Origin of the sequence: Rheinheimera oceanensis (assembly GCF_018831085.1) — a bacterium.
GTDB classification, from domain to species: domain Bacteria; phylum Pseudomonadota; class Gammaproteobacteria; order Enterobacterales; family Alteromonadaceae; genus Alishewanella; species Alishewanella oceanensis.
In genome coordinates, this window is the sequence record NZ_JAGPNM010000010.1 from 57,672 (window position 1) to 114,464 (window position 56,793).

Genomic DNA, 56,793 nt, shown 5'->3' on the forward strand with positions numbered 1-56,793 from the left:
CCATGCTGGATGCATTGCGCCGGAATGACCCTGACTTGCTTAACAAATACTCGGACCTGCAGCTGCCATCCATTGACAAGCGTTTGCTTGAACTAAAAGCCCTGATAGATAGACAGCAAAACACAAAAGAAGCCGATGCCCCTTTTGCTGGCAACGATACAGCACTGCGGCTGTATACCATGCTGCAGGCGATGGGCTGTGATTCAGGTTTGCTGCAGCCATTGATTGAAAAGGTGTTTAAAGATCATCCGAACCTATCGTTGCCAGAGCTCAGCCGAGTTGTATTGGACTGGTATGCAAGCTCAATGAAGCCAACGAAGGCACCCCGAGCAATAACCGAAAAAATTAAAGAGAAAGACTGGCATACATTGCCGTCCGATGATCTGCGCTTTAAGTTTTCGCAAGCAGATAAAGGCCAGCTTTACCATGATCTCCGGTATGGTAAGGAGCTATTCGACATGCCCAGCTGGCTAAAAAGAGTAGGTTAAGTATGCTGGGCTTTCCCTTGCCATATAGCGATGAGCTGCTTTATAGCGTCATCGCCAGGCACGGGGTCCATAGCGGCATCGTATCGCCAAAAGAATTACTGCAGGAGGTGTTTGGAGACACCAAAGTAATAGCCACTTCAGACTTGCCCGGTCATTTAAAGCAGATTGCTGCCTTGTACCCGCATGCCATAGGCCGAACATCGATCGAGCTGTTGTACAACCATACGCTTTTCCCATTATACGCCCCCTTTATTGGTGAACGTCGCCGTAAGCAGTTGGTCTATCAGCTAACCGAAAATATCCGGAACAGTGCGCATGTCACTGCCGGGGTGGCTGCTTCGCGGATTAAGCAGCCGGAGTATCTGCGTTACTGCCCTGGTTGTATGCAAGCGCAATACAGCCGTTACGGTGAATGCTATTGGCAAAGAGTCTGGCAGGTTGCTGGTACAAACGATTGTGCGGTTCATGGAGTGCTTCAAAGCTCGCCTATACATCGGCACGATATGCATCGCCATCAGTACCAGGCTGCTTGCTTTAAAATCTGTCCTGTCACGGAACAGCAGGCCGGCTGCTGGCAGGGTCGTTTAATAGCCTCAAGCATTGAAGCATTGCTAAATTGTAGTCTGGTACCGGTACCTGAGTTGGTTCAGTGGGGAGACTGGTATCAGCAATTGGCAATTGAACAGGGGTTTTGTCGTGGCAAGCAGATACAGCATGAGCTCGTCAGAGACAAAGTGGTTGGATTCTGGAGCTTAGAATGGTTAGCAAGCCTTGATTTGCTGCCCCAAAGTCGTGAGTCCTGCTGGTTAAAATCAATATTCCGTAAGCATCGTAAAGCTTTTAGCTATCTGCAGCACTTGATAGTGCTGCACGCTTTTCTCGAGCCTGGCTGGTGTTTCACCGAAGTGATGCAACAAGTTGTTTCATCAAAGCATTCTGCAAAAGTAACGCCGTCTCAACTGGCTGTATCGGATAATACGCAACTGGATAAGTACCGCAATCGATGGTTATCAGCTGTTCGCCGCTATGGCACCAAGCAGGCACGTGAAAATGGTTTTGGTGATGTATATGCCAGGCTTTACCGGCATGATAGGCACTGGCTAATAGCGATAAACCATCAACACTCTGTGAAGCCAGACAAGCATCAAACCAGACTGGATTGGCGAAGACGTGATAGTGATACCGTAAGGGAGTTAATACAGCTGCGTGATGCAACAGAGCAGAAGCTTTTATTGCCAAGGCGATCAATGAACTGGTACCTGGCACAACTGCAGCACAAAGCCACTATTGAAAAAAACCTAAAGCACTTACCGCTGTGTCGTTTGTTTTTTGATCGGTACTGTGAAAATATAGAGCAATATCAAATAAGAAGAATCACACGCACCGCCATTCGTCTCGCTATTGCCGATGAAACAGCAAAGCGATGGCAGATGCTCAGGTTGTCGGGGCTTAGTGAAGATCGGTTAACAGAGTGGGCTCGGACGTTTCTGAAGGAGGTTATTGGGATTTGACCGATTCAATCCAGCTAAAGGGATTTAAAGACGGCACCTGGCTAAATGGTATTGGTGATCTGTTTTGTAAAACAGATGGTGTACGTTGGGGCGTCAACTTAAGCATTTATCCAGGTAAAGAAAATGGATCTGACTCTACCTCTCTTTCAAATGCTCCGTTGTTGATACGTAAGAACATTATCAATCCAACTAAAAAATATTACCAAAATAGTCATGAACAGAGCTTTCAAATCACCACAACAAGGGATTGGGATGTAGTCCGTCTAAAAAGTTGCCCAGCCCTTGAACGACGACTGGCAAAAGAGCTGCAACAGTATTGTTTTGAGTTCAGCATCGCGGAAGGTATACGCGTTTTTTTGCCACAGTTTGAGCTAGCACGGGCACTCTTTTTTCATAATGCTTATCTGGCCCGTTCATCCATATTGCACGATGTGCTGAGTAATGAGTTCATCACAGAAACTGAGCCGAAATTAAATTGGGCTCATATTCATGTGCTTGATACCTGTAACTGCCCAATAGAGTTATTCAGTGATTATGGCTTTCGTAGGCATCTTTCCTGGTTGTTGCTGGATGAGGGTGTTAGGTACTCATACGAGAGCATCAGCAGATACCAATTGATGGATGGTAACGATAGTGGCCTTTATCGACGCTGGACCTTTCAGTTTGATCCGCCGCCACTGCAAGGTGTGATGATAAAGGTCAGAGGTCGTTTCGAGCCGGTCAGCCGGACCTTGCTGGTTTATGAGGTTTTGAGTATCTGTAAGATCAAGTCAAATGTGCCATCATTGATTGAGTTTACCAGTCCTAAGTTCAGTACTTCGGTCAGTGGCAAAGGTAGCGCTGCCGGAGGGGATGCCAGTCGTCCAGATGGGCACAATTTGGATGACGAAACTGAAGGCAGCCGGGAAAATAACCCGGTGATGCTCAAAGTAAACCAAGTTAAATTTGAGTATGAGCGTGCTTTTGAAACCTGGAAAGTGAGCAAGAAAAATAAGCCCACAGGCCGTGGCCGAGAAAACGATGACGAGGCCACTGAAGCATCTCGGGATGTAAGTAGCGAGGAGCAAGGGCCAGGTGGCAACTTACCAAGTGCAGAATGGGATGCATTGAATGAGCAGACAGACGATGCTCACCTGTACCTAAACAAATTCAGCAGTTACTTTGAAATGTTGAGATTGCTCGAAGAGCTGCATGGCTGTAAGGTAATCAAGTACCCACTCACGAAGCTGCCGGCAGTTGGTAAGTGTAAGATGCACATACTGAAAACCGATGGCAACCCACGGTGTATGTCGGTTGCTCATGTAACGGCTGGTGCCGTTGGTTATTACCTGCTAGAGGTTGATACCTCCGATGCAAGCAAGGCCCTGTCTACCAAAGTTATCATCGCCAGTGCTATTGGCGATATCGAGCCTCACTTATTCGAGATTGAAAAACAGCTACTTAAGGCGTCCTTGTCTTGGCCAAAAGAGCATTTTGACAAGTTGGTTGGCGAAGACAGCCACACTTGGGTGCCGCACCAGAAGTCTGGTAAAGCGGGTTCATTGACCTCTAATGACATTGAAAAGTGGAGTGCTAGAATGTGTAGACAGTTAAACTGATTTAGAAATAGTCAAATCGACCAGTGACCAAGCTGACGCAAAATATTGAATACCCTCATTACCATTTCTATATCTTTTTATCGTTGTATGGGATTAATAGCTATTCTTACAGAGAAACTGAGACTAGCTGGAGTAGCTAAGGTGACTTATGTTGCCTTAGCTACTTGACTACTTAAAGAAGACTTACGCTACGGTTATTTCTTCTTTTCTTTTTTAGCCTCTTCACTTTCTGAGCTTACGACAATCGGGAATGCTCTTAGTCCACGACTTTTAGCCCAGATGCGTTCACCAGTTTTAGGGTTTGTAATAAATGGTCGGAAAATGACCACGGTACTTGGGTTTGATTTAGCCATGAGTAACCTCGTTAAATTGGCTTTCGAGGCAAACAAACTCATAAGCACCTTGACGTAGGGCTTCATCAGCACTAACCTAAGGTTGCGAAAGTAATGAGAGAGACCATGCCTCGTGTATGGCCTCTTTTATTTTAAGTGTTGGGGTGGCAGCCCCAACACTTAATCCTAACGTATCTATGTACTTTCAAATTCTGCAAACTGTTCTCGAACTAATTTGTTACCTACTAATCTATTGAATTTCATATAGTCTCGCTCTTCTTTCCTGTATCGACCAGCAAGTAGCGCAGGTGAAACATTAAACGTTTTAGCTACGGAAACCACGCTCTCTGGAGAGTCCAAAAATGGCTTATATTTTTTCCAATCTTTTTCCGAAATTATAGAGTCGGAAGCTAAACGATCAGCTTCATCTTCAATCGCGGAGCTACCCTCTACATCAAGGTCATCTACAAAAACTTCTGTTCCGTCTTTGTAGTGAAGCACTATGTGAGAAAGCTCATGTAATAAGACAAACCAAAAATTATCTACCCTATCGTATCTCAACGTCAACGCGACTATAGGACCACTATTAGGGCTAGGAATAACTGCACCATCCAGATAGGTTTTAGGTAAATGCTGGCAAACAACTAATTTTATGCCGTACCTAGCGAGTTCTTCTCTAGCTAATAAGGGGCCATTTGAGAACCTTGATAACTGCGCTATATTCTTTAGGATATCACTGTCCAAAAGGCCTGATTTGAAACTACCAGAAAGCTCTAAATCATTAGCGAGCTGGATAACTCTGCATTGCCACAAAGCCAATGCTGATTGATCCATTTTTTTGTTCGAACGCTTATGTTCATTTTGATAATGAAGGCTGGTTCTTAACATGGCTTTTGTCTGAGCTTTGCCTAGTACTGACTCAATGTGATCGACAAGTAAATCCTCGGCCTTTTTTGCGAACTCAGAAAAAGCCCCTTTAAAACCAGATACATACCCACGCTCATAAACAGCTTTAAGCAAAGAAGTAGTAAATTCAAAGCTGTCGGAACTTTTCAAATCGTATTCTTTAGCCAGTACTTCTAGAGGAATTTTAAGGCCATCGGATAGTCTTCTGATCATTGGCAGGCTGAGAGGCTTTATTCTATTCAAAACCTCGGAAACATTACCTTTAGTACCAATAAAAGGTTCTAAATCCTTGTTTTTCAAACCGTACTGACTCATTCTAACTTTAATAGCGCTAATAGGATCTACTTCAACAGATGATACATACTGCTCATCGTACTCTCTGATCTCCGCAATAAGGATGTACAACTCGGCCTTTTCCTCAACAGACAGAGAACCTTTACTTATCAACTGTGATAACCGAGCTTGTGCAAATTTTATGTCTTGATTAATCATTGCCTAAAATCCCGATATATGTTCATGAACTGACTCGACTAATAATATTTTTTCTTCGTCCATCACCGAACATATGACTTGCAATAGTTCGGCCCCGTCAGAACATTTCACAGAGAAAAACATCTTCTGTGAGGTGTCACCGGATAAATAGGGACTGTATTGCTGAACTTCATCACTTAAAAGTGTATTCGCTCTTGTAATATCCATTACCCAGAGTAGAAGCCCTGCTTGCATCTTAGGATTGACAGTCCAATACTCCTTTAACACCCATTGCCCAACTACTTTCAAATCGTATTCCTTTTAAAAGCGAAAAACAAGATCTTTTTTTTAGAACCACTAATTGCCAAATAAATATTTATGTGAGAACATTTGGTGGTCATTTTATGCGCATCCATTAAAGCCTCATGCCGCTCGTTAAGGCTACGGATAAATAAGTACATCGACGTTACAGGTTGTTAACTATGAAAGCATCATATTATCCGATACTGAAATGGAAACAAGGAGAACAGGAAGCCTTGCAGGGTCTTGAGGAAGACGTAAAGGATAAGCTATGCCCGATAATTGAGATCCGGAACAATGCAAAGAGCAGTCGAGAACTGTATAGAAGTTTAGACCACTATTGGAAGCAAAGACCTCTGATTGTTGATTATGCGGAGCCTACTGGGTTACTGATCGATCAACGACAAAACATGGTAACTGAGCTACTGGCTCAGATAGAAAAGAATAACGACCGTTGTGTAATATTCTGTTTTTGGCTAAAGATGATTGAACTAGGGGATCTGAATGACATTGTGGCTAGAGTCAAAGGCCTACCACAGCCAATCTGTCTGAGAATACAAGGAAATTCAGAGCAACTCCTCAACTCTATAGCTCGACTTGGTTCAATTTATGAAGAACATGGACTTACTCCCTCTAAAATAATTTTATTATTGGACTCAAAAAGTACTCCGATAACTTCGGAGAATGATCAAGAAAAAATAGCTGAAGTTCTCGGCTCAGACTTTATGTGCTCACACTATGCATTAGTGTTATCTAGTGGGGCTTTCCCAAAAACTGCGGAAATCAAACCAAATAAAGAGCTAATTGATCGCACAGATATGACTGCTTGGTTACGGATTTCAGAGTGGCACGAACGGTATCGAACTGATAGCGTTAGTTATTCCGACTACACATGCCACGACCCATCATGGGAGGATAAACTTGAGAAAGAAGAGAAAAATTTAGGCTACCATGTAAAACCGATAATCAGATACGCTGAGGACTCTATATGGCGAGTATACAAGATAAATGCTAGTGAAGATGCGGTTGCTCTAACCAAGCTGATGCTGAGACAGTCCGATTTTCTCAAGAACTGCAAATGTCCAGGCTGTCATCGTATAAGACGTAGAGCATCACCGGAAAGTATTGATATGCCGGGGAGTTATGCCAACCACCTGACAGAGGGAATAATTCATCATATTTACACTGTTATTCAGAGGAATCTCGAAATCTAGTTCTTAAACACTGCTCATAAAGTTCATAAATCTGTTTCGGGCTCAATGACTGATTGAGCTGAAATCTCAAGAATGATGCCGCTTTAGTAGCAGGCTTCACACCTTCTATAAACTCTGTAGCACAGAACGCGAGCTCCTTCTTCGTTAGCGTTCCCAGAATAAACTCCGGTCGTATAAGTGGATTTAGTTGAGCGCGGCGTTTTACTATTAATTCTGATTCTGTCGCAATACTAATACCAAACCAATCAGGTATTACAGAATCAATTTTACCTTCAAACTTTGAATCACACACTAATGTGACACTGTTAAAGACCTTGGCATATCCAGCTAGTTGATGTTTAAGTCGATTTAGATTGTCAAACTTACTTTTAATTTCAATGCCGTGAACGCCATTTTTTAAAGCAACAACATCAGCGCGAACTCTCCCTCCGCTAATCTGAAACTCATGTATAAATTCAGCTCCATCCAATCCTAAAACCTGACACTCTTTAACGATCAGTTTTCGTATCTGACTCTCTCTCATTGTGATTTGCTCAGGTCTGATTTTAGTCGTTGATGAAATAATGAAATAACTATATCATTATTTCATCAACGAAGCAGCAGATATTACTCATGCCGATTCAGACAAATTCAATTCTTTTCACAGAAGTGACTAAGAGAACCCTCAAGGCACAAAACGTTCAGAGTTGTGAGGAGCTTGATCTACGCAAGCTCCATCAAGAAACGAATATCAAGGTAAATACTCTATGGCGCTTTTTTAAGGAGTACCGAGGGGAGAGAAAAAGTAAGACGCTCACTAAATTGGTAAGGCACTTCAAAATAGATGCTGTTGAAATAACTAATTCAATTTCTAGACGAGACATTCCAACCAATCTGACTGAAACGCTAAAATCAGTGTGGGATGGTACAGACGCGCATGCGCGGCAAATAGAGTTGTTGATAAAGGCCGTTTATGCAATTCGTTTAGACCCACTTAAGGATAGCCGATTATGAAATACCAAGAACCCACCATATTAAAAGACGCAGGTTTTAGCATAGGAATGCTAAATCGTCTTCGTGAACTCGATGTTGATGTTGAATCAATAGCTTCGTTCACAACAAACTCACTTCAGAATAGCATCAGAGACTATGATGAGAAGACTCCGCCTATCACGCTATTTTGTAGCTGGTTAAACACCATTCTCAAACACACGTTTCAATCTCAATTTAATTTTCCTGTAACTCATAACATCCTAAACAAGCACAACGGAACACCGGTAACATTTAAATCGATTCTATCTTTTTGTTGGCAGTCGGGAATACCTGTTATACCACTAGATAGATTAAAATCGGCTTTCCAGTTACCTTCGTATGTAATCACTTGGGACAATGATAGACCTGTGATTTTTTTATCAAGTGAGGGAAATAGTGAGTCGGGTAATCTCTATAAGCTAGCGCATGCTCTTATGTCAGCCGAGAAACAAGAACTGAAAAATAAGCCTTACGTCTCACATGAGTTAGCATTTTGTTGGGGTGGGTTTAGTCATATATACAAGAAGAACGCGAGTTGTAGTGAGATTGATATTCATGAGAAAGTCATGAGGTTAGTAACAAAAAATAAAGTTGTAGATTTAAAAGACCTAGCAAGCATAACGTTTCCAGGTCAGCTAGCCCTTGAGTGCGACATAATGGGGGAGATTTTAGAAGTAGATCCAGGGATACTAGCTCTTATGGTAGCAGATAGTTACCTGTCATGGGATTTGGTCAAAGAGTCTCTTGAGTATTTGGACGAACCCAATCACATCTCAATTGTAAAGTCTTTATTTGAGGAGTCATCTATGCGAGACGAAAGGTGTATGTCGGATAGCTGCCTAGCTTTCACAATTTTTGCATTAACTGGAAAACACCGCGTTTCGTGATTGATTTTTCAAGTCTTCTAGGTGTATCGTTGACTTGGCTCACATGCAGATTTGTTGGCTGCGCTTCGCAGCCTGTGGCAAAATTGTCAGATAGACTCGCCTTTCGGACACCATCAACACGTCCTGGAACTACTCGCCAGCCGCGCGTAGGAGTGCATGTGGGCCATTTATTATTAGCTGAAAACGAGTGTAACATTTGATTCATAGACGAAACTACTTGTTACTTCAACACGCAAGGACGAAGCCTGATTTAGCTTTGATTCTTGGGGTCTCAGCAGCGTTCCTTACGCGAGTTCTATATCGACCAGGGGTCGACTCTCATTACCATCAATTTAATATCGTAAAAAAATCTGGTGGTACGAGGATTATAAATGCCCCATCAGAAGAATTAAAAGAAATTCAAAGACGGCTAGCTACCTTGTTACAGGACTGCCTTGAGGTTGTTCATTTCGACAATAAAATTTCTCTGGAGTGCACAGTCTCGCATGGCTTTGAAAGGAATAGATCGATTATCACCAATGCATCTGTGCACCAGGGTAAAAAGAAAGTCCTAAATTTAGATTTGAACGATTTTTTTGGTTCTTTCAACTTTGGGCGTGTCAGAGGCTACTTCATATCAAATAGGCACTTTAAACTAAACCCCCATATTGCAACCGTAATTGCCCAAATCGCCTGCTATGACAATTGCCTTCCACAGGGAAGTCCATGCTCACCAGTAATCGCAAATTTGATAACTAATAGTTTAGACATGAAGCTATCAAGGTTAGCCGAACGAGGGGGTTGCTCTTATTCTCGGTATGCTGATGATATTACCTTTTCAACCAGAAAATCACATTTTCCCAAATCTATTGTAAAGGCAATTGAACCTGTTGAACTGGGAGGAAAGCTTTTAGGTGAAATTAGGCGAGCCGGGTTTTCAGTAAATGCTCGTAAAACACGACTCCAATATAAGGACTCACGGCAGGAAACCACAGGGTTGGTAGTAAATAAGAAAGTTAGTATTAAGTCTGAGTACTGGAGATTAACCAGAACGATGGCACATCGGCTTTTTAAAAAGGGCGCCTATGAGATTACTGAGGCAGATGGGGAGTTGCGACCAGGTACTTTAAATGAGTTAGAGGGCCGACTAGCTTTTATTGACTCTGTGGATCGTCATAACAACGTGGTCGATAGTAGGCGGCCTAAGCCACCGTATGAAATTGAAAAGCATTCAGGCCTTTTGGGCTTTAAAGCAAGGCATAACTCAAGAGAAGCTGTTTACAGCCGTTTTCTATTCTATAAGCATTTCTATGCAAACGAATACCCAACTATCCTGACAGAGGGTAAGACCGACAACGTGTATCTCAAGAGCGCATTGTCTGAGCTACAAAGTTCTTATCCAAAGCTAGTTAATCCGAAAACAAACAGCAAACCCTATAAACCAAAATTAAAATTTCCCGATCTTGACAAGAGAACCATGTATTTTCTGGATTTGGGAGATGGTGCAACACCATTTTTACGATTCATAAAAAGGTACGAAGCCGAGCGAAGCTATTTCCATGACAACAAAGCAAAGTCTCCCGTGATTCTCATACTTGATAATGATGATGGGCCATCCACGATACTGAAGCACTTAGCTAAAGAAGTGAAGTCTTGCCCGAACAGCGTGGATGATATAAAGAAGTCAGGCTTTCTTCACATATTCCAAAATTTATACTTGATTTTGACCCCTCTCAAGTCTGGGGGTAAAGACTCAATGATGGAGGACCTATTCGATACCAAAACATTGAACACAACCATTGATGGGAAAACCTTTTCAACCCAAAGCAGTTTTGATGGCAGTAAGCATTATGGCAAGCATGTGTTTTCAACAAAAGTTATAAGATCGCAAAAGTCATCAGTAAACTTTGATGGCTTTAAGCATATTTTCAATGAAATAGAAAAAGTGATCGCTCATTTCGAAAAGCTTTGAGCTGAGCAGTTATATGTTGTGGAGGGGAACCGCAACACTGATCAGATTGTTAGTATGACACTTTATTACTGATTTTTTATCTATTCTTGCCACACATCTAAACTTCAGTATGAAACTTCATTTTTCTGAATACGCATTATTCAGCCATAAATCAAGGCTTAGAGAGTGAGTCAGTTTGAAACTTTATTACTCTCCCACAAGGCCATCAACAATATACTGTGATGGCCTTTTTTATTGCAGCTTCACTCACCGCTAAGCAATTGCAAAACAGGTTGCTGCTGTTTACCAAAGTAGATTTGCAGCGAGCGTTGTTCGCGGGCATCCAGCCGTAATTCAAAAGCATGTGGTAACACCCGACTGCAATCGCCCAATACGGCGACAATATGTTCCTGATTATAAATACGCTGGCCGGATGCGCCGTTACGCAGTGTTACCAGTGCCACCCGCTCGCCGTTATTGGCTGCCATCAGGGCGTAATTTTCTAAAATCAGTGCGCTACGCTTGGGTGTAATATGTTTATCGCGCTCGCAGTTAAGCTCAATGCCTTTAAACGGTGTCGGGGTAAAGTGCAGCACGCTGTCTACATCGGCGATGGCTGCAGAAGATACGGCAGCCAGCAGGGCGGCGAGAAAAGCTTTTTTCATGGTTAACCTGATTATAAATATTACATGCTGGTTACATTACAATATCCAGGCACTTGCGTCAGCATTCGCGTTAGAATAGCTGCTTAATTTATCTCATGCCTTTTACTACTATGCCACTGATACGCCGGGTGTTATCCCGTGTTACTGAAGATTACTTGCTGCTGGCGTTGCTATTGTTGTTGCCACTGTTGTTATGGCTTAAGCCAACAGCACCGGCGGGCCTGGTTGCACTGGTTGACTGGCATACAGTAGCCGCGCTGGCGGGTTTAATGCTGCTAAGCCGGGCGTTGGAAGACAGTGGCTACCTTGGGCGGTTTGCTGCCTGGCTGCTTAAGCGTTGTCATTCACAGCGTATGCTGGCGATACTGCTGGTGTTATTTGCAGCATTGTTATCTGCCATAGTAACCAACGATGTGGCATTGTTTATTTTGCTGCCAATCAGCTTAAGTATTGGCCGGTTAACCGGCGTGCCGGTGGGGCGGTTAATTATTTTTCTGGCGCTGGCGGTGAATGCCGGCTCCAGCCTTACCCCTATTGGCAACCCGCAAAACCTGCTGCTGTGGCAGGCTTCCGGCTACAATTTTTGGCAATTTACACTGATGATGGCGCCGTTAGCACTGAGTTTGTTGTTGCTGATCCTGTTATTAAGCTGTGCCGCATTTAGCGGCAGCAAACTTAGTATCTTAGTGCCGCATAACAACAGCCATGATAACCGGCGCTTGTTTGGCTGGTCGCTGGCCGGTTACCCGCTGTTTATTCTGGCGATGGAATATCAGTTAGCGCCCTACGCCGCCTTGCTGGTACTGGCGCTGTATGTGTTACTAAAGCGCAGCGTGGTAACCGGTATCGACTGGTTATTGCTGTTGGTGTTTATGCTGATGTTTATCGATTTGGGTTTGCTGGCACAATTACCACTGATGCAGCAACTGGCTGTGCAGTTAGTTGCCCTGCCAAATGGCAGCTACACCGGAGCGGCGTTATTGTCGCAGCTTATTTCTAATGTACCGGCGGCGATTTTTCTGCAGCATTTTACCGATGACTGGCGCGCGCTTAGCTGGGGGGTAAGTGTGGGAGGTTTTGGTTTGGCTATTGGCTCGCTGGCGAATTTAATTGCGCTTCGGCTTAGCAAACAGCCGGAGCTGTGGCGCGAATTTCACTACTGGTCGCTGCCGGTGTTTGCCGGCAGCTTATTACTTGGTTGGCTACTGTTGTAACTGCCTGAGCCTTTACTGCACTATTCGCTTTGCTGAAAATCTGCTGCCAGTAAGGTTAATTGCTGTAACTCCGCGGCTTTTTGCTTAGCTTTTAGCTGCAGCCGGTAGATGGCAAACAGGCAAAGCGGCGAAGCGATCAGGCTGTAGAACAACAGTAAGTCCATGGAAACCTCTGCCAGTTGCCACCACTGCAACAGCCAGAGTACCAGCGTAAATAACAGCAGTACCATGCAGCTTAGCTGGGTGTAACGGTAGTAGCGTAGGCTGAACTGGCAAGCCCGACAGCGAAATTGCAACAGCCCGCTGCTGCTCCAGTTGTCATAGGCCAGAATAGGCCGGTGCACCTGCCAGCTAATATACAGGGTGCTGAGTGCGCCAAATGCAAGGAACCCGGCTGCGATATAACCCAGCCAGCCCGGCAGGGCTAATATTAACCAGCAGGCGGTGGCTGCCATTACCAGGGCACCAAGCCATTCGCCGTACATTAATAGCCGCTGCTGGCGTTGCCGTTGGTTGGCCAGGGCTAAATCTTTCGCGGTTGGCGCGGCTTCAGTTGGGGTAGGCTGTTGTTGCCAGCTTTTTGCCAGGGCGGCAAAGTCGAGGTTATCTGCCATTTTGCATTAACTCCATCAATTCTGTTTTAGCGCGGTTTAACCGCACCCGCACGGCACCATGGCTGATCTGCAAAATATCTGCGATCTCAGGTGCGTCTAAATCTTCCATCGCCAGTAATATTACCTGCCGGTTAGCGGGTGATAACCGCCGCACAGCCTGCATTAGCTGCTGGCTTTGCTGTTGCTCACCTAACTGCTCTGACGGGCACTCATCAAGCATCTGCTGCTGCATATCTTCTTCCAGTGGTTGCCACTTATGCCGTTGCGCGCGGGCAATATGATCTACCGTAACATTGTGCACTATGCGAAACAGGTAGGCGCGTGGCATTTCAGCGGTATGCAGCCGGCCGGCAGCCTGGTGCAGTGCCAGAAAAATATCCTGTTTTAAATCCTGCCGTGCTGCCGGATCGGCTTCAGACGCCAGCAAAGTGCGGCTTATTGCGCCCTGATTTTGTTGCCATAGCTGCAGCAAAAACTGCTCCGGCGTTATTGCGCTGGTATTGGATATTGTCAAAAACCCCTCGCTGATCAATGTTTTATTGTTCTTGTTAACGTTATCACTGTGTCATAAGTAAGTCTGCCGGGGCAGGCAAAGTGTTACATAAAAAAATTAAAAAAATTTTGTAACACCTGGCAAAAAATCAATGACTTAACTGATGACTACTTTATAACAACGAGGATATGCAAATGGAAACCTTACAACACTGTTTAACGCAGTTAACCCCGGTATGGTACCAAGGCCATAGTAGCGAACTGATATCTTTCGGCATCTTCTTTGTCGCTATGTGGCTGATTGCCATGGTTACCGAAGCGGCGGTTGAAAAAGCAACAAAGGAGGGCTAAAGCATGGATACAATCAATCAACTTTTCACGGCGTTCAGTACCGCCTGGCAACAAGCTGATGTGTTGTTTTTAGTTGGCTTTGGCGTATTTTTTATCGCAGTGTGGTTTTTACCCAGCCTGCTGGCGCTGGTGTTTAACCGCCAGCATGCCGGTAAAATTGCCCTGCTGAATATTCCTGCGGGCTTTTCCTGGATAGCCTGGGTAGCGCTGGCTGTTTGGGCGGTTACCGGCAAACTGGGCGATAAGCTTGCCGCTAAAGCCCGGTTAAAGCCGGTTGCCTGATACGTTACAAGGTAACGCTGTCACCTTCGTTTAAAATCAGCAGCGGCACTGTACTGTTCAGTTGCTGCTGCATATGTAGCAGGCGTAGCAGTGGCGAGTGCGAGCTGTGATCGCCCATCTGCCAGCTGGCATTACCATAACCCCATGGGATCATGACTTTACAGCCAAGATCACCGGCTGCCACCAACGCATCTTCGGGCGTGGTATGTACATAGCGGTACCAGTCGCCTTCTTTATCATGATGATAAGACGCAATAGGGATCAGGCAAATATCAATATTGCCATAACGTTGCTGAATATCTTTAAAATGCTCTGAATAGCCGGTATCACCGGCGAAAAGCAGAGTTTTTCCTGCGTGCTCTACTAACCAGCCTCCCCACATGGCGCGGTTGTCGTCGTTAAAGAGTTTACGGCTGTTAAAGTGGTGTGCCGGTACCAGATGGATATTAAGCTCATCCAACTGGCTGTGGCTATACCAGGCTTGCTCCACCACGTTATAACCGCCTTTGGGCATATAATTAGCCATACCTAACGGCAAATAATAGGCAGGCTTGGTGCCTAACTGACGAATACTGGCATGGCTGAAATGATCGTAATGTAAGTGCGAATACAATACCGCATTGGTAGCTGCCAGCTGTTCGGCACTAAGACTGGGAGTGTAGGGCCGTTTAATAATGCCCACCAGATGCTGCGCCCAGCTTATTGGCCAGTCAAACTGGCCGAACACCGGATCAATTAACAGTTGCTGGCCATCGGGCGTATGCACCAGAAAGCTGGCATGCCCCAGCCACTGCAGGCTAAAACCAGTATCTAACACAGGTGCCTGCTGTGGCCCGGTATACCGACAATCCTGCGCCGGTGTTTTGCAAGCTACCAAAGGATGGGCCGGGTAACAGTCAGCTTCACAACTTGCCGGGTATTGGCGTTTGCCAGGAGGCACGCGATACAGGTTGCGGTACATGCCTTTATGTTTGCCTTCGGCCACCTGCTCAATTACGGCATTTGCCCCCAACTGCTGCTCTACCTTGTTGGCTGTACTACAGGCGCTGAGTAACATCGCACTGCCAAGCAGCGCGGTGGCAGAAACTAAGGTTAACTTCATGAATAATCCTTTATTTATCATTGTTGTTTTTACCACTAAACAAACGGGTTCCGGCATCGGCTTAAGTTTATCGCGGGCGCTATTGCAGGTGCAGGATGCGCAGTTACATTACGTGCCGGGTGAGGCTCCCGGCAGTTGTTTCCGTATTAGCTTTGCGCAGTAAGTGCAGTGTTATAACGCGTCTGACGCCTTATTCACCCCCAGTTTTTTCTCCAGCTTTTCTATTTTTTCCTGTGCTTGCTCGCGGTAACGGGTTAAGCGTTCAATAGTGGCGGCCGCGTTATCTTTAACAAAGCTGACTTGCTGCTCTAACTGGTTTTTCTGTTTCTGCAGTTTTTCCTGCTCTATTTGCATATCGTGCACTATATCGCGTTGCTGCTGCAGCTCTTCACGCAGTTGCTTAATGGTTTCACGCTGTTCGGCCTGATGGCCGGCAGTAATAGCGCTTTGTTCCTTCAGCATGGCATTGTTAGCTTTAAGCTGGGCCAGTGTAGCTTGAATATCGCCGCCGTCTGCTTCATCACTAACCTGAGCCTGTTGCATCGCATCGAGCTGTTGCTGCACTTTTTGTGCGGCTTCACGTTGCTCGGCTGCTTCACGCCGCGCGGCTTCGTGCTCTTTCTGCAGGTTGCTTAGCTGTTTTTCATAGGCGGTCAGTTGCTGCTGCAGTTTTTCCTGTTCGGCTATCTGCTGTGCAGACATTTCAGCGACAGCGGGCTGTATGCTTTCTGCTGCGTTGAGTTGCGCTTGTGCCTGCTCCAGTTTTGCCAGAGCATCATTACGCTCTGCTGTCAGCGTTTCCGTGTGCTGCTGCAGTTTAATCAGCTGCGCCTGAGCTGCATCGTGTGCAGCCTGCAGAGCAGCTTGTTGCTCCACTATTGCGCTATTGTCGGTTGTTGTACCTTGCTCTGCCGGTGTTTGTTGTAGCTGATTTAACTGTGCCTGCAGACGTTTGGTCAGGGCAACAGCCTGAGTTTCTGTTTTGGTGGCCTGGTGCAGTTTATTTTCAAATTCTTCCAGCATTGCCTGCAATTCCGTTACGTCGTGATCGCGGGTTTGCAAGTCTTGCAACGCCTTTTTATTGGCCTGTTGTGCCGCTTCCAGCGCAGCTTTTATGTTGGCCTCTGATTGCTGCAACATGTGTAACTGCTGCTCAGTTTGTTCAGCTGCTTTGGCTTTGCTTTGCAGAGGTTCCAGTTCTTGCTCGGCAGCTGCCAGCTCGGCCTGCAACAGTTGTAGTTTTTGCTGGTTACGCTGTTGTTCGTGTTGTAGTTGTTCTTCCAGTTCATCCTGTGCCTGTTGCAGGCTAATAACTTTTAACTGAATAGTTTCAGCTTGTTGTTGCGCCTGTTGCTGCGCTTGTTCAGCTGTGGCCAGTTGTTGCTGCAGGCCGGTAATGGCCTGCCGGGTTGTTGCCAGTTCCTGCTGCGCCATTGCCAGCGAGGCTTGTAATGTTTCAGACTGTTGCCGGGCGTCAGTCAGCTCTTGCTGCTGTTTTTGGGTTAGTTTAAGGGCCAGGTCGCGCTCTTCGGCCACGGTGGCATATTTTTCTGCCTGAGTGCTAAGTTGCTGTTGCTGTTGTTGTTGGCTGGTTTCAAGCTCGGCTTTACGCTGCTGTAGTTGTTGTAGTTCTTGTTGTAGTTCGCGGTTGTGTTCTGCCGCCAGCACTTCGGCCTGCATTGCCTGTTGTAGCTGTTGGTTAAGCTGATCGGTATGTTGTTTGGCGCGTAGTTCTGCTTCGTGTTGAAATGCGGCAACAAACTCGGGGCTAAACAGGCTTTCAGCGGATGTTTGAACCGGCGCCCGGTTGGCCTGTTCATTGCGCCATTTTTGGTAGTGCACCACCAGGCTGGCCTGTGCTCCGGGCACTTTGGAAATTAAATAATCTAAGGAAACCGGCTTGCCTGTTTTCTGTAACTCGTCACAGATTTTCTTAACGTCACTATATTGCGTCATAGTTTACTTATCCGACTGCCTGGGGTGGAAGTACAAAGAAATATCGTAGGTCAACGCTACAAAGATCAGTATTCTAAGCACTTTTCCGTTAAAACCAAATTTTTTATTACATTTTATTTGCATTGCGGTATTTAACTGACTAAATTACTGTATATAAAAACAGTTAGGTGTTGACTATGATCCTTTATATCGCAGAAAAACCCAGTTTAGGCCGGGCGATAGCCGCAGTACTGCCCAAACCGCAACATAAAGATAACGGTTTTATCCGATTGGCTAATGGCGATGTTGTTAGTTGGTGTGTTGGCCATTTGCTGGAGCAGGCCGAACCGGAAGATTATCACCCGGAGTATAAGCGCTGGCAAATTGCACAATTGCCGATAATCCCCGATAAGTGGCAGTTAAAAGTAAGAAAGTCTGCCGCGAGCCAGTTAAGTATATTAACAAAGCTGATTAAACAGGCCGATCAACTGGTGCATGCCGGCGATCCTGACCGCGAAGGCCAACTGCTGGTAGACGAAGTATTGGCTTACTGCGGCGTTAGCGGTAGCAAATTGGCAGCAACGCAGCGCTTGCTGATCAGCGATCTAAACCCTCCGGCAGTAAAACGGGCGCTGGCTCAGCTGCAACCAAATAAAGATTTTGTGCCCTTATCTACCTCAGCACTGGCACGCAGCCGCGCCGACTGGCTATATGGCCTGAATATGACACGGGCTTACACCTTGCAGGGGCAAAAAGCCGGTTATCAGGGAGTGTTGTCTGTTGGCCGGGTACAAACGCCCTTATTGGGGCTGGTGGTGCGGCGGGATCAGGATATTGCTGATTTTGTCACAAAGCCGTTTTATCAGGTGCTGGCAGAGGTAGAAACCGGCGACAAACAACGTTTTAGCGCCATGTGGCAACCCAGCGAGGCCTGTGCACCGTGGCAGGATGAAGACGGCCGGGTGTTGTTAAAAGCGTTAGCAGAAAAGGTGCAGCAAAAAATTACCGGCCAGCCGGCGCTGGTGAGTAATGTAGAGCAAAAAGAGCGTAAACAGCCGGCACCGCTGCCTTATAATCTGTCGGCGTTGCAAATTGACGCTGCCAAACGCTACGGCATGACAGCCCAGCAAGTGCTGGATAATTGCCAGCAGTTGTATGAGCGACACAAGCTTATTACCTACCCGAGATCGGACAGCCGACACTTGCCTCGCGGGCAGCTAAGCCGGGCTGCTGCGGTAACCGGTGCTATTGCGGCCAACGACAACCAGCTTAGTGCAGCTGTGCAGCAGGCCGATATGGCACTGATAAGCAAAGCCTGGAACGACAGTAAAGTTGAAGCGCACCACGCTATTATCCCGACAGAAAAACGCCAGGCGTTTGCCGGGCTTACCCAGGCAGAAAAACAGCTGTACTATCTGATTGCCCGCCAGTATCTGGCGCAGTTTTACCCAGCCTACTGCTATAACGAGGCAGTGGTTGAACTGACAATTGCCGGTGGTTTATTTCGTGCAAAAGCTAACACAGAGCTGTCTGCCGGCTGGAAGCAGTTATACCGCTCTGCTGGTAATCAGGAGGCAAGCCAAAAAAGCCAGCCAGACAATGAATTGATCCTGCATAGCCTGCCGCAACTGCATAAAGGCCAGCAATTACATTGCTACAACGCGCAGTTGCTGGAAAAACACACCCAGCCGCCACAGCCTTTTACCGATGCGACTTTACTGGCGGCAATGACAGGTATCAGCCGTTATGTCAGTGATCCGGCTATTAAAGCAGTATTACGTGAAACTGATGGCCTGGGTACTGAAGCCACCCGTGCCGGTATTATTGAACTGCTGTTTAAGCGCGGTTTTTTGCTGCGTCAGGGTAAGCAAATTAGGGCTACCGATACCGGTAAAGCATTAATTAAGGCTCTGCCACCACAGGCTGGCTTGCCGGATATGACAGCCCGCTGGGAGGCACAGTTAAGCCGTATCTGTCAGCGTGAAACCAGCTATCAGGCTTTTATGCAGCCGCTGCAAACCGAGCTTGGCCAACTAATTAGCCAGGCGGCATTGGTTACCCCTACCGGTTTACCCAAAGGCAAAGCCCGGCGCTGGGGCCGCCCCAAAGCTGTTAAACAAGGCACTAAACTAGCTACTGGAAAAACCACAGCTAACCGCCGGCCAAAGCCTGCTGTAACGAAAGCGTAATTAATTGTTATCTGGCTGGATTTTGCCACTTTAACTGCCTTAAGCTGCAACGCAGTTAAAACGGAGAATCCTGTAATGAAACGCAAGCTTATTAAAACCGCCGGGGCTGCTTTAGCCCTGCTTTGCAGTGCTGCTGGTAATGCCACTATTGTTGAAGTAACCACCAATATGGGCAAATTTGAAATTAACTTATTTGATGAGACTACGCCGGTAACTGTGCAGAACTTTCTTAGCTATGTGAATGCCGGGCGCTATAACGGTACCGTATTTCATCGTTCTGTACCGGGCTTTGTAGTTCAGGGCGGTGGTTTTACTTTCGATCAACAACTGCCGCTAAAGGCCGTTGCCACTTTTTCACCTATTGTGAATGAGCCTAAATGGTCAAACGTAAGGGCTACGGTGGCTATGGCCAAGCAGCCTAACAACCCAAACAGCGCGACTAACCAGTGGTTTATTAATTTGGCCAACAACAGTGCTGGCTCGCCGCGGCTGGATACACAAAACAGCGGTTTTACCGTGTTTGGCCAGATTACGTCGCAGGGTATGGAAGTAGTGGATGCCATTGCAGCCTTACCCCGTTTTTCATTTGATAATATCTGTGGCTTACCGACAGATCCTCCTTGCTTACCGCTGCGTAACTACACTTCGGATGACAGGGACGATAATAAGCCTCTGGTAGCGTCCAATTTGGTAACAATTGAAAGCATCGTTGTGGTTGATGCCCGTGTAAACACTGTTGCTGGCCTTAACCCGGTTGCTAATACTTCTGCCGGTGGTGGTAATAATAACGGTGATGGTGGCAGCTCAGGTAGTTTTGGCTGGTTAAGCTTGCTGGCAGGTATGTTGCTGGTAGCCAGAAGGCGGCTGCGTTAGCTGGCTGGCAGCGGGCACCGGTGTGTTGCCCGCTGATACCGGTGCTTTTTATTTAGCTAAAAAGGCGTAAGCGGTAAGAAAGGCGGTTTCCTGAAATACCTTTAAACCCGTGGCTTTAAAATCAACCGGTAACGGGTGGCGTTTTAGCTTCTCTTTCAGTTCAGTGGCGCTGAGCAGGCTGCAGTTGCAGCCGGCTATCAGTTGCAATGCGGCTTCAATTTTAAAACCTACTGCGCCTCCGGCGAACTTGCCTTTTTGTGGCCGCTCTTTAATAACCAACTGGGTAATCTGGTAATCCTCGATAAACTTAGCGAAAGTAAACTGAAAGTGGCGCATTTGCTGTTGATCCTGATCTTTACTCAGCGCAAAACGGTTTTGCCGGCAATCCGGTAAGTCGAACAGGCCATTTTTCAGGGTCATAAGGCAAATAATGGCTTCGCTGCCTTTAATTTCGATACCACAGGTACGCATTGGCAATCCTCTGCTTAGGGTTTGGTCAGGTTGTGCATCTGGTTTTCAATTATTGCACAGCTTTGCTTTAACGGCTCACCATACAAAAACGGGTTAAAATCGCCATTTTTGCAGTAATTTCGCTGAAATATCAGCAAATTGTCTATGCTACTGCTGGCTTTCTCCAGTTGTGTCCGCTGGCCTTCGCCCCATTGCTCAGACAATGCCAGCAATTGCTTACGTGTGGTGCGCAGTGCAGCTTCTTTGCTGTTGCCGGTTATAGCGGCTTTGTCTGCTATTAATGCAAATAGCTGTTCTTTATAGGGGCGGATCAGGTTGTGATCAGAAAAAGTGATTATCAGCAGAATAACAACAACCAGCCAAAACAACTTCTTCATCAGCTTCTACTCCGGTAAGCAATGGCGACATTGTAACGGATAGTACCGCGCGGCGCACGGGGCAGTTGCTAATATCTGTCAGCTGTATAGTAAGTTTACACTTTAACGAGTAGGTGTAAACCTGGTTAACACTTTGCTGTATTGTTTCAGGCCTGGCGCAGCGAAAATGCTACAGGCACGGATATTGCTTTGTTTCATGTCAAAAAATCAGCCGGGCAAACTGTTATACTTGGCAGTTGGCGTAACATGCAGTAACGGGGTTTTCCTTGGATCAGCAAAAAATAGACATTAAAAATATTCCGGTTCACGTTGAAGTACATAAGCCGGATAACAGCCATAGCGGGCATTATAACCCGCGTGACCGCATTTATGTGCGGGCGGTAAAAGGCTTGCATCAGGCAATACGGCGCTATATGGGTTTTGTGTTTATGGGGCTGTTTATGGTATTGCCCTGGCTGCAGTATGATGGTCACCAGGCTATACTGCTGGACATTACTGAGCAAAAGTTCAATATTTTTGCCCTGACATTATGGCCGCAGGATTTCACTATTCTGGCGTGGCTGTTTATTATTGCTGCTTATGCGTTGTTTTTTGTTACCGCGTTTTATGGCCGGGTATGGTGTGGTTACTTATGCCCGCAGTCTGTATGGACTTTTATTTTCATCTGGTTTGAAGAGAAAATTCAGGGTACCCGTAATCAGCGCATTAAGCTGGATAACGATGCCTGGTCTGTCGGTAAGTTTTTCAAAAAAGCCGCTACGCATTTCTGCTGGCTGGCATTCGCCCTGCTTACCGCACTGATTTTTGTCGGCTACTTTACTCCTGTCGGGCCGCTGTTTGTCCAGTTTTTTACCTTTGAAGCCAGCTTCTGGGCGGTAGTTTCCGTGCTGTTTTTTACCCTTTGTACCTACGGTAATGCCGGCTGGATGCGCGAAATTATGTGTACCCACATTTGCCCTTATGCCCGGTTTCAGTCGGCAATGTTTGATAAAGACACTTTTACCGTGACCTATGATGAAAAGCGCGGTGAAAACCGTGGCCCGCGTAGCCGCAAAGATAAAGACTACAAAGAAAAAGGCCTCGGAGACTGTATAGACTGTAACCTGTGTGTGCAGGTATGCCCAACCGGCATAGATATTCGCAACGGCCTGCAGTATGAGTGCATTAATTGCGGCGCCTGTATCGATGCCTGTGACGACACCATGAGCAAAATGGGCTACCCGCCGGGGCTTATCAGCTATACCACCGAGCACAGCTTAAATGGCAAGCCCACCAGGGTGCTAAGGCCAAAACTGCTGGGTTATATGCTGGTGCTTATTGCGGTCTGTGTGGCTTTCGCCTGGACACTGTACAGCCGGGTGCCGCTTGAAATGAACATTATCCGCGATCGTGGTGAGTTGTACCGTGAAACAAATGAAGGCCTGATTGAAAATACCTATACCCTGAGTATTTCTAACAAATCGCAGCATACGGTGCAGTTTGACCTTAGCGTCGCCGGTAGCGAAAGTTTTACCTGGATTGGCCCGCAACACGTTAGCATTAGTGCCGGTGAAACCCGCAGCGTACCGATAAGCCTGGCGCTGGATCCATACAGCACAGAGCAGCGTAGCCTGGAAATCCGCTTTACTGTGCAGCAGGCAGATAACCCGGATGTTAAACTGGCTCAGTCCACTACCTTTTTTGTTGGCCGCTAAGGAGCCTTATGACGGCCTTTGATTTTTCTACCTTACAGCCGGATCTGATTATTGATGCCCTGCAACAGTTGGGGCTGGATGTCAGTTCTGGCTTGTCGGCACTGAACAGCTATGAAAACCGTGTCTATCAATTCAGCGCCTATCAAGGCGGGGCGTTAAAGCCGGAAAAATTTGTCGTAAAATTTTACCGGCCAGAGCGCTGGAGCGTAGAGCAACTGCAGGAAGAGCACGACTTCGCCTTTGAGCTGGCCGCGGCTGATATTCCGCTGGTTGCACCGGTAAAAGTAAACGGGCAGTCATTGCTGCAGTATGGTGGCTACTACTTTGCCCTGTTCCCAAGCCGCGGTGGCCGTACGCTGGAAATTGACAACGATGAACAGCTAGCCATGCTGGGCCGTTTTCTTGGCCGCTTGCATCAGGTGGGCAAAGCCAAACCTTTTAGCCAGCGCCCGGCTTTTAGCATTGAAAGCCATTTGCTGCAAAGCCGTGAAGTGTTAAGCGCATTGCCGTTTATTCCGTCTTACCTGCGGGTGGCGTTTGACACTGTGCTGGATCAGGTTATTGCGCTTTGTGTTAAGCAGTACAAACCCGCCAGCCTGATACGGCTGCATGGTGATTGCCATGCCGGTAATTTGTTTTATGTCGACCAGGGCCCGTTTTTTGTTGATCTGGACGACTGTCGCAGTGGCCCGGCGATTCAGGATATCTGGATGATGTTGTCCGGTGACCGCCAGCAACAGCGCGATACGCTGGAGCTGATGCTGGAAGAATATGAGCAATACTGCGAATTTGACCCGACAGAGCTGAAATTAATTGAACCGCTACGGGCCATGCGTATGGTGCATTATATGGCCTGGCTGGCCCGGCGCTGGCAAGACCCGGCGTTCCCGATGAACTTTCCGTGGTTTGCTACAGACAAATACTGGGAACAACAATGTCTGGCATTAAAAGAACAACTTTATCTGTTGCAACAAGCACCACTTTCGCTAGTGCCAGACTACTGAGTTTTTGTTAAGCTGTGTGCCATCTGGTCTATTAAAGGACATAATCCGAAATGAAAAAGCTGTTATCTGTAATTGTGTTAACACTACTGTTGCCTTTTGCGGCTCAGGCTAAATTTGCACAGGGTAAACACTATGACGTGATCTCTGAAGAGAAAACCGCCAAGCCGGAAGTAAAAGAGTATTTTTCATTTTACTGCGGTGGCTGTAATGCGTTTGAACCAATAGCACAAAACATTGCTAAAAAGCTGCCCGAAGGTACTGAATTTAAAAAAGTGCACGTTGACTTTATCCGTGCGGCTTCACCAGAGTTGCAAAATACGCTGGCCCGCGCTTATGTGGTAGCAAAAAGCCAGGGTAAAGGCGATCAGATCGCCAGTGCTATTTTTAACCAGATCCACCGTAACCGTGCGCCGTTTTCCAATGAAAACGAGATCCGCAGCCTGGTGTTAATTCATGATATTGACGCCGACACCTATGATAAAGCGATGAAAAGCTTTGCCGTACGTGGTGCTGTTAATCAGATGAAAAAAGAGCAGGACGAGCTATCTGAAAAGCGTATTTTAACCGGCGTGCCTATGCTTGTCGTAAACGGTAAGTACAAAATTAATAATGCCGCGCTGGACTCGCGTAATTATGAAAAAGAAATGCAGGAACTGATTGATTTCCTGCTAAAAAAAGACGCTTAATAATTTTTATCACAGAGGGGCTGCCAGAGGCGGCCCTTTTTATCGCCTAGCGTGGCACATCAATACGTTGTTTTACGTATTTTAACTGCGCCACTATGGTAAAGGTCATGATCACCAGCAGTGACCACGAACTCCACTTACCTAAATGCACTACCGACCAGGCGCCGAGCTGGTTCGGGTAACTCCACAGCCCCATAAAAGTACTGATATTCTCCGCCAGCCAGATAAAAAAGCCCACCAGCACAAAGCCCAGTAACAGCGGCATGCTGCGCTCGCGATCCAGTGGCGTAAAGTACACTACTGTGCGGGCATAAAGCCCCAGTGTGGCAGCGGCAATATACCAGCGGTAATCACCAATATAGTGGTGGCTAAAAAAGTTGGCGTATATCAGCAGTGCCACCAGCACCGCCATCCAGTACGGCGGATGGTGTACAACCCGTTGCTGCATTAAACGCCAGCTCTGAATAATATAACTGCCCACAGCGGCATACATAAAACCGGCAAACAGTGGCACGCCAAATACTTTAGTATACGCAAAATCGGGGTAACTCCAGGACTGAATAGCGCCCGAGGTTTTAAACACCTCCAGCGCAAAACCAACCAGGTGGAATAAACAAATGGCTTTTAGCTCATCGACGGTTTCCAGTTTGCTCCACACCATCCAGTACTGAATTAACAGCGCCAGAATAAGCAAGACATCATAACGTGGTATGCCCAGCAGACCGGCGCGCGGCACCAGCAGCACCGATGCAAAAAACAAGGCCACAAATAAACAGGCCCGCGCCTGCTTTAAGCCAAAAAACCAGAATTCCCAGCAAAAGCGGCGAAAGCCGTTGGTACCGGCTGGCGGGGTAACCTGCATTAACCAAAGGTCGAGCCGGTTAACGGCAGCAACAGAAAAAGATGACATAGGCAGTCCCTGGCAACGTATTAGCTAAAATTAACCTGCTATAACACTGCAGGCAAGGGCTTATGCTAAAGTAGCTGCCTGAATAAAAGCTGAGCAAGGCTATGAAAATACTACCTATATCAGCCGCAGGCTTTGGTGATGCAACCGCTTGCATCCGCGTGTATATCGCTAACCGGCCGCCAATGGCAGAGTACGCGGACTTAGTGACAATGCAGCCGCTGCACAGTGGCGAAACAGAGCTGATCAACCGAGCTTGTGGCAATGGCTGGCGCAAGGTATTCAATGTGTATGCCAAGTTATTGTTTGCGCTGGATACTAAGCAGTTTGCCTTTGCACAGCAAGCCGGTAGCTGGCAGCAATACCGTGAGCAATATTTATTGCAGGCCGGTAGCAATACCGCGTTAATTTTTAATGCGCCGGATCTTAAGCCGGCAATGAAAACCGTGCATATTATCGCCGGGCGTACCCACGCCAAAGCTTTGCTGGAGGCAGGTTTAGCGGCACAGCTTAGCTGGCTGAATAACGAATTTGCCGTGGATAAACATAACCGGGTGTTAGTATGCCCTTACTTTGACTACCGGCAGCTTAATAACGAAAAGCTGGCTTTTCTTGCACAACTGATAAAGGCATTGGATGAATAACACGCATTTACTGACACAACTACAGCAACTTTGCGCTGTACTGCAGCCTTGTCAGTTTGGCGTGGGCGGCAGTTGCCTGTTATGGCAACTCGGGCTGGAAGCTAAACCGAACGATATTGATATTGTGTGTACCGAACAGGATTTTGCCGTTATATGCCAGGTGTTGCAGCCGCAGTTTTCGCTGCAGATAACACCGGCGCACCCGGATTATGCTTCTGCACATTTTGCCCGTTTTTGTCGTGACGGCTGGCCCGATATTGAACTCATGGCTGGTATAGCGGTAAAAAAGGCTGATGTAATCACTAACTGGCAATTTAATCCGCAGCGTTGCCACTGGCAAGACAGTATCTGCTGGATGCCGCCGGCCGACTGGCTGCAATTGTATCAGTTGTTTAACCGGCCACAGCGGGTAGCGCAGCTTAAAGCTTACTTGCTGCAGTTAACAGCACAAAGTATTTAAGCTGATACGCTTTGTCTCTGCCATACGCTTAGCTAAGGTATTTAACGATGGCTTATGATTTTGCCCAGATACTGTTATCGGTTTTATCTGCCCGCCTTTGAGCCGCACGTGCCAGTAACCAGAACAATACCGCCAGTAATATCGTTGTACCTTCTACCATAAAGCGTAAGACGTTACCGTCTGATAAAGACGCCAGGAAAAACTGGCCACTGTGATACCAGGCTGCAAAAGGTATTAGCAAGGTTAACAGTGCCGTTAAATACAATAATTCTGTACCGGCTTTGGCCGGCTGGCGCAGAAAAGCCCAGCCCAAAGCCGCAAAAAACATACTGAAATACACGGTTTTATGCCAGGGTTCTGCCAGCAATATACCGGCGATAAACAACGCTGAAATACCGGCCATTGCGCCCAAACACACACCAAGCGTAAGCGAGGCCATCAGCCTTATTTTGGCCGGTTGCGTGGTGCTGTTGCGCCGGCGCACCTCCAGCCAAAGCAGGTTGCCGGTGTAAAACAGCAAAGCGCCTGCCAGGCCTAAGATAAAATACAGCCACTTGGAAGCATAGCCGGCAAAATCACCATAATGCAGGTTTTGTAAACCACGCAGAAAAGTTGTGCCGGGACGGAACTGCTTTGGTGTTTGTACTCCCAACAGTTCGCCGCTGCTGCTGTTTAACACCACTACCGCCCTTTGCGTAAGCGTTGGTGATGGCAAATCGCCATAGATGGTAACCGTGCCATTGGCATCGCCGGCATCATGGTAAAACAGCATCTCAGCCTGCATTTCTGGCACGTGTTGCGCAGCTATGGCCAGCAAAGTGTGTGGTGGTAACAACGGGGCAGCAATACCTGCAGGTTCAACATGGGTGACGACATCGAAGTCGGGCTTCAGTATTTGCAGCAGTTTGCCGTCAAACACCACAAACTGAAACGGCGCCAGCATTAAGAAACCGATGGTTAGCACTGCGCCGCTCCAGGCAAAAATAATATGAAACGGCAGCGACAGTACACCAATAAGATTATGTGTATCCTGCCACAGCCGTTTGGTGCTCTGGGCTAATCGTAGCGCAAACAAATCTTTAATAAATACCGGCGCGTAAATAACTATGCCACTGACCAGCGCCAGGCCATATAAAATGCAGACTAAACCAAACAGGTATAAACCCGCCTGGCGCGGCAAGCCGGCCGTAAAATGCAGATCATAGATCAGGCTGATAAAATCCTGTCTGGCTGTTTGCTGTTGCAGTTGTTGCTGGCTGCCGGCAACAAACTTGTATTGGGTGGCGCTGTCGCTGTCATACCAGAGCAGCGACAGATCGGTACCATGTGCGCCCGGCAGGATCAGGTTAAAGCCATGTGCCGCTTCCGGGTATTGCTGCAGTACCTGTTCAATAAGAGGTTGTGCCTGTTGTAGCTGAGCAGGGGGGGCAGAGGGCTGAATGCTGGCATGCCACTGTTGCAACTCGTGCACAAACACCGACACTGCACCGGCATAAAACGCAATAAACAGTAGCAGGCCGGTAAGTAAGCCGGTCCAGGTATGCAGGTTGCGAAAAGTTTTTTGGGTTATAACCTTCATTTATACCGCCGTGCCGGTTGTTTTTAGCAGCCATAATGCGGCATAACTGAGGATGGTTAAGCTGCTTACCAGCAGCCATAACCGTTTTCCGCTGCGGCTTAAGTACATTAGCGCCATTACAGCAACCCATAATGGAAAAGTAAGCAATAACCACATCAAAACAGCCTGTTGTGCGGTACCGGGAAATAACAACGCCAGTATGCCAACCCAGGCAATAGTAAGTGGCAAGCCGAACAATGCGGCTGCCCAATGTTTAGCTGCCATACTTTGCCTTTTTAAGTAATGCAATTAACGGTAGCAATAGCCAAACCAGCATTAACCAGGCTAATGCCAGATAACAGGCTGGCCAGAAACCATAGCCTGGTGTCAGTAGCAGCACACCCGCCAGCAAGTTACAGACAATAATGCCGCCAAGCCACAGAGTACGGGGTTTACGGCGTATTAATTGCTGCTGCGGTGCCAGCATATACACCGCCAGGGCAGTGATACTCAGACAGATTAAAGCCGGCAGTAACGTCATAATGCTGTTACCACTACCATTGCCATTGCACACCGGCGCCAATGACTCTGGGTGCACCAAGGATCGCCACCGGCTCATCAGGCCAACGGTACTGCTGATAACCTTTATCAAACAGGTTATTGATAAACAGATAAGCTGACCAGTTGGTTTGGTCATAACTTAGCCGGGTATTAAACAGTGTTCTGGATGACAGCCATAACGTACTGTCGCGTGGGCCGGTACTGACTTTACTGCGAAAGTTACCGTTGACATTAAGTGCCCAGTTATCCGCCAGATACCAGTTTATCCCTGCGGCTGCGGTATGACGCGGTGCGTAAGCAAAAGGCTGTCCGGAAAAGTTGTTGATAATAGCGTCTGCTATAGTATCAAACTCGTCGTATTGCGTTTTTGAATAGGCATAAGAGCCATACCAGTCGAGCTGGTTATTCAGCCGCTGGCGCAGCTCGAACTCTGCGCCATACAAATGTGACTTACCGGCATTAACGGTGTGGCTGTCGAAGTTATTAATACCAAAATTGGCTATAACCTGCTTATCTGTCCAGTCGATGTAGTACAGGTTACTGTTAATAGTCAGGTTTTGCCTGGGCCAGTTACTGCGCCAGGCCAGTTCATAGTTAGTGGTGTATTCCGGTTCATAAGCAAATACTTCGCCGCGGGCAATATTGTAAGAACTGCCACCCGAGCGGTAGCCGCGCTGTACCGTAAATGCCATTGATTGCTCTGGGTGATAAGACCAGCGCACGCCCAGCTTAGGCAAGAATGCAGTAAAGTCGCGGCTGCTGGCCGGTGCATTGCTGCTGGCGTCATCTACCATCGCCAATACAGCAGCGTTAATACCAGTGAATATTGTATGCAATGCCGATCCCGGCTGGCCGTAGTTAGCCGGATCTGGCAGTGTGCCGGCAAATACAGCCGTGGTATCTGACTGATAATCATATTGTTCTTTATCCAGCCGGGCTCCGGCAAGCAGGGCCCATTGCGCCGATAACTGATACTCACCATCAAAAAACACTGCCAGATTTTCAGATTGGGTTGGGGCTTTACTCTGGTAGTCTACCGGGATCAGCGGCAGTTCACTGGCATATAGCGCAGCCAGTTGTGCTGCGGTAGTGCTGTCCAGGCCATTACCCTGCAATACTGCTCTGATTGTTCCTACCGGAGTAATGACATTGCTAAGGGTGGTAGTCAGGGTATCGTTTTCCCGCTTCGACCAGTAGCCGCCAACCAACCCCTGCAGTTTATCGCCGCTATAATGCAGCCGCAGCTCCTGAGACAGTGTATCGTGCAGCCCGCTGATATTACCGAAAGAGATATTTTGCTCTGTTTGATCGGTATCATAAGTACGGTTTACGTCAGAGCGGCTTTTAGCAGTAACAGCAGACAATGCCCACTGCCCGTCGAGCTGGTAGTCGAGCTCCAGCGTGGTGATATCCGTTACGATATCGGTACTGCCTTTGGCGTCTGATCTGTTGATACGGTCATCATAATAATTGCCAGCGCTAATATCGCTGTAGACATACATATAGGGGCCGTCGCGGTCATCGCGCATATGGCTTAATCTGGCGGTAAACCCCGGCAAGGCTGATGGTGTCCACAATAACTTAATACGCCCCTGCAGGGAGTCAACCGCATCTTCCGGCTCGTTACGGGTAACATTATGTACAAAGCCATCAAAATCCCGTTTTTCCAGTGCTACTCTAAAGGCCAGTTCATCCTTTATTAACGGGCCGCCACCGGCAACCGCGATGCGCCGATCTGAAGGATCAGACCACTGCACTCTGGCTTTACCGGTCCAGTCCATTGTTGGCTCTGCTGAACGCATAATAATGGCGCCGGCCAGTGCATTCTCGCCCTGAATGGTAGACTGCGGGCCACGCATAACCTCTACCTGAGCAATATCCCATAAATCAGTCGGGCCGGAATCGCTGATCTGGCTGGACAATGCGGCGCCGTCCAGATAAATAGTTGCCAGTGGGTTAGAGGCTCCGGCTTCGTCTGCTATACCGCGGATAGTAAAACCCCGGCTGCCATACATGGCAGAAACGTTGGCGGTGCGGTTCAAGATATCGTCCAGGTTTTGCAGGTTTTCCTGTTCAATTCTCAATGCGGTGGTTACAGCAACACTACTGGAAGTGTCCTGCAGCGAACGAGCGGTTTTTTCGCCACGTACAGTAATGGTTTCAATCTGGCTTTCTTGCAGGGGCTGCTGAGCCTGTGTGGCTAATGGCAGGCATAGGCAGGCCATTAAAGCAGAAAGGTTAAAGCGTTTAGTTGGTACTGACATTTAATTTCCACGCGCTGGTAAGCCGGTTTGTTTTATAAAGGCTAACGCTAATGATAATAAATCTCAATAACAATTTGTTGCTGCGGGCTAAATTTGTTGCCTTAAACACGCCTGGTAGTATTTATACGGGCGATTATTGTGTGGCAGTGGTTAAATAAATGGGCATGTCAGTATGCCCACTTTGTTAATCGGCTATTTCTACTGCTGTCGGGTAAAGCTGGTATGCATCGGGTTCATCTTCGCCTTGTGGCCATAACCGCACAGTACCGGTGGCGTAAGCGGTTTTGCCTTTTGCGCTTAGCGGAAACACCATATCGCCATCACGCACTTTAATGCGGAACGGCCCCTGGTCACTGTTTGCGGTAAATTTCATCCAGCAGCCTTGTTTGCTGCATACCGAGTCTATTTTACCGCTGAGCGTAACCACTTTATCCTGATAGCTTGCAGGCTGTACCAGTAATTGTTCAACCGGTATTGCTGCTGTTTTATCAACTGCGGCACCAAATAGTGTGGCGGCCTGAGCAGTAAATATCAGGCCGGCAATAGTCACTGCCAATAGTGTTTTTAACATAGTTATTCTCCCTGTCAGATGCCGTATTCTGGCGCAATAGTGTAAAAAAGCAAATGTAGCGAGCTGGGGTAATGTTGAGGTTTATATTATGTATGTTGAACTGCGGGCTGATGGTTTGTTACCAGCGGAACAATAACGGCATAATTTTTTGCACTGCGCCTTTTTGCTTTTACCGCCTTAATCGTAATGAGTTTGGTTGGTTTATTTATGATAATGCTTAAAAAGTAAACATTTGGTTTGTTTTTTTGAATTTAATTTGTGTTTTTATTTTACATTTTTATTTCCCGCCGTTAGTATGCGCGCCGCAATTACCAACTTAGGGAATAAAAACAATGACGTTAAAGTATGTATTACCTGTTATCGCACTGGCCGCTTCTGCAACTGTAGCTGCAGAAGAGTATCAGTTATTCACAGGAGTGAATGCTGATCATATTCGTGTAAGCGGTAATAACGAAACTAACTGGGGTTTAAACGGTACTTATTTCTTCGATAAAAAAGTCACCTTAGGCCCGTTAGATCAGTTTGAATACATTAACAAAGTAACTAACGTTTCTGCATCTTTTAGCCGTGTATTTGACACTAACGTCTGGGGTGTCGGCGGTGAATATTTTGCTGAAAACGGACTGGTGGTTTCTGCCGCACACAGCCGCGCCAGCGGTGACTATATCAACGAAATTGGCTTGGGTTACCTGGTGTCAGATAACTTTATTGTGCGTGCCCGTGCAGTGAAACCAGAAGATGAAAGCACCGCTTACCTGTTCTCTGCCAGCTACAACTACCAACTGCAGGGTAACGACTATGTTGGTTTTACTGCCAGCGTAGACGACGAGTTTGATTATTTCAGCTTAAGCAGCAAGTACTTTGCCAGCCTGAACGAAGGCCGTTACATTGCAGTAGGCGTAGCCCTGGCCGACAACGACGGCAGCTCAAGCTGGGCAGCTGAAGCCGATTACTACTTCAGCAAAATGACTTCAGTTGGCCTGTCTTATGACAAAGCTGACAACTACGGCCTGAGTGCCAAGCACTTCTTTAACGCCAACTGGGCGTTAGAAGCGCGTTTTGCCAGCAACACTGACACCTCAGCACTTAAAATCTACAGCTTAGGCGTTACCGGCCAGTTCTAATTTCCTCTGGTAGTTACACTAGTGTTTTTGGGGCAACAGTTGTTGCCCCTTTTTTTATTGGCTTTTTGTTATTTCTGCACATTTAGGCTATTATTTGTGCATAAATAACAGTGGGGGGGCTATGAGCGCATTATTACAGCCGGTTAGCCGTGCCGATGAAGTGCTGGCTAAGGCAGTACTGAATGCTGCTGAACAGCTGGGGCTGAAGCAGGCGGAGCTGGCAGCGGTATTGGGTATACACCGTACAGCGGTCAGCCGGTTAAAGTACAACCTGTCGCTGGAGCCGGAGTCAAAACAGGGCGAACTGGCTTTATTACTTATTCGTGTTGCCCGTGCAGTATATGCCCTTACCGGTGGCGATACCGATTGGATAAAGCACTTTATGCACTCGCCTAATCAGCTTACCGGCGGGGTGCCGGCACAGCAGGTGCAAAGTGTGCACGGCTTAATGCAGGTACTGTATGTGGTCGATGCTTTACGGGGCAAGCAGTGATCTGGCAGGCTTGCAACGGTGAGCAGCATCTGACCCGTTTGTCCGGCCATCTGTTTCGTCTGGTAGCAAGCCAGGAGCAGGCAGCAACACTTAGCCTGGTAGATAACCTGCAGGAGCAAGTGTTACTGGAGCAACTGCTTGAAGGCACCAAACCCGTCGTGCCGCCCGCGGCCCGGCACTTACATTATCTGTTAAAAACACCGTTTCGTTACCCGCCATTAAAGTGGGGCTCACGCTTTGGCAGCATGCACGAGCCTGGCATTTTTTACGCTGGTTGTTCAGTCGCAGTAACCCTGGCGGAGTCTGCTTACTATCGGTTACTGTTCTGGCAGTCAATGCCTGCCCCGCCACCTAAACCAATACTACGAACTGCCCATACCTTATTTAGTGCACCCTATCAGACCGACCGTGGTATAGCCTTGCACCAGCCTCCCTTTACATCGCATCAGGCCATGCTGACCAGTAAAACCGACTACCAGCACACTCAACAGCTGGGTACTGCTATGCGTAATAGCGGCGTTGAAGCCTTTGAATATCAATCGGCCCGTGCTGCAGGTATTGAATATTGCGTTGGCCTGTTCACCCCCGCTGCTTTTATTACCAACCAGCCAGAGCAAAGCAGCCAGTGGTTATGCGAACTTAGCGCACAGCAGGTGGTATTTAAACAGCACGGCGAAACGCAGTTACATGCCTTTAGCGCAGAACAGTTTTGGGTTGAAGGTAAATTGCCGTTACCGGCGTGATAAGCTGTGCAATAACGTGGTGAAATAAGCTACGTTAGCAGACTGAATATGTAAAACGCATATAAGGAAAAAAGAGTGGCGGTATCACACTGGACCAGACAGCAAAGTTTAGTGGCATTTAGTTTGTATTGCCGCCTACCTTTTGGCCGCTTTCATGCTAGAAATCCAGAGATTATTCAGTACGCACATATAATCGGCCGCACACCTTCAGCACTGGCGATGAAGTTGTCCAATATCGCCAGTTTAGATCCGGCCATCACGTCGACGGGCCGCTCGGGTTTAACCGGAGCTTCAGCTACGGATAAAGCTCTGTGGCAAGAAATGCAGCAAGACTGGGCCGCTTTTGCTATTGCCATGGCGCAAGCCGAGCAGGAGATTTGTCCAGAGACTTTGCTAACCGCTGTTGACGACCCTTATAAGGTAAGTACCTCAAAAATCGCCGAAGTAAAAGTACGCATTGGCCAGCAATTTTTCCGCAACGCGGTATTAAGTGCTTACAACCAGCGTTGTTGTATTAGCGGTTTGGCTAATCCTAAATTATTAGTCGCCAGTCATATCGTGCCATGGAGCGCAGACGAACATAACCGACTAAATCCACATAACGGTTTAGCATTGTCGGCGTTACATGATAGAGCTTTTGACTTGGGTTTAATTACTGTAGATGAAGACTATCGGGTAGTCGTGTCTAACCAAGGCAGTGGCAAAGACGACCTGTTTTTTAATGTGGCAATTGCGAGTTTTCATGGCAAACCCATTGCTTTACCAGAAAAGTTTTACCCTGCAGCACAGTTTTTAGCCTTTCATCGCGAGCACATTTTTCAGCAAGCCTGACAGCCGTTTTACACTTTTATGCGCATAAAAATGTAAAAAACCAACACTTTTCTGCGCATAAAAGTGTAGTTTTAAACAAATCTCAGTTAATACCTCAATGTAGAAGAAAATCTTGGATGACTGCGATGAAGGCATTTGAACTTAAAATCCCGCCGCTTGTGTTAGTGGTGCTGTTTGCCTTAGCCATGTGGTTATTAGCGCATCTGGTACCGTCTTTGGCGCTGCCACTCAGTTGGCGGCTGCTATTAGCCGGTATTTTTGCTATTACCGGTATAGCGGTAGCTCTGTCTGGCGTGTTGGTTTTTCGCCGCGCGAATACCACGGTAGACCCACGCGTGCCTCAGCAAACATCCAGTCTGGTCATTCGGGGTATTTACCGTTACAGCCGTAACCCCATGTATTTAGGATTTTTACTGCTACTGGCGGCATTGGCCTGTTACTTAATGAGCGCGGCAGCGCTGGTGTTGCTGCCGCTGTTTGTGCTGTATATGAATCGGTTTCAGATAGCACCGGAAGAACGCCACTTGCTGCATAAGTTTGGCACTGAGTATCAGGCCTACACCACGCAGGTAAGGCGCTGGTTGTAGAGCCATGTTTTAAGTTTAGTGATTGTGGCTTTGGGTTTTTAACGGCTTAATGGTCAACTCAAAGCCGCAGGCATGAGCATACTTTAGTAACGTAGACCAGCTGGGGTTAGCGTTGCCCCGTTCTAAACGGCTGATATTGCTTTTCTGAGTTTGCATTTTCTCCGCGACCTCCGCCTGGGTAAGCCCAGCCTGAGTGCGCATAGACAGTAGCTGGTCAATAAAGGAAAATTCACTTTCCAGTAGTTCATACTCAGCTTTAACTTCCGGGTTGGCTAAAGCGCGTTGCTTAAACTTTTGCAGACTCATAATTTTTGCACCTCTTGTTGTCGCTGCCGGGCCAGTTCAAGATCCGCCTTTGGCGTTTTCTGCGACTTTTTGATAAAGGCATGTAATACGTATATGTGTTTACCCTGCAAATAACAGAATAATCCACGGCCAATACCTTCCTGTGCTTTGGCCCTGATCTCGAATAAACCACCACCCATAGCATCAGTATGCGGCGGGCCTAAATTTGCGCCATGCTGCTCCATCAGTTCAAGCAACTTAAGCATTCTTGCCTGGATCTTCGGTGGCATGGCCAGAATTTGTTCATCTACTCCTTTGTAAAAGTCTATCTTCCAGTTCATAGATGACTCATTGGTTGCTTTATATGATAACTCTCTGCCGTCATGTTGTCGAATTATGGCTCTACTAATTTAACAACGGCTTTAAGTAATGCCCGGTATAGGACTTGTCACAGGCTGCTACCTGCTCGGGTGTACCGGTGATTAGTATTTCACCGCCGCCGCTGCCGCCTTCGGGGCCTAAGTCTACTATCCAGTCGGCGGTTTTTATTACGTCCAGATTATGCTCGATCACCACTATGGTGTTGCCGTGATCGCGTAGCCGGTGCAGCACGTTCAGCAATTGCTGGATATCGTAAAAATGCAGGCCGGTGGTGGGTTCATCCAGAATATACAGCGTTTTGCCGGTGTCGCGTTTGCTTAGCTCACGAGCCAGTTTTACCCTTTGTGCTTCACCACCCGACAGTGTGGTGGCTGATTGCCCCAGTTTGATATAGCTTAAGCCCACATCCATCAGGGTTTGCAGTTTACGGTTAATCGCCGGTATGGCATCAAAGTAGGTCAGCGCGTCTTCTACCGTCATATCCAGCACTTCGTGGATATTCTTGCCTTTGTATTTTATCTCCAGGGTTTCGCGGTTGTAACGCTTGCCTTTACAGACATCGCATGGCACGTACACATCGGGTAAAAAGTGCATTTCTACCTTAATAACACCATCGCCCTGGCAGGCTTCACAGCGGCCACCTTTGACATTAAAACTAAAGCGGCCTACCTGATAACCGCGTGAGCGTGCTTCCTGAGTACCGGCAAACAGCTCGCGCACGGCGGTAAAAATACCGGTGTAAGTAGCGGCATTGGAGCGCGGTGTACGGCCGATAGGGCTCTGATCAATATCGATAACCTTATCAAAGTGATCCAGGCCTTTAATTTCTCGGTGTGGTGCCGGGTCATCGCCCTCGCCCTTGTTTAATACACGGTGCGCCACGCGAAACAGCGTATCGTTGATCAGGGTAGATTTACCCGAACCGGACACGCCGGTGATACAGGTCATCAGGCCGAATGGAAGAGCAAGATCAACATCTTTTAAGTTATTGCCAGTTGCGCCAACTACCTCCAGCCATTTTTTGCCTGGTTTATGGCGTTTTTTCGGCACTTCTATTTTGCGGGTGCCGGATAAATACTGGCCGGTCAGCGATTCCTGCGCTGCCATAACCTGCTCCAGTGTGCCCTGGGCTACAATACTGCCACCATGTACACCGGCACCGGGGCCAATATCGATAATATGGTCGGCCATACGTACTGCATCTTCATCGTGCTCTACAACGATTACGGTATTACCTAAATCGCGCAGGTGGCGCAGCGTGCCAAGCAGGCGATCATTATCGCGCTGGTGCAAGCCAATAGAGGGCTCATCCAGTACATACATTACGCCAACAAGACCGGCGCCAATCTGGCTGGCCAGGCGGATACGCTGCGCTTCACCGCCGGATAAGGTTTCGGCACTGCGCGACAGGTTAAGGTAGTTAAGGCCAACGTTAACCAAAAAGCTTAAGCGGTCCTGAATTTCTTTTAGTACTTTTTCAGCAATTTGTGCGCGCTGGCCGGTAAGGGCCAGTTGCTGGAAAAATGCCATACAATCGCCGATAGACAGCTCGACAATTTGCGGCAGGTTAGTCTGGCCGATAAACACATGGCGGGCTTCTTCACGTAAACGGGTGCCGTTACAGCTGGGGCAGGCCTGATGCGCCAGATACTTGCTCAGCTCTTCGCGTACAGAGTTAGACTCCGTCTCACGATAGCGCCGCTCCATATTTGGCAAAATGCCCTCAAACGGATGGCTGCGCTGCACGATATCGCCGCGATCGTTCAGGTATTTAAAATCTATTACCGTTTTGCCGCTGCCATGTAAAATCGCGTCTTGCTGGGGTTTGGTCAGGCTGTTAAAGGGCACATCCAGCGCAAAGCCGTAATGCTCGGCCAGTGATTTAAGCATCTGAAAATAATAAAAATTACGCTTATCCCAGCCGCGTATAGCGCCGCCTGCCAGGCTAAGCTCGTCGCTGACAATCACTTTATTGCGATCAAAATATTGCTTAACGCCCAGGCCATCACAGCTGGGGCAGGCTCCGGCCGGGTTATTAAAGGAAAACAGCCGTGGTTCAAGCTCTACCATCGAATAGCCGCAGCTTGGGCAGGCAAAGTTGGCGGAAAACACCAGTTCGGCCGCACCGGGCTCGTCCATCAACGCAACTTTGGCCACCCCGCCGGATAACGCCAGTGCGGTTTCAAACGACTCGGCCAGCCGGGTTTTTACATCATCGCGCACTTTAATGCGGTCGATCACCACTTCAATAGTGTGTTTTTTATGTAAGTCGAGCGTTGGTGGGTCGGATAAATCACACACTTCGCCGTCGATACGGGCGCGGATATAGCCCTGGGCGGCTAAGGTTTCCAGTGTTTTTACATGCTCGCCTTTGCGCTCCTGTACCACCGGTGCTAATACCATTAAACGGGTGCCTTCGGGAAAGGCCGTTACCTTATCGACCATTTCACTGATAGTTTGTGCCGCCAGCGGTAAATCGTGTGTGGGGCAGCGCGGCTCGCCAACGCGGGCAAATAACAGCCGCAGGTAGTCATAAATTTCAGTAATGGTGCCGACTGTAGAGCGCGGGTTATGCGAAGTGGACTTTTGCTCAATGGAAATAGCCGGTGATAAGCCCTCGATATGATCAACATCGGGTTTTTCCATCAAACTTAAAAACTGCCGCGCATAGGCAGATAAGGACTCAACATAGCGGCGTTGCCCTTCAGCATACAGCGTATCGAACGCCAGCGACGACTTGCCGGAGCCGGATAGCCCGGTGATCACAATCAGCTTATCGCGTGGAATGGTCAGCGAAATATTTTTCAGGTTATGGGTACGGGCCCCGCGAATATCGATTTTATCCATTGTGGTTTCCGGTTATCAGCAGTGAAGGCTCTAAGGCTGTACAAATATACACTATGTGGGGCGAAAAAAAAGCCTCCGCGTTAAGCGGAGGCAATACGGGTGAAACAAGGGAGTGGATGTTAAAAGGTATAGCTGATACTAAAATCAATACTGCGCGGCATAATATAGCGGCCGTTCGGGCTGCCTGCGCTGCGCGGATCGCCTTCGGTAATGCCGTCTTTATCGGTCAGGTTGGCTACCGATAATTGTGCTTTTAGCTGTTGGGTAATATCCAGCTGCACGCCCAGGTCAATTTTATTGTAGCCATCCAGTTTAACGCTATTGGCATTATCGCCGTAACGATCCGCTACCGATGATAAAGTGCCGTATACTGTGGCGTACATATCGCCTACATCAAAGCCATAGCTTGGTGTTATCCGCAGCATCCATTCCGGCTGACGGATAGCCTGATTGCCTATCACCAGCGGATCCGGATGGTTGGTAATTTCGGTGTCCTGTACGGTGGCGTTCAGGTTTACTGCAAAGCCGTTATCCGCGCGGTAGTTGGCGTCAAACTCAATACCCATAGCTTCCGTGGTTAATACTTCTGCCGGGGCACCTGGGCGGGATACAAACAGCTCGCCGTCAACTTCGTTGTAAAAGCCTGTCAGGTACATGCTGTAATTTTGCTCGGCCCATTTATAACCCAGCTCATACTGGGTAACTTCTTTAATCAGCTTGTCGCCGCTTTCAAAAGCGCCGAAATTGTCACGGAAGTCATCAAAAAACGGCATTTTATTGCCTTTGTTAACGCGGGCAAACATACCCATATTGCGCTGCCACATCCAGTTAACGCCGGCGGTCCAGGCGGTTTTGCTTTCGTCGTAATTTACTGCTTTGCTGATATCGCCGGTTAAGCCTTCATCAACCACATAAGTAATTTTATGGTTTTCGCGCCGGGCGCCTACATCTACCCGCCATTGTTCATTTAACTGATATTCTACTGCGGCATAAAAGGCGCTGGTATCGCCATCGCCGGTGGCGTCGATATCGTAGTTCCAGCTGCAGCTGGCCAGTGTATCGTTACAATCAATGCCTCGTAGTTCTTCGCCGCCTTTTTCTACCACAAACCAGGATTGATTACCGATAGACCACCAGTCCTGCACTGAGAAGTTGGTGGCGTAGTAACCCAGGGTAAATACGGCGTTGTCGGTAGTTTTGCTGAAAGATAAATCGTTGGTAAAAGCTTCAATATCTTTTAATACCACCCAGCGGCCGATTTGCTGTACCACGGTGTCGTTATCATAAGTGGTACCGGTGGTAACGCCGGTGACCGGGCCATTAATGCCCTCTACATTACCCAGCGTGGTAGCGCCGCCTTCCGGCACCAGGCCAAAGGTATTGGCTTCGCCTTCAATATGGCTAAAGCGGTACATTAACCGCCAGCTGTCGGTTAAGTCTAAATCGACGGTGCCGCCGGTAATGCCGCCGTTCCAGCCACGGCCATCACCAAAGTCATAGCTTTTTTGCTCGTTATCCGGGCCGTAGGCTATACGGCCTAAGCGGTTATTGGGGCCAATCTGGCTATATTTGTTATCTACTCCGGGAGCGTTCAGTGCTACCGGTAAATGCCATACACCGTGATCGTCAGTCTGGCGGGTGTATACATTAATACTGCCGTTATCCAGCTCTTTGGTGACATTAACCGTAAACTGATGGCCTTTTTCTGAATTAAAGCCGGTTTCACGCGGGCCTTCTGAGCTGCTGATATAACCACCGGCCATAACATACAGCCGATCAGCAATTTCACCGCTAACCACACCATCTACCCGGCGCAGGCCATAGCTGGAGGTAGAAAACTTCACTAAGCCTTCAGTTACTTCACTGCCTTCTTTTAACAGAAAGTTAGTGGTTAAGCCCGGCTGACCATTTGACAGTACCGGCGTTGAACCACCACGCAGTGCTTCCATAAAATGTACGGTTTCATCGAGGCGGAAAATCGACGAGTTTTCTAAAAAAGATAAAGTCGGCGGCGGGAAAATCGGCGCGCCGTTTAGCTGTATGGTTAAAAACGGTGCGTCGCCGGTGCTGGGAAAGCCGCGTACAAACACATTAGCACCTGCCACACCGCCTGAGCTTTCTGCCCATACGCCCGGTACTACGGTAAACAGCTCTGCGGTGCTTTTTGGTGCCAGCTTGGCGATATTTTCGGCCGACACGTTGGTAATGGCATAACTGGTATCGACTTTAAAGCCAGACATACCGCTGGCTTTACCGGTAACAACAATTTGTTCTATGTCACCCTGGCTCTGTGCCGGGGCGTTGGCCTCTGTATTGGTCTGCGCGATAAGGGGCATACTGCAAACCAGCGCCAGAGCGGCGCTGATCTTGTTGAGTCTGGCTACCATGTATTGTTCTCCTGCTATCCTGTCGATGATTACACTGGCTGATTTTTGCTCGCTTTTAGGTGCTGCTTTAGTCGGTATAGTGCCGTGCGGATTTAAACATAGGCCATATTGCAATCGATTGCAATATGCTGAGTGATGTTTTTGCATACGATTGCAAAACAAATTTATCGGTTAAAAACATAAAATATGCCACCAGCTTGCCGGTGGCGTTGCGACACCACGCTGCTTAAGGCATTATTGATGGCACAACAGGACAAAGCAGTAAATCCAGGCAGGTAAAGTGACGATTAAACCGGCAAAAACCATGACCTTATCTGATATTGCCCGGCTGGCCGGGGTGTCGGAATCTACCGCCTCGCGCGCGCTGCGCGATAATCCGGTAATTAATGCGCAAACCCGGCAGAAGGTGCAGCAAATTGCCGCTGATCATCAGTTTAAGGTGAATGCCACCGCCCGTAGCCTGCGTACGCAAAAAAGCCATACTATCGCCGTGATTATTCTGTTTGACGCCAAAACCCAGCAGGCCATTACTGACCCGTTCCTGCTGGATATTTTGGGGGTGATCGCCGACGAGCTGACACGCCAGGGCTACGACATGCTGCTAAGCACCAGCAAAACCACTGATAAAGACTGGCGTAGTTATTACTTTGATTCAAAACGTGCTGACGGCCTGATTGTTATCGGCCAGGGCGAACACGACGAGCGGGTAGAACAGCTCAGTAACGCCGGCGTGCCCTTTGTGGTGTGGGGCGCAGCTACCGGCACAGAGCGTTTTCCGGTAATTGGCAGTGATAACCGCCAGGGTGCACAGCTTGCCGTAACGCATTTGCTGGCGCAGGGCTGCAAGCGTATCGCCTTTTTAGGTGATATCCGCCATAGCGAAATTGAAATGCGTTATCTGGGGTATCAGGATGCGCTGCAAGCTGCTGGTATTCAGCCAGAGGCTAAATTGCAGCTTAATACCGATTTTACTGCCCAGGCCGGTTATTTACAGACGCAGCAGGCGCTGTTTAGCGAACTTGGCAGCCTGGACGGTATTTTCGCTGCCAGCGATGCTATTGCCATGGGTGCAATGAAAGCACTGCTGGAGCATGGCATTAAAGTGCCACAGCAACTGGCGCTGGTCGGTTTTGATGATATTGCGATGTCGGCGTACTGCACACCGTCGCTAACCACAGTAAAGCAGGATACTCACGCCGGTGGCAAACTACTGGTAGCGCAATTGTTAAGCCGGATTAACGGTGGCAAAGCCGCATCGCAGCTGCTGCCGGTAAAGCTAATAGAACGCCAGTCCAGCTTGCGAAAAGAGTAGTTGCACTTAAAGCCGTCTGGTTAGGTTAAACTTTGCCGTGGCTTGCGTTTATTGAACGCCAAACCCGCTGACGGAGCAATCTGCTTGTCCTCACAGACTGTGATGCCAGATGGGGCGACACAGAGTGTCTGAGCCCTGCCGCAGGCAAAAGGGCGAGTTGCTGTGGCGAGCCCAGCGGGTATTACAGTCTGTGCGTTGTCACCTGACTGAAAATGCGAACCGCCACTGCTGCAGCGGTAATTACAACTTCAGTAAATTTGTCAGTGTAATTGCAGCTACGTCCGGATATACCTTTAATGCCCCACTTAGGACCCTGGCATCACCAATACCTATCGCTTTCATACCGGCGCGGTTAATTGCTTCTATGCCGGCCAGTGCGTCTTCGACACCGATACAGTGCTGTGGCGCTACACCCAGGCCGCTGGCAGCGAGTAAAAACACTTCCGGGTCGGGCTTGCTGTTAGTTACCTGATTGGCATCGGCAATATAGTCAAACTGCGCCGCTATACCTAAGCGTTCTACGACAAAGGCGGCGTTTTTGCTGGCCGAGGCCAAACCAATTTTAATACCACTGTGTTTTAACTCAGCAAACAATGGCTGTACGCCGGGATAGAGGTTATCCGGCGTAATATGGTCAATAAGCTCCAGATAATGAGCGTTTTTTTGCTGCATCAGCCGTGCTTCTTCAGCCCCGCTTAGTGTTAAGCCGCCTTTTTGCAAAATCCAGCGTAGTGAGCCCAAACGGTCAACGCCTTTTAGCTGCTCGTTGTCATGTTCGGTAAAGGTAATACCCAGCTCACCGGCTAAGGCTTTCCAGGCATAAAAATGGTAAATAGCAGTATCGGTAAGTACACCATCCAAATCAAAAATTACCGCTTGGCAGCTCATACAGATACTCCAATCGCTTTACTAACGGTTTGGCCGCAGGTTAACGCTACAGCCTGGCCAGCGTGATACAAGGTTAACGGCTCGCCGCTAAGCAACTGATAACTGGCTTGCTGCTGATTAGCGCTAAACTGCAGCACCCGGCCACGGTAACTTAAACGGAAACTTAAGCGGGGTAATTGCGCTGGCAGTTGTGGGTTAAAATACAAGCCAGCAGCGCGTGAGCGCACGCCGGCAAAGCCCATTACCAGCGACATCCAACTGCCGGCCATACAGGCAATATGCACACCAAACTCGGTATTGGCATGGTGGTTATCCAGATCCATCCGCGCGCTGTCACCAAAAAATTCATGTGCTCTTGTGGTATCGCCGGTTTCGGCAAACAGAATGCTGTGAATACAGCTGGATAAGCTGGAGTCATGCGTAGTCAGTGGCTCGTAGTAGGCTAAATCACGTTGCTTTTGTGCCTGTGGAATGGCATCGTCCAGCAATAACAGCGCCAGTACCACATCGGCCTGTTTTAGGACCTGATGGCGGTAGATCACCAGCGGGTGGTAGTGCAACAATAACGGGTATTTATCGGCCGGGGTGTTGGCAAAGTCCCACGGTTGGCGGCTTAAAAAGCTGTCATCCTGCGGGTGCACCTGCAACTGTTCATCAAACGCCAGATACATATGCTCAGCAGCTTGCCGCCACTGTTGTATTTCTGTTGCGGTTACCCCCAGCCGGTTTAGCAGCGGGCTTTGTTCTGCCTGCAGTTTTTGCATTATTTCCAGCGTAAAACGTAGCTGCAACTGCACCATAGCATTGGTATAAAAGTTGTTGTTTACCAGGGCTGAATATTCGTCTGGCCCGGTGACCATATGAATTTCAAACTTACCGCTGCGCGCAGAAAAGAACCCCAGCTGCAGCCATAGCCGTGCGGTTTCAACCAACATTTCGCCGCCCATTTGCTGCATAAAGGCCCAGTCATCAGTGGCCAGATAGTAACTGCGGATAGCATAGGCAATAGCCGCATTTATATGGTACTGCGCGGTGCCGGCCGGAAAATACGCCGAGCACTCTTCGCCGCCAATAGTACGCCACGGGTACAGTGCGCCGCGGTTGTGTGACATCTGCCTTGCGCGCTCTCGCGCTGCATCCAGCTGGCTGTAGCGCTGGCTCAGCAACTGGCGGGCGATGTCCGGCTGGGTCAGGCTCATTACCGGCACCACGTAAATTTCAGTGTCCCAGAAATAATGGCCGTCATAGCCCGGGCCGGTTAAACCCTTAGCGGCAATATTACTCTGGCCATTGCGGCCGGCTGACTGTGCCAGGCTAAACAGGTTAAAGCGAATGGCCTGCTGCAGGGCAATGTCGCCCTCTATGCTTACGTCTGCCTGCTGCCAGAATTGCTGCCACCACTGAGTATGCTCGCTTAACAAGGCCGCAAAACCTTGCTGCTGCGCGTTACTAAGTAACTGCAGTGCCTGTTGGCCCAGGTTGTTGCTATCGTCAACATTGGTGCTGTGGCAGTAAATCACCAGTTTATGCAGCGTTTTTGTTTCGCCTTGCTGCAGTTGTAAAGCAAAGTGCTGGGTTAGTTTGTTACTCTGGCTGTCGTCCTGTGCCTGCAAAGTTGTATTTGCCGGCAACACATGGGTAGCCGCGGCCGCGACAATAAAATCGGCGCCTTTGGCGCGGTGCAGCATCAGGCTTTGCTCACCGCTGAACTGCTGGCTAAGCAGGGTTAAGCTATCGGCGATAGCCATTTCGCCAACGCGCGGATCATCTTTTTTATAGAAGCCCGGATAAGCCGCATCCAGAGCGCTGGTCAGGATAATCTCACCGGAAAAGTTCAGTGCGGTAATGCTCAGCTCAAGCGCCATTAAATGCGGGTTAGCCTGTGATACAAAACGCCGGCTGGCGATACGTAACTGCTTACCGCTTTGGCTTTGCCACTCAGTGTGCCGGCTTAATACACCCTGTTGCAAATCCAGCGTGCGGCTGTGGCTGGCCGCGTTAGCCGCACTGAAGGTTTCGCCGTCTACACTCAGTTGCAGCACTTTACCATTGGCTACCTGCAGCATTTTATGGTTATGTCTGGCAAAACCGTAAGCCGATTCACCGTAATGAATAGGCTCACTGCTGTACACGCCGTTTAAATAGGTGCCTTCGCAGCTGGCAATACCAGCCGGGGTGCCTTCTTCCAGTGTGCCGCGGCTGCCGATATAACCATTAGCCAGGCTGAGCAGGGTTTCCTGCAGCAGTAAATGCTGTGGCTGATAGTGGCTGTCGGTTAAAGCCCACGGCTCAGTAGTAAGTGGCCGCACGGCAGCATGGGGATGTAACGACATAAAACATACCTGACTTAATTGCAGTGAATAAGCTTAATATACAGCTTTTGCAATCGATTGCAATATGCAGCGAAAGCGTTGTATAGTGCAAAATGTCAGCAAACAGACTGGCAACAGGGTAAAACAACTATAGCTGTGCTACACAGCATAAAAATGAGAACCAGATCATGGCCACTTTGCGTATCCGCTTGTCGCTACTGTTAACCTATTTTGTATTTGCCATTCTGCTAAACAGCGTTGGTACGGTGATTTTGCAGGTGATCCACACTTACCAAATCAGTAAAGAAGCCGCCAGCGTGCTGGAAGGCTTTAAAGATATTCCTATTGCCGTAGTGTCTTTTATTATTGCCTCTTACCTGCCACGGCTGGGTTATAAAATGGCACTGCAAATTGCATTGGTGCTGGTAATGCTGGCCTGTGTACTGATGCCGCTGATCCCGGCATTCTGGACCACCAAGCTATTGTTTCTTACCGTGGGGGCTAGTTTTGCACTGGTAAAAGTCTCGGTATATGCCAGCATTGGCGTGGTAACTAACACCAAAGCTGAACATGCATCCCTGCTGAATTTTATTGAAGGCGGTTTTATGCTGGGTGTGTTATCGGGGTACTGGCTGTTTTCGGCGTTTATGGACCCTGCCGCACCAGAATCTGACGGCTGGTTGCAGGTGTATTGGCTACTGGCACTGTTATGTGCGGCCAATCTGGCACTGCTAAGCAGCACGTCTTTTCCCAAACTGGAATTACCGGCGGCCCAGCCATTAAAGCAGGATTTTATCGCTATGCTGCAACTGGTGTATAAACCGCTGGTATTTGTATTTGTGTTATCGGCGTTTTTATATGTGTTGATAGAACAAGGCATTGGCAGCTGGCTGCCAACCTTTAACAATGAAGTGCTAAAGCTGCCAAATCAGCTTAGTGTGCAGCTAACCAGCATTTTTGCCGCCAGTCTGGCGTTGGGGCGTATTCTGGCCGGTGTGGTATTGAAGAAAATATCCTGGTATGTGCTGCTAAACAGTTGCCTGCTGGCAATGGCGCTATTGATCCTGCTAACGCTACCCTTAACACATAATATTGAACATACAACTGATGTTGGCTTATTTACCGCCCCGCTGGCAGCCTATTTATTTCCGCTGATTGGCCTGTTTATGGCACCGGTTTATCCGGTTATTAACTCGGTAATATTAAGTGCTCTGCCCAAGGCGAGGCATGCCGCCATGACAGGCCTTATAGTGGTGTTTTCTGCCCTGGGTGGTACCACCGGGTCTATGGTTACCGGTTATACCTTTGCCAACTTTGACGGCCAGACGGCATTTTATCTTTGCTTGCTGCCGCTAAGCTTACTGTTGTTGTCTGTTGGGCTGTTTCACCGCCAGAGTAAGCGGGTTGTGGCCTGATTTGTCGCATTACACCGGTTAACCGGGCTCAAATCCGCTTAAAGCGTGCTGGTTCTGTGCTACACTGGCGCGCTTATTTCAGCAGTTAGTTCTTATCTGATGCATCAACTGAATTCTTTAGAAAAACGTGCAGCTATGGCACTGGCGCTGGTATTTTCCAGCCGCATGCTGGGCCTGTTTATGTTGCTGCCGGTGTTTGCCCTGTACGGCAGCGAACTGCATGGTTTCTCGCCATTATGGGTAGGCCTGGCCATTGGTGCTTATGGCTTAACCCAGGCTATTTTGCAAATTCCGCTTGGGTGGTTGTCTGACCGTATTGGCCGCCATAAAGTGATGCTGGGCGGGCTGGCGCTGTTTGCCACAGGCTCAGTGGTAGCTGCGCTGGCCGATTCTGTTTATATGGTCACCTTCGGCCGTATTTTGCAGGGCGCCGGCGCTATTGCCGGTGCCATATTGGCCTTAGCAGCCGACTTAACCCGCGAAGAACAGCGGCCCAAAGTAATGGCAATAATTGGCGCCAGTATCGGCTTAAGTTTTGCTGTGGCAATGGTGCTGGGGCCTTTACTGGCTAAATGGGCCGGGCTTAGCGGCGTATTCTGGTTTACCGCTGTGCTGGCTTGTGGCGCTATGCTGGTGGTGGCATTGCTGCTGCCCAAAAGTGTTAACAAAGCGCCGATGGCAGAAACGCTGGCGTTGCCACAAAGTTTGGGTAGCATGCTTAAACACCGCCAACTGCTGCAGTTGGATTTAGGCGTGTTACTGCTACATTTAATGCTGACAGCTATGTTTGTCGCGTTGCCGGCACTATTGCAACACTATGGCCTGATATCGGTAAAACACTGGCAGTTTTACTTGCCGGTGTTGCTGGGATCTTTTGTGCTGATGATCCCGATGATGATTATTGCGATGCGCAAAGCGCAGGAAAAAGGCTTCTTTTTACTGGCCATAGCGCTGCTGATCAGCGCCATGCTACTGGCATTACTGCTGCCTGGTTTTACTGCGCTGACAATAGCTTTATTACTGTTTTTTATCGGCTTTAACTTTTTAGAAGCCAGCCTGCCGGCATTGGTTTCGCGCATTGCACCGGCAGGACAGCGTGGCAGCGCTATGGGTATTTATTCCAGCAGCCAGTTTTTTGGTGCATTTTTAGGCGGTGTAACCGGTGGTGCACTGGTACAGCACTTTGGCTACCAAGCATTGTTTGCCGCATTGGCCGTTATTGGTTTAATATGGCTGTTAGTTGCCTGCACCCTTCAGCTTCCTCCACGTGCCCAGCGTTTGTCTCTGGCCGTGTCGTTAACCAGCGAACAGCAAGCCAGTGCGCTGGCAGCGCAGCTGACCACCCTGAATGGGGTGCAGGAAGTTACAATTGTTCTGGCAGAGCAGCGCTGTTATCTGAAAGTCAGTTCAGCACAGTTTGATCACACCGCAGCGCAGGCTGTTATTACAGCCGCCGGGGCTTAAACATTTTTTAGGAGAATTCGCATGGCGCGTGGCATTAATAAAGTTATTCTGATTGGTAACCTGGGTACAGACCCGGAAGTGCGCTATATGCCGCAAGGTGGCGCAGTGGCGAATTTAACGGTAGCAACTTCAGAAAGCTGGACCGACAAAGCCACTAACGAGAAAAAAGAGCAAACCGAATGGCACCGCGTGGTAATTTATCAGCGTTTGGCTGAAATTGCCGGTGAATACCTGCGTAAAGGCAGCAAAGTGTATATTGAAGGTAAGCTGAAAACCCGTAAATGGCAGGATAAAGACGGTGTAGAGCGTTACACCACCGAAATTATTGCCAACGAGCTGCAAATGTTAGATGGCCGTGGTGATGGCCAGCAACAAGGTGGTGGTATGGGCGGCGGCCAGCAGGGCGGTTACCAGAAACCGGCTCAGCCACAAGGCGGTTACCAGCAAGCGGCACCCCAGGCTGCACCGGCTTATCAGGCTCCACAGCAAGGTGGTTATCAACAGGCTGCACCACAGCAAGGCGGCTATCAGCAACGCCCGGCCCAGCCACAAGGCGGATACCAGCAACCGGCCCAGCCGCAACAACGCGCACCAATGGAACCGCCAATCGATTTTGACGACGATATTCCGTTCTAGGTTTACAGTTTGTATTTTGTAAAGACGATTTAAGATAAAACGGAAATTTACTTTATACATTAGCAGGTTATAGCCAAAAATCAAGTTGTTTACCTTTTAGGTAATTCAGCTTGGTTTTTGGGATTTTCTTCTGTTTTAAAATGTAAAGACGAGTGTAAAGACGTCGATTGTTTGCGACAAAAGTAGGTTTTTAACCGCTTTTTGTATGTTGAAAAGCATCTGAAATGACGTTTTTTCGTGACAATAAAACCAAGTTTTTCAAAACTGAAATACCTTTAAAATCAGTGCTATACTTCCAACTTGTTGTTAGGTTGTCTGGAGTGATGCAATGGCTTATTCTGTTCGCCTCATAGAAGTCGAGTCGCATGGTGATCGTGAAGTGATCGTATGTGACAAAGACGGTATGCCTCCTATTGATATCAACATGTATGTTGCCCGCTTCCGTGCACGCTCCCACTCCTACCGCTTAGATGTCGCTCGTGCAGTTACAAAAATTTATGAGTGGGCAGAAAAGCAGAATATCGATCTACTCGAACGGATGAAAAGTGGCGAGTTTTTGAGTTTCCTCGAAATGGATTCTTTTAAAGAGGATCTTCGTTACCGGGTTAACGCCCCGACACAGGCACCTGCAACCATCGAAGCCGCTGTGAACACGTTCATTGGCACAGAAACTTATCGACATCGTGCTAATAAAATTATTCACTATCTGCAGTTTCTCGGACATGTCTTCGCTGGCACGCGAAAGAGATCAGATCCCTACGCTGGTAACATGAGAAACTTCATTACCCAGTTCCGCCAACTCTTGATTGAGCGAGGGGGATTAAAACATGGGAAACAACGGTATGGGTTGACTGACGAGCAAGTGACTAAAATATTGTGGTGGGTTAATCCTGAGAATCCACAAAACCCATTTCAAAAGAGGGTCAGATTGCGAAACCAACTTGTTGTTCACATTCTGATCCTGACTGGTGTCCGTGAAGGGGAGCTTCTGTCGATGCGTCCCGATGCATTAGTCAGAAAGTCATATGGCTATGCACTTCGGTTAACTCAGAACACCACTCTGGATTTAGATCCGCGGGCCAACCCGCCAAATGTCAAAACCTATACCCGTGATATTCCGATCAGCGATAAAGTTGCACAAATGGTCGATACCTACATTAACAGTGAACGCAAACAACGTGGCAAAATTGTAGCTAAGGCCCCGCCATATTTGCTACTAAACTCTCTTAAAGATCCGCAGCCCATGACATATAGTGGTTTGTATCATATTTGTGAACGCATTCGTAAGCTGGATCCTGAGATGTTTCATGATCTTCTTCTCTACCAATTCAGGCACACCTTTAACGACTTAATCGTTTTGGAATCTGGTCTTGAGGTGGGCTCAGAAGAATTTAAAAATATGCAGCGAGAGTTGTGTGGTTGGACTTCAGATAGTGAGCAGGGGAAAAATTACACCAAACGTTCTAGAGAAATTTTAGCGGCGCAATACTTGCAAAAAATTTCATCACGGTTTATTTTGTAAACAACATTTCCGCTAGGAGACGGAATGTTCTACTTGAAGGTTGACCAGGATTGTCAGCTAAGGCCGAGGATCAGGCTGATGGTAATCATCAGGTTATGCTCATTTAAAGACGGATCAATTTGATTGTTTGTGTAAAGCGTCGTTCAATTTAGACGCAATTACCTTACTTAGCCATATAAACTCGAAGTTACTCAAAGCCCTGTTTTAGTAGGGAGGGGTACTTCATGGCTGATGAGGTAAGAGCCCATGACACAAGCAACCCGCGCTAGACTGAAACCCAACGCGATTATCCCCTCTATTGAAAGACCCTTGTTTAACAAGGCGTTTATCATGAGTCGTTCCCGGCGAATAGATACCTCTGGTGAAGTCTGGCAGATTGGTGAGAGCCATCCCGTCGCTTTGAATTGGACACTATTGAGTCGATATCCTGATGAGCTTCTCAGTCAGATCAAATACGCATTCGAGTACTTCCTGAGCAAACTGGCTCCGGATTCAGTGATGCGTTTTTTAAAGGTGCTCAGGCAGCTTTGCCATTTTGTTGATGAATGGGAAGACGAGCAGGACATCGCTTCTCAACTGAGTGATTACATCTTTGACTTTGTCGTGTCGAACAGGAATAACGATGACGAGTCCACGTTAAACCTGATCAGACACTGGTATTTACGTTCATACCACTTAGGGCTGTCACTCTTTGAACGCAAAACCTGTCAGGTGTTCTCCAAGTTGTATTTTAAAGGCAATCATAAGGGCATGGACGTCATGGTCTACATGGAGGGACGATCGCCCCTTCGCTCGGATGAGCTAACTTTGTTACGCAAAGCGCTTTATGAGTGTCGTCAGCGTATTACCCCTTACCACCCTATCTTCCCCAAGCTCGTCGCAACCTGGATGTTTGTGGTGTTGGGGGTAAGGCCTAGGCAACTGCTGCTGCTGATGACGTCAGATTTCTCTGTCAACGTTGATGAAGAGACAGGCAATAAAACATACTTGTTGAACGTCCCCTCCGTTAAAAAACGCTATACGTTGCCTCGAACACAGTTTAAGTCACGTGTCTTACCAGTGTTCTTAGGAGAGTTGTTGGAGCAACTCATTTCTGTCAATTACGGTGACTTATTCTCAAGTCAGTTGATGGCTAGTAACGAAGAGCAACTGCTTTTCATCGGAAGAACTGACAATGGAAGGCGAAAACGGCAGGCCACTTTTGAGAGGTTTGAAGCATCGCCTGGGCACACATTTTTTAAGGATGCACCTGGTGACGTCATAGCGTTCATTGATGAATCGCGAGTGAGTCAAGGACTGCCTGCTCTGGACTTAAAATTAACGCCAAGACGTCTTCGTAAGACCTTTGCGACCCACGCTGCATTGATGGGAGCGCCGGCGATTGTGTTGATGGAATTGCTAGATCATGAAGATCTGCAGCATATCATGGTGTACTACCAGCTAGGGGTGAACTTCGCCCTGCGTGTTGACGCGGTTTACCAGAAACATTTCGGTGATCACCTCGCATTCTTTGAGGGGAAAATCACCTTAAAGGAGCTGGTGAAACGAAACAACATCAATACCGTCTTCGGCCCTGACTCGCTAAAAAAGCTTGTTGGCATTGGCCTTTGTGCCAAGGGCTCTCCCTGTTCATTGCAACCCCCCTATTCCTGTTATGGCTGCAATAAGTTTGAAGCATCCAATGACATCTCAGTTCATCAGGAAGTGCTAATGGCAATGCAAAACGAAGTGAGGGATAAATTCGGGGACGATGCGCCCCCCGGATTCTATACCGTGCCGCATATCAACGCATGCAATGAACTCGTTCGTCGTCTGGAGGTGGATCATGAGTAAGACCAACACACTGAAACTGACATACACGTTACTGCCCGATATCAGTGTTGAAGAGCGGGATACTCCGCTAGATAACATTGCTCGTTTGTGGTCGCCAACACAGAACTGCGAAGAGAACTTTGCTCAGTTAGTCGATTTGGGGCAAAAGTTATGTGCGCTGGTCTTTAAAGGCCAAGTTGATTGGCATCATCACATTTGGGACATCACGGGCTTTGAACCTACGGTTATGGCCAGAGGTTTAGCCGAACGAAGTTATGTGCTTTTCACTCAGCGCTCTGGGCTCAAAAAGGGCGTCAAACAAAAACGGGGCGATGAAAAACCCTTTGCGGAGCCGTTTGCCTCGTTTGCAAAAGCGTTGATTGTGACAGCACATGCCAATCGTCCTATTGGGCACAATGCCCATATGGTCTTGATGCGGGCACTGCGTTATTTGTATGAAGTCGGTGAGTTGCATGGTTGCCAACATGTCATTCAATTCTCACCCGGGTTGTTTGATGAAGCGATGAAACTCGCCATTCAGCATGGCGAAAAGAGCTCCACACTTTATGTGACTGGCGAAAAGCTCAGTTATATTGCTGATAGGATGCAAGAGCTTGGCTTAACTGTCATGCCAATGAGTTGGGTTAATCCAATTAGCCGCAGTGCAAAGCACGGTGGCAACCTTCAATCCCGTAACACACCCGAGATCCGCAAACGACGTGCGGAAATGCTACCCAAGACCGAGGTGTTGGTCTTCTTCTCTGCCCTCTGGCAACACTATGACGAGCTGGAAGAGCGTGACAAAGCACTCACCTGCATGGCTGTGATCTTGATGGCCTGCGGTTTCAGGATGGATGAGTTCGTGAGTCTGGATCTCAACTGCATTCCGACCCGGGATGAATTTATGGCGTATGAGCCTGAACTTGATCCACAAAGTGGTCGCTATTGCCGGCTATTGAAGATCCGGGTTCTGGCCAGAAAACGATATGTCTGGGACAGTAAAATTGTTCCGCCCAGCATGACAGAGATCATTTTCACGGCAATTGAACGGCTAATCGCCCTTTCTCGTGAGCAACGGGATGTTTGCCGGATGCTGCTTGAGCAGGGCAAGTGGAGCAAGTTCATGCACTTTGATGACAACGAGTTGCTAACCTCACGGCAGATCATGGAGGTTATAGGGGCGTCGTCGATAAGTAATACCATCACGACCCTAAGACGCTATGGAGTGATGCCAGCGCCAGGCTCAAAGCACAAGAGCACGTACTTCAAAGTCGCCGACATTCATCAGGGCTTTAGTAATGCCTATAAGGAACGCATCAGGCCAGTGATAGACGGGATCGGCATGGCAAAAATCAAGGTTCCCCTTTGGAATATCATCACACTGCGTTTTAAAGATCAGTATACGCCCAAAGAGATGTTGAACGTGTTTGCAGAGCCGCTTACCGGTACGCAGATCCGGGATTTTTTCAATGGTCGTGATTACGTCTCGCGTGTATCCGGTGATAGCGCCAGAATACTCAACGTATTTGAGCGTTACAGCTTCCCTGAGTTGAGAGATATCCACCACGATACCGAAGTGCGAACACATCAGTTCAGGCATCTGCTAAACACTATCATGCAGGAGTCGGACGCTTTTTCGCAGGAGGAGATCGCGAAGAACTTTCTGCGCTCAGGCACCCGGGATAACAAGGCATATAACCATCGGTTGCCTTCCAACTCGGTTGAAGCTGCACTAAGAAACGTGAATAACGCCGTTTTCAAAACGCCTCAGGATGTGCCGTTAGAGGAGGCTGCGGCATTAGCACGCCGCTTTCCTTTGCTCACGCCTAATGAGCTCGCCAAAGATCTGGAGAGCTTTGGTAGTTCACATATCATGGATATTGGTCGCTGCCGACATGACTATGTTCAGGGGCCCTGTGGCTTACATTACGCCTGCTTGCATAACTGCAAGCATTACCGGCGCACAAAAGGAGATGAGCAGGAAATAGCCCGCCTGACTACACGTAGAAATATCGCGCAGGCACAAATGGACCGGGCACTGGAAGATGCCCAGGAGGGCTTTACCGGCGCCAATGCGTGGTATTTACATCACAAGGATTTGGTAGACGGATGCAATGCCGCATTAGCAATAGAGGAAGATCCTGACCACAAACCGGGTGACATCGTTCAAATCTTCCCCAATGGTCGTGATTCCTGCGAGGTATAAGGATGACGACAAGATATATCACTGATGAAGCAGAGCAAAAAATTGTTCAGCTCCTTGATGAGTGGGCAACAGGGTGCTTCGGGACAGGATTGTCCTGGGCAAACCTTCAAAAAGCGTTTGGTTATAGCCGCCAAGCGCTTAGTGCAAATCCGCGTATTAAAACAAAATATCAGGAGGCAAAGCAGGCCCTTAAGGCACTGAAAACCCGCGTGCAGAAAGCCGGCTCAGTGGATAGCGAACTTGATCGCTTACGGGAAGAAAACGCCGAACTTAAAGCTCGCGTTGTCGAGTATGAGAAGCGCTTTACCCGTTGGATCCACAACTGTCATAAGCGGGCAATTAACCCCTTAGATCTTGATGAACCAATGGGTATAAGCTTGAAAACTGCCGCAAGATCGTTGGACGGGCGATAAATTTGGAGAAATTTTCACCATTTTGTGTCGCTTTTATTTGACATATGTCGAATAAAAGCTACATTCATGGTTAGCAACTGAACATGGCTAAGTAAGTGCTGACCATGGATGTGCCTGTTTGCCAGGGATGGTTTAGATTTGATGTTGGAGAAACGCGATGATGACTCAATCGGCAAATATCCTGACGCAATCAATGTTTGCGTTAAAAATCAAACAAACCCGCCTCAACAATGTTAAGGAGTATCTCTTAAACGCACTGCAAATCTCCCCTCAGCGAAAAGGGCTAGTCATGCTCTTGGGCCAAGGTACTGAGAAAAACAATGCTGAAGCACTTTACTGCTGGCTGGAATGCCAATCCAAAATTGATCCGGATTTCTCAACACTGTCACTTGGGGATATTGAGGGTCGTCTTCTACGGCACCTGGAGCGCGGCATGGACCAATGGCCTGACTAGTGGGCCTGTTGGAGCATCATCAATCGGGAATATGCTCGATCAGTTGCTCCACGGGAACCTCGAAGTAGGTGCAGAGGCGGTCGATGGTCTCGGTCGTGACGTTTCGGTGCTGCATATTTACCATCCGTGACAATGTCGCACGATGAATATCAGTGGCTAGCGCAACATCTTTCAACGTGATTTTTACTCCATCACGAATAGATTTTTGCTCGATTAACGTCATTAAGTGGTACCGGATCATCACCCCTCCTCAGGTTCCAATTCCTATCATAACCGGTTTTCAAAAAAATGAGCACCAATCTTCTGGTGCTGGAGGAAAAAGATGAGAGCAATTATCCGCGATACAGAAGGAAAGCTGACTCTTCGATTGAAGATGCTGGGTTGCCGGTTCAGTGAGAGCACTGGCTATGCCGATTCTACCGAGAACCGTTTACGCCTTAAAAACAAGTACCAACAGATCCAGAAGGAACTCCATCAAGGCACCTTTGATTACATGCTGCATTTTCCTCATAGCCGCAACGTATCGATGTTCAACGCATTGCAGTCTCGCTTTATTTCGCCAGGCTGGAGAGGCCTCCCGACCTTTGAGTCATTTTACAACCATCAGTTTGACAGAGCCCGCTATAAGCTTCCCAGTAAACTGATTTACCTCACGATGGGCTGTATTGGCAAAGAGAAAGTCGACGAGATTTTGGGGTTCCACCTCATGAAATTAGTAGAGGTGTTACGTACCGTGTTAAACATCAGTCAACGCGACCGTAGGGATACGATTGCCATGGTGATTGATGTGTTAGATTGCGCAGCCCTAACCTACGTATTTCCCAGACCATTTCAATTTAAGCCAGACTTTTCGGCATTAAGTGGGTTCCCGCTTACCCATGGCGATATGCTCAGCATTGCACATCATTTTCCTGTGAAGTACCGGGAGTACTTTCTTTTGCAATATTACCTCGGGATATCCGCGTCAGAGCTGCTGACACTTAAATGGGCCGATTACGACTTGCAAGCATCGTTGTTCAGAGTGGCTGGGCGGGAAATTAATGTTGTGCCTTATGCACGGCGTTTGCTCTTCGTGCAGATGAAAAAGACCGGTAACTATCAACACGTCTTTACTGATAC

At 48.1% G+C, this 56,793-nt stretch carries 56 protein-coding genes (2 of these 56 running past the window's edge); 32 read left to right on the forward strand and 24 right to left on the reverse strand.

Features of this window, described 5'->3' with window-relative positions; all coding sequences use genetic code 11:
* The 3 genes in view from J3B89_RS17960 to J3B89_RS17970 are tightly spaced (at most 2 nt apart) and all read left to right on the forward strand, a layout consistent with a single transcriptional unit that may run on beyond the window.
* Window positions 1–488 carry the final stretch of an AAA family ATPase gene (locus J3B89_RS17960; protein ID WP_215399034.1) on the forward strand. The gene continues 1,177 nt to the left of window position 1, outside the view, so 488 of the gene's 1,665 nt are visible here — the last part of the coding sequence; its start codon lies beyond the left edge, outside the window; its stop codon occupies window positions 486–488.
* Window positions 489–490: 2 nt separating this feature from the next.
* On the forward strand, window positions 491–1,999 hold the full coding sequence (locus J3B89_RS17965) for a TnsD family Tn7-like transposition protein (RefSeq protein ID WP_215399033.1): 1,509 nt from the start codon (window positions 491–493) through the stop codon (window positions 1,997–1,999).
* Entirely contained in the window at window positions 1,996–3,597 is a 1,602-nt protein-coding gene (locus tag J3B89_RS17970) for a Tn7-like element transposition protein TnsE (RefSeq protein ID WP_215399032.1), read from the forward strand. Before J3B89_RS17965 ends, J3B89_RS17970 begins: the two co-directional genes overlap by 4 nt.
* A 194-nt stretch (window positions 3,598–3,791) precedes the next feature.
* Here the strand turns inward: J3B89_RS17970 and J3B89_RS17975 are convergent, their stop codons facing one another.
* The 3 genes from J3B89_RS17975 to J3B89_RS17985 all read right to left on the reverse strand — a co-directional run bounded on the left by J3B89_RS17975 (window position 3,792) and on the right by J3B89_RS17985 (window position 5,615).
* Entirely contained in the window at window positions 3,792–4,016 is a 225-nt protein-coding gene (locus J3B89_RS17975) for a hypothetical protein (RefSeq protein ID WP_215399031.1), read from the reverse strand.
* A gap of 108 nt (window positions 4,017–4,124) precedes the next feature.
* Window positions 4,125–5,327, reverse strand: coding sequence for an ImmA/IrrE family metallo-endopeptidase (locus tag J3B89_RS17980; protein WP_215399030.1), 1,203 nt, complete (start codon window positions 5,325–5,327; stop codon window positions 4,125–4,127).
* Window positions 5,328–5,330: 3 nt separating this feature from the next.
* Window positions 5,331–5,615, reverse strand: a complete 285-nt coding sequence (locus J3B89_RS17985) for a hypothetical protein (RefSeq protein ID WP_215399029.1) — start codon at window positions 5,613–5,615, stop codon at window positions 5,331–5,333.
* Between the two features lie 173 nt (window positions 5,616–5,788).
* Here J3B89_RS17985 and J3B89_RS17990 point away from each other — a divergent pair, with 173 nt between their 5' ends.
* Window positions 5,789–6,820: a beta family protein gene (locus J3B89_RS17990; RefSeq protein ID WP_215399028.1), complete on the forward strand. Its 1,032-nt coding sequence runs from the start codon at window positions 5,789–5,791 to the stop codon at window positions 6,818–6,820.
* Here the strand turns inward: J3B89_RS17990 and J3B89_RS17995 are convergent.
* On the reverse strand, window positions 6,795–7,343 hold the full coding sequence (locus J3B89_RS17995) for a sce7726 family protein (protein WP_215399027.1): 549 nt from the start codon (window positions 7,341–7,343) through the stop codon (window positions 6,795–6,797). The two genes, J3B89_RS17990 and J3B89_RS17995, sit on opposite strands and share 26 nt — an antisense overlap.
* 466 nt (window positions 7,344–7,809) lie before the next feature.
* Here J3B89_RS17995 and J3B89_RS18000 point away from each other — a divergent pair, with 466 nt between their 5' ends.
* Together J3B89_RS18000 and J3B89_RS18005 are read left to right on the forward strand one after the other, a co-directional pair.
* Window positions 7,810–8,718, forward strand: coding sequence for a hypothetical protein (locus J3B89_RS18000; protein WP_215399026.1), 909 nt, complete (start codon window positions 7,810–7,812; stop codon window positions 8,716–8,718).
* Window positions 8,719–8,935: 217 nt separating this feature from the next.
* Window positions 8,936–10,669, forward strand: a complete 1,734-nt coding sequence (locus J3B89_RS18005) for a retron Ec67 family RNA-directed DNA polymerase/endonuclease (RefSeq protein ID WP_215399025.1) — start codon at window positions 8,936–8,938, stop codon at window positions 10,667–10,669.
* A gap of 242 nt (window positions 10,670–10,911) precedes the next feature.
* Here the strand turns inward: J3B89_RS18005 and J3B89_RS18010 are convergent, their stop codons facing one another.
* A complete protein-coding gene (locus J3B89_RS18010) occupies window positions 10,912–11,313 on the reverse strand; it encodes a hypothetical protein (protein WP_215399024.1) in 402 nt (133 codons plus the stop codon).
* A 110-nt stretch (window positions 11,314–11,423) separates the two neighbouring features.
* On the opposite strand from J3B89_RS18010, the gene J3B89_RS18015 reads away from it, so the two are divergent.
* Complete coding sequence (locus J3B89_RS18015) at window positions 11,424–12,527, forward strand: SLC13 family permease (protein ID WP_251372536.1); 1,104 nt, start codon at window positions 11,424–11,426, stop codon at window positions 12,525–12,527.
* A gap of 20 nt (window positions 12,528–12,547) precedes the next feature.
* Here the strand turns inward: J3B89_RS18015 and J3B89_RS18020 are convergent, their stop codons facing one another.
* Window positions 12,548–13,141: a hypothetical protein gene (locus tag J3B89_RS18020; RefSeq protein ID WP_215399023.1), complete on the reverse strand. Its 594-nt coding sequence runs from the start codon at window positions 13,139–13,141 to the stop codon at window positions 12,548–12,550.
* Window positions 13,131–13,655: an RNA polymerase sigma factor gene (locus J3B89_RS18025; RefSeq protein WP_215399022.1), complete on the reverse strand. Its 525-nt coding sequence runs from the start codon at window positions 13,653–13,655 to the stop codon at window positions 13,131–13,133. The genes J3B89_RS18020 and J3B89_RS18025 overlap by 11 nt, the downstream gene beginning before the upstream one ends.
* A gap of 173 nt (window positions 13,656–13,828) precedes the next feature.
* On the opposite strand from J3B89_RS18025, the gene J3B89_RS18030 reads away from it, so the two are divergent.
* Together J3B89_RS18030 and J3B89_RS18035 are read left to right on the forward strand one after the other, a co-directional pair.
* The gene (locus tag J3B89_RS18030; RefSeq protein WP_215399021.1) at window positions 13,829–13,984 is read left to right on the forward strand and encodes a hypothetical protein; all 156 of its coding nucleotides are present in this window, start codon (window positions 13,829–13,831) and stop codon (window positions 13,982–13,984) included.
* 3 nt (window positions 13,985–13,987) lie between these two features.
* On the forward strand, window positions 13,988–14,266 hold the full coding sequence (locus tag J3B89_RS18035; protein WP_215399020.1) for a superinfection immunity protein: 279 nt from the start codon (window positions 13,988–13,990) through the stop codon (window positions 14,264–14,266).
* A 4-nt stretch (window positions 14,267–14,270) separates the two neighbouring features.
* On the opposite strand, the gene J3B89_RS18040 is transcribed toward J3B89_RS18035, so the two are convergent.
* Window positions 14,271–15,368 (reverse strand): MBL fold metallo-hydrolase, encoded by a 1,098-nt coding sequence (locus tag J3B89_RS18040; protein WP_215399019.1) that lies wholly within the window; start codon window positions 15,366–15,368, stop codon window positions 14,271–14,273.
* On the opposite strand from J3B89_RS18040, the gene J3B89_RS18045 reads away from it, so the two are divergent.
* The gene (locus J3B89_RS18045) at window positions 15,367–15,531 is read left to right on the forward strand and encodes a hypothetical protein (RefSeq protein WP_215399018.1); all 165 of its coding nucleotides are present in this window, start codon (window positions 15,367–15,369) and stop codon (window positions 15,529–15,531) included. The genes J3B89_RS18040 and J3B89_RS18045 overlap by 2 nt on opposite strands.
* 8 nt (window positions 15,532–15,539) lie before the next feature.
* On the opposite strand, the gene J3B89_RS18050 is transcribed toward J3B89_RS18045, so the two are convergent.
* On the reverse strand, window positions 15,540–17,324 hold the full coding sequence (locus J3B89_RS18050; protein WP_215399017.1) for a coiled-coil domain-containing protein: 1,785 nt from the start codon (window positions 17,322–17,324) through the stop codon (window positions 15,540–15,542).
* Between the two features lie 176 nt (window positions 17,325–17,500).
* Here J3B89_RS18050 and J3B89_RS18055 point away from each other — a divergent pair, with 176 nt between their 5' ends.
* Together J3B89_RS18055 and J3B89_RS18060 are read left to right on the forward strand one after the other, a co-directional pair.
* Window positions 17,501–19,492, forward strand: a complete 1,992-nt coding sequence (locus J3B89_RS18055) for a DNA topoisomerase III (RefSeq protein WP_215399016.1) — start codon at window positions 17,501–17,503, stop codon at window positions 19,490–19,492.
* 75 nt (window positions 19,493–19,567) lie between these two features.
* Window positions 19,568–20,365 (forward strand): peptidylprolyl isomerase, encoded by a 798-nt coding sequence (locus J3B89_RS18060; RefSeq protein WP_215399015.1) that lies wholly within the window; start codon window positions 19,568–19,570, stop codon window positions 20,363–20,365.
* A 48-nt stretch (window positions 20,366–20,413) separates the two neighbouring features.
* Here J3B89_RS18060 and J3B89_RS18065 read toward each other — a convergent pair whose 3' ends face one another.
* A complete protein-coding gene (locus tag J3B89_RS18065) occupies window positions 20,414–20,836 on the reverse strand; it encodes a DUF3010 family protein (protein ID WP_215399014.1) in 423 nt (140 codons plus the stop codon).
* Window positions 20,837–20,850: 14 nt separating this feature from the next.
* Window positions 20,851–21,213 (reverse strand): hypothetical protein, encoded by a 363-nt coding sequence (locus J3B89_RS18070; protein ID WP_215399013.1) that lies wholly within the window; start codon window positions 21,211–21,213, stop codon window positions 20,851–20,853.
* Between the two features lie 266 nt (window positions 21,214–21,479).
* Between J3B89_RS18070 and ccoG the strand changes: the two genes are divergently transcribed.
* From ccoG to J3B89_RS18085, 3 genes are read left to right on the forward strand one after another with little or no spacing between them, the layout of a single operon-like run.
* Complete coding sequence (gene ccoG, locus J3B89_RS18075) at window positions 21,480–22,907, forward strand: cytochrome c oxidase accessory protein CcoG (protein ID WP_215399012.1); 1,428 nt, start codon at window positions 21,480–21,482, stop codon at window positions 22,905–22,907.
* A gap of 8 nt (window positions 22,908–22,915) precedes the next feature.
* Complete coding sequence (locus tag J3B89_RS18080; RefSeq protein WP_215399011.1) at window positions 22,916–23,911, forward strand: serine/threonine protein kinase; 996 nt, start codon at window positions 22,916–22,918, stop codon at window positions 23,909–23,911.
* A gap of 50 nt (window positions 23,912–23,961) precedes the next feature.
* A complete protein-coding gene (locus tag J3B89_RS18085) occupies window positions 23,962–24,597 on the forward strand; it encodes a thiol:disulfide interchange protein DsbA/DsbL (protein ID WP_215399010.1) in 636 nt (211 codons plus the stop codon).
* Between the two features lie 46 nt (window positions 24,598–24,643).
* Here the strand turns inward: J3B89_RS18085 and J3B89_RS18090 are convergent, their stop codons facing one another.
* On the reverse strand, window positions 24,644–25,507 hold the full coding sequence (locus J3B89_RS18090) for a DUF817 domain-containing protein (protein WP_215399009.1): 864 nt from the start codon (window positions 25,505–25,507) through the stop codon (window positions 24,644–24,646).
* A gap of 101 nt (window positions 25,508–25,608) precedes the next feature.
* Between J3B89_RS18090 and J3B89_RS18095 the strand changes: the two genes are divergently transcribed.
* The gene (locus tag J3B89_RS18095; RefSeq protein ID WP_215399008.1) at window positions 25,609–26,148 is read left to right on the forward strand and encodes a DUF6942 family protein; all 540 of its coding nucleotides are present in this window, start codon (window positions 25,609–25,611) and stop codon (window positions 26,146–26,148) included.
* Window positions 26,141–26,608, forward strand: coding sequence for a hypothetical protein (locus J3B89_RS18100; protein ID WP_215399007.1), 468 nt, complete (start codon window positions 26,141–26,143; stop codon window positions 26,606–26,608). Before J3B89_RS18095 ends, J3B89_RS18100 begins: the two co-directional genes overlap by 8 nt.
* 52 nt (window positions 26,609–26,660) lie before the next feature.
* Here J3B89_RS18100 and J3B89_RS18105 read toward each other — a convergent pair whose 3' ends face one another.
* The 5 genes from J3B89_RS18105 to J3B89_RS18125 all read right to left on the reverse strand — a co-directional run bounded on the left by J3B89_RS18105 (window position 26,661) and on the right by J3B89_RS18125 (window position 31,562).
* Window positions 26,661–28,187: a PepSY-associated TM helix domain-containing protein gene (locus J3B89_RS18105; protein ID WP_215399006.1), complete on the reverse strand. Its 1,527-nt coding sequence runs from the start codon at window positions 28,185–28,187 to the stop codon at window positions 26,661–26,663.
* On the reverse strand, window positions 28,188–28,451 hold the full coding sequence (locus J3B89_RS18110; protein ID WP_215399005.1) for a hypothetical protein: 264 nt from the start codon (window positions 28,449–28,451) through the stop codon (window positions 28,188–28,190).
* The gene (locus J3B89_RS18115; protein WP_215399004.1) at window positions 28,441–28,707 is read right to left on the reverse strand and encodes a hypothetical protein; all 267 of its coding nucleotides are present in this window, start codon (window positions 28,705–28,707) and stop codon (window positions 28,441–28,443) included. The genes J3B89_RS18110 and J3B89_RS18115 overlap by 11 nt, the downstream gene beginning before the upstream one ends.
* A 13-nt stretch (window positions 28,708–28,720) precedes the next feature.
* The gene (locus tag J3B89_RS18120; protein ID WP_215399003.1) at window positions 28,721–30,991 is read right to left on the reverse strand and encodes a TonB-dependent receptor; all 2,271 of its coding nucleotides are present in this window, start codon (window positions 30,989–30,991) and stop codon (window positions 28,721–28,723) included.
* A gap of 184 nt (window positions 30,992–31,175) precedes the next feature.
* Complete coding sequence (locus J3B89_RS18125; protein WP_215399002.1) at window positions 31,176–31,562, reverse strand: DUF4920 domain-containing protein; 387 nt, start codon at window positions 31,560–31,562, stop codon at window positions 31,176–31,178.
* A 332-nt stretch (window positions 31,563–31,894) separates the two neighbouring features.
* Here J3B89_RS18125 and J3B89_RS18130 point away from each other — a divergent pair, with 332 nt between their 5' ends.
* From J3B89_RS18130 to J3B89_RS18150, 5 genes are all read left to right on the forward strand, one after another.
* Window positions 31,895–32,686: a putative porin gene (locus J3B89_RS18130; RefSeq protein ID WP_215399001.1), complete on the forward strand. Its 792-nt coding sequence runs from the start codon at window positions 31,895–31,897 to the stop codon at window positions 32,684–32,686.
* A gap of 121 nt (window positions 32,687–32,807) precedes the next feature.
* On the forward strand, window positions 32,808–33,179 hold the full coding sequence (locus J3B89_RS18135) for an MbcA/ParS/Xre antitoxin family protein (protein ID WP_215399000.1): 372 nt from the start codon (window positions 32,808–32,810) through the stop codon (window positions 33,177–33,179).
* Window positions 33,176–33,922 carry an RES family NAD+ phosphorylase gene (locus tag J3B89_RS18140; protein WP_215398999.1) on the forward strand — a complete coding sequence of 249 codons (747 nt, stop codon included), beginning with the start codon at window positions 33,176–33,178 and terminating at the stop codon, window positions 33,920–33,922. Before J3B89_RS18135 ends, J3B89_RS18140 begins: the two co-directional genes overlap by 4 nt.
* Before the next feature lie 75 nt (window positions 33,923–33,997).
* Complete coding sequence (locus tag J3B89_RS18145) at window positions 33,998–34,753, forward strand: HNH endonuclease (RefSeq protein WP_215398998.1); 756 nt, start codon at window positions 33,998–34,000, stop codon at window positions 34,751–34,753.
* Between the two features lie 125 nt (window positions 34,754–34,878).
* The gene (locus J3B89_RS18150; RefSeq protein WP_215398997.1) at window positions 34,879–35,340 is read left to right on the forward strand and encodes a methyltransferase family protein; all 462 of its coding nucleotides are present in this window, start codon (window positions 34,879–34,881) and stop codon (window positions 35,338–35,340) included.
* Between the two features lie 15 nt (window positions 35,341–35,355).
* Here the strand turns inward: J3B89_RS18150 and J3B89_RS18155 are convergent, their stop codons facing one another.
* The 4 genes from J3B89_RS18155 to J3B89_RS18170 form a co-directional block, all read right to left on the reverse strand.
* Entirely contained in the window at window positions 35,356–35,646 is a 291-nt protein-coding gene (locus tag J3B89_RS18155) for a helix-turn-helix domain-containing protein (protein WP_215398996.1), read from the reverse strand.
* Window positions 35,643–35,966, reverse strand: coding sequence for a type II toxin-antitoxin system RelE/ParE family toxin (locus tag J3B89_RS18160; RefSeq protein WP_215398995.1), 324 nt, complete (start codon window positions 35,964–35,966; stop codon window positions 35,643–35,645). Before J3B89_RS18160 ends, J3B89_RS18155 begins: the two co-directional genes overlap by 4 nt.
* Before the next feature lie 64 nt (window positions 35,967–36,030).
* Window positions 36,031–38,853, reverse strand: coding sequence for an excinuclease ABC subunit UvrA (gene uvrA / locus J3B89_RS18165; protein ID WP_215398994.1), 2,823 nt, complete (start codon window positions 38,851–38,853; stop codon window positions 36,031–36,033).
* 119 nt (window positions 38,854–38,972) lie between these two features.
* Window positions 38,973–41,240, reverse strand: coding sequence for a TonB-dependent receptor (locus tag J3B89_RS18170; protein ID WP_215398993.1), 2,268 nt, complete (start codon window positions 41,238–41,240; stop codon window positions 38,973–38,975).
* 280 nt (window positions 41,241–41,520) lie between these two features.
* On the opposite strand from J3B89_RS18170, the gene J3B89_RS18175 reads away from it, so the two are divergent.
* Entirely contained in the window at window positions 41,521–42,552 is a 1,032-nt protein-coding gene (locus tag J3B89_RS18175) for a LacI family DNA-binding transcriptional regulator (protein ID WP_215398992.1), read from the forward strand.
* 240 nt (window positions 42,553–42,792) lie between these two features.
* Here J3B89_RS18175 and pgmB read toward each other — a convergent pair whose 3' ends face one another.
* Both pgmB and J3B89_RS18185 read right to left on the reverse strand, forming a co-directional pair.
* Entirely contained in the window at window positions 42,793–43,440 is a 648-nt protein-coding gene (gene pgmB, locus J3B89_RS18180) for a beta-phosphoglucomutase (RefSeq protein WP_215398991.1), read from the reverse strand.
* Window positions 43,437–45,773 (reverse strand): glycoside hydrolase family 65 protein, encoded by a 2,337-nt coding sequence (locus J3B89_RS18185; protein ID WP_215398990.1) that lies wholly within the window; start codon window positions 45,771–45,773, stop codon window positions 43,437–43,439. The genes pgmB and J3B89_RS18185 overlap by 4 nt, the downstream gene beginning before the upstream one ends.
* A gap of 167 nt (window positions 45,774–45,940) precedes the next feature.
* Here J3B89_RS18185 and J3B89_RS18190 point away from each other — a divergent pair, with 167 nt between their 5' ends.
* From J3B89_RS18190 to J3B89_RS18225, 8 genes are all read left to right on the forward strand, one after another.
* The gene (locus tag J3B89_RS18190) at window positions 45,941–47,167 is read left to right on the forward strand and encodes an MFS transporter (RefSeq protein WP_215398989.1); all 1,227 of its coding nucleotides are present in this window, start codon (window positions 45,941–45,943) and stop codon (window positions 47,165–47,167) included.
* A gap of 99 nt (window positions 47,168–47,266) precedes the next feature.
* Complete coding sequence (locus J3B89_RS18195; protein ID WP_215398988.1) at window positions 47,267–48,631, forward strand: MFS transporter; 1,365 nt, start codon at window positions 47,267–47,269, stop codon at window positions 48,629–48,631.
* A gap of 21 nt (window positions 48,632–48,652) precedes the next feature.
* A complete protein-coding gene (gene ssb / locus J3B89_RS18200) occupies window positions 48,653–49,267 on the forward strand; it encodes a single-stranded DNA-binding protein (RefSeq protein WP_215398987.1) in 615 nt (204 codons plus the stop codon).
* 328 nt (window positions 49,268–49,595) lie between these two features.
* Window positions 49,596–50,789 carry a site-specific integrase gene (locus J3B89_RS18205; protein ID WP_215398986.1) on the forward strand — a complete coding sequence of 398 codons (1,194 nt, stop codon included), beginning with the start codon at window positions 49,596–49,598 and terminating at the stop codon, window positions 50,787–50,789.
* A 246-nt stretch (window positions 50,790–51,035) separates the two neighbouring features.
* Window positions 51,036–52,622, forward strand: a complete 1,587-nt coding sequence (locus tag J3B89_RS18210; RefSeq protein ID WP_215398985.1) for a tyrosine-type recombinase/integrase — start codon at window positions 51,036–51,038, stop codon at window positions 52,620–52,622.
* Window positions 52,615–54,807, forward strand: coding sequence for a hypothetical protein (locus J3B89_RS18215; protein WP_215398984.1), 2,193 nt, complete (start codon window positions 52,615–52,617; stop codon window positions 54,805–54,807). The genes J3B89_RS18210 and J3B89_RS18215 overlap by 8 nt, the downstream gene beginning before the upstream one ends.
* Window positions 54,808–54,809: 2 nt before the next feature.
* Window positions 54,810–55,220: a hypothetical protein gene (locus J3B89_RS18220; protein WP_215398983.1), complete on the forward strand. Its 411-nt coding sequence runs from the start codon at window positions 54,810–54,812 to the stop codon at window positions 55,218–55,220.
* A gap of 157 nt (window positions 55,221–55,377) precedes the next feature.
* Window positions 55,378–55,674, forward strand: coding sequence for a hypothetical protein (locus tag J3B89_RS18225; RefSeq protein WP_215398982.1), 297 nt, complete (start codon window positions 55,378–55,380; stop codon window positions 55,672–55,674).
* 19 nt (window positions 55,675–55,693) lie between these two features.
* Here J3B89_RS18225 and J3B89_RS18230 read toward each other — a convergent pair whose 3' ends face one another.
* A complete protein-coding gene (locus J3B89_RS18230; RefSeq protein ID WP_251372534.1) occupies window positions 55,694–55,897 on the reverse strand; it encodes a helix-turn-helix domain-containing protein in 204 nt (67 codons plus the stop codon).
* A gap of 99 nt (window positions 55,898–55,996) precedes the next feature.
* Here J3B89_RS18230 and J3B89_RS18235 point away from each other — a divergent pair, with 99 nt between their 5' ends.
* Window positions 55,997–56,793 carry the 5' portion of an Arm DNA-binding domain-containing protein gene (locus J3B89_RS18235; RefSeq protein WP_215398980.1) on the forward strand. Its footprint extends 235 nt past the window's final position, so 797 of the gene's 1,032 nt are visible here — the first part of the coding sequence; its start codon is at window positions 55,997–55,999; its stop codon lies beyond the right edge, outside the window.

Excerpts from the sequence above, each read along its gene's own strand:
- ssb (WP_215398987.1), top strand. The coding sequence starts at position 48,653 with ATGGCGCGTGGCATTAATAAAGTTATTCTGATTGGTAACCTGGGTACA.
- J3B89_RS18015 (WP_251372536.1), top strand. The coding sequence starts at position 11,424 with ATGCCACTGATACGCCGGGTGTTATCCCGTGTTACTGAAGATTACTTG.
- J3B89_RS18215 (WP_215398984.1), top strand. The coding sequence starts at position 52,615 with ATGAGTAAGACCAACACACTGAAACTGACATACACGTTACTGCCCGAT.
- J3B89_RS18010 (WP_215399024.1), bottom strand. The coding sequence starts at position 11,313 with ATGAAAAAAGCTTTTCTCGCCGCCCTGCTGGCTGCCGTATCTTCTGCA.
- J3B89_RS18050 (WP_215399017.1), bottom strand. The coding sequence starts at position 17,324 with ATGACGCAATATAGTGACGTTAAGAAAATCTGTGACGAGTTACAGAAA.
- J3B89_RS18220 (WP_215398983.1), top strand. The coding sequence starts at position 54,810 with ATGACGACAAGATATATCACTGATGAAGCAGAGCAAAAAATTGTTCAG.
- J3B89_RS18120 (WP_215399003.1), bottom strand. The coding sequence starts at position 30,991 with ATGTCAGTACCAACTAAACGCTTTAACCTTTCTGCTTTAATGGCCTGC.
- J3B89_RS18150 (WP_215398997.1), top strand. The coding sequence starts at position 34,879 with ATGAAGGCATTTGAACTTAAAATCCCGCCGCTTGTGTTAGTGGTGCTG.
- J3B89_RS18160 (WP_215398995.1), bottom strand. The coding sequence starts at position 35,966 with ATGAACTGGAAGATAGACTTTTACAAAGGAGTAGATGAACAAATTCTG.
- J3B89_RS17975 (WP_215399031.1), bottom strand. The coding sequence starts at position 4,016 with ATGAAGCCCTACGTCAAGGTGCTTATGAGTTTGTTTGCCTCGAAAGCC.
- J3B89_RS18135 (WP_215399000.1), top strand. The coding sequence starts at position 32,808 with ATGAGCGCATTATTACAGCCGGTTAGCCGTGCCGATGAAGTGCTGGCT.
- J3B89_RS18040 (WP_215399019.1), bottom strand. The coding sequence starts at position 15,368 with ATGAAGTTAACCTTAGTTTCTGCCACCGCGCTGCTTGGCAGTGCGATG.
- J3B89_RS18155 (WP_215398996.1), bottom strand. The coding sequence starts at position 35,646 with ATGAGTCTGCAAAAGTTTAAGCAACGCGCTTTAGCCAACCCGGAAGTT.
- J3B89_RS18085 (WP_215399010.1), top strand. The coding sequence starts at position 23,962 with ATGAAAAAGCTGTTATCTGTAATTGTGTTAACACTACTGTTGCCTTTT.
- J3B89_RS18100 (WP_215399007.1), top strand. The coding sequence starts at position 26,141 with ATGAATAACACGCATTTACTGACACAACTACAGCAACTTTGCGCTGTA.
- pgmB (WP_215398991.1), bottom strand. The coding sequence starts at position 43,440 with ATGAGCTGCCAAGCGGTAATTTTTGATTTGGATGGTGTACTTACCGAT.
- J3B89_RS18110 (WP_215399005.1), bottom strand. The coding sequence starts at position 28,451 with ATGGCAGCTAAACATTGGGCAGCCGCATTGTTCGGCTTGCCACTTACT.
- J3B89_RS18030 (WP_215399021.1), top strand. The coding sequence starts at position 13,829 with ATGGAAACCTTACAACACTGTTTAACGCAGTTAACCCCGGTATGGTAC.
- J3B89_RS18225 (WP_215398982.1), top strand. The coding sequence starts at position 55,378 with ATGATGACTCAATCGGCAAATATCCTGACGCAATCAATGTTTGCGTTA.
- J3B89_RS18190 (WP_215398989.1), top strand. The coding sequence starts at position 45,941 with ATGGCCACTTTGCGTATCCGCTTGTCGCTACTGTTAACCTATTTTGTA.
- uvrA (WP_215398994.1), bottom strand. The coding sequence starts at position 38,853 with ATGGATAAAATCGATATTCGCGGGGCCCGTACCCATAACCTGAAAAAT.
- J3B89_RS18090 (WP_215399009.1), bottom strand. The coding sequence starts at position 25,507 with ATGTCATCTTTTTCTGTTGCTGCCGTTAACCGGCTCGACCTTTGGTTA.
- J3B89_RS18000 (WP_215399026.1), top strand. The coding sequence starts at position 7,810 with ATGAAATACCAAGAACCCACCATATTAAAAGACGCAGGTTTTAGCATA.
- J3B89_RS17995 (WP_215399027.1), bottom strand. The coding sequence starts at position 7,343 with ATGAGAGAGAGTCAGATACGAAAACTGATCGTTAAAGAGTGTCAGGTT.
- J3B89_RS18205 (WP_215398986.1), top strand. The coding sequence starts at position 49,596 with ATGGCTTATTCTGTTCGCCTCATAGAAGTCGAGTCGCATGGTGATCGT.
- J3B89_RS18105 (WP_215399006.1), bottom strand. The coding sequence starts at position 28,187 with ATGAAGGTTATAACCCAAAAAACTTTTCGCAACCTGCATACCTGGACC.
- J3B89_RS17990 (WP_215399028.1), top strand. The coding sequence starts at position 5,789 with ATGAAAGCATCATATTATCCGATACTGAAATGGAAACAAGGAGAACAG.
- J3B89_RS18095 (WP_215399008.1), top strand. The coding sequence starts at position 25,609 with ATGAAAATACTACCTATATCAGCCGCAGGCTTTGGTGATGCAACCGCT.
- J3B89_RS18210 (WP_215398985.1), top strand. The coding sequence starts at position 51,036 with ATGACACAAGCAACCCGCGCTAGACTGAAACCCAACGCGATTATCCCC.
- J3B89_RS18080 (WP_215399011.1), top strand. The coding sequence starts at position 22,916 with ATGACGGCCTTTGATTTTTCTACCTTACAGCCGGATCTGATTATTGAT.
- J3B89_RS18060 (WP_215399015.1), top strand. The coding sequence starts at position 19,568 with ATGAAACGCAAGCTTATTAAAACCGCCGGGGCTGCTTTAGCCCTGCTT.
- J3B89_RS17980 (WP_215399030.1), bottom strand. The coding sequence starts at position 5,327 with ATGATTAATCAAGACATAAAATTTGCACAAGCTCGGTTATCACAGTTG.
- J3B89_RS18170 (WP_215398993.1), bottom strand. The coding sequence starts at position 41,240 with ATGGTAGCCAGACTCAACAAGATCAGCGCCGCTCTGGCGCTGGTTTGC.
- J3B89_RS18065 (WP_215399014.1), bottom strand. The coding sequence starts at position 20,836 with ATGCGTACCTGTGGTATCGAAATTAAAGGCAGCGAAGCCATTATTTGC.
- J3B89_RS18130 (WP_215399001.1), top strand. The coding sequence starts at position 31,895 with ATGACGTTAAAGTATGTATTACCTGTTATCGCACTGGCCGCTTCTGCA.
- J3B89_RS18035 (WP_215399020.1), top strand. The coding sequence starts at position 13,988 with ATGGATACAATCAATCAACTTTTCACGGCGTTCAGTACCGCCTGGCAA.
- J3B89_RS18055 (WP_215399016.1), top strand. The coding sequence starts at position 17,501 with ATGATCCTTTATATCGCAGAAAAACCCAGTTTAGGCCGGGCGATAGCC.
- J3B89_RS18020 (WP_215399023.1), bottom strand. The coding sequence starts at position 13,141 with ATGGCAGATAACCTCGACTTTGCCGCCCTGGCAAAAAGCTGGCAACAA.
- J3B89_RS18185 (WP_215398990.1), bottom strand. The coding sequence starts at position 45,773 with ATGTCGTTACATCCCCATGCTGCCGTGCGGCCACTTACTACTGAGCCG.
- J3B89_RS18125 (WP_215399002.1), bottom strand. The coding sequence starts at position 31,562 with ATGTTAAAAACACTATTGGCAGTGACTATTGCCGGCCTGATATTTACT.
- J3B89_RS18070 (WP_215399013.1), bottom strand. The coding sequence starts at position 21,213 with ATGAAGAAGTTGTTTTGGCTGGTTGTTGTTATTCTGCTGATAATCACT.
- J3B89_RS18195 (WP_215398988.1), top strand. The coding sequence starts at position 47,267 with ATGCATCAACTGAATTCTTTAGAAAAACGTGCAGCTATGGCACTGGCG.
- J3B89_RS17965 (WP_215399033.1), top strand. The coding sequence starts at position 491 with ATGCTGGGCTTTCCCTTGCCATATAGCGATGAGCTGCTTTATAGCGTC.
- J3B89_RS18230 (WP_251372534.1), bottom strand. The coding sequence starts at position 55,897 with ATGACGTTAATCGAGCAAAAATCTATTCGTGATGGAGTAAAAATCACG.
- J3B89_RS18115 (WP_215399004.1), bottom strand. The coding sequence starts at position 28,707 with ATGACGTTACTGCCGGCTTTAATCTGTCTGAGTATCACTGCCCTGGCG.
- J3B89_RS18045 (WP_215399018.1), top strand. The coding sequence starts at position 15,367 with ATGAATAATCCTTTATTTATCATTGTTGTTTTTACCACTAAACAAACG.